At 40.5% G+C, this 57,671-nt stretch carries 52 protein-coding genes, 1 tRNA gene and 3 riboswitches; of the genes, 45 read left to right on the forward strand and 8 right to left on the reverse strand.

Features of this window, described 5'->3' with window-relative positions:
* On the forward strand, nucleotides 1-3,302 hold a 3,302-nt coding region (locus tag ACWI_RS00070), incomplete at its 5' end, for a molybdopterin-dependent oxidoreductase (RefSeq protein ID WP_070369408.1).
* Between the two features lie 154 nt (nucleotides 3,303-3,456).
* On the opposite strand, the gene ACWI_RS00075 is transcribed toward ACWI_RS00070, so the two are convergent.
* The 3 genes from ACWI_RS00075 to ACWI_RS00085 are packed head-to-tail and all read right to left on the reverse strand — an operon-like array spanning nucleotide 3,457 to nucleotide 4,750.
* The gene (locus ACWI_RS00075) at nucleotides 3,457-3,759 is read right to left on the reverse strand and encodes a hypothetical protein (protein WP_070369409.1); all 303 of its coding nucleotides are present in this window, start codon (nucleotides 3,757-3,759) and stop codon (nucleotides 3,457-3,459) included.
* Nucleotides 3,760-3,799: 40 nt separating this feature from the next.
* Nucleotides 3,800-4,543, reverse strand: a complete 744-nt coding sequence (locus ACWI_RS00080; protein WP_070369410.1) for a DUF3169 family protein — start codon at nucleotides 4,541-4,543, stop codon at nucleotides 3,800-3,802.
* Nucleotides 4,544-4,546: 3 nt separating this feature from the next.
* Nucleotides 4,547-4,750: a helix-turn-helix transcriptional regulator gene (locus ACWI_RS00085; RefSeq protein ID WP_070369411.1), complete on the reverse strand. Its 204-nt coding sequence runs from the start codon at nucleotides 4,748-4,750 to the stop codon at nucleotides 4,547-4,549.
* A 201-nt stretch (nucleotides 4,751-4,951) separates the two neighbouring features.
* Between ACWI_RS00085 and polA the strand changes: the two genes are divergently transcribed.
* The 6 genes from polA (at nucleotide 4,952) to ACWI_RS00115 (ending at nucleotide 11,403) form a co-directional block, all read left to right on the forward strand.
* Nucleotides 4,952-7,594, forward strand: a complete 2,643-nt coding sequence (gene polA, locus ACWI_RS00090; protein ID WP_070369412.1) for a DNA polymerase I — start codon at nucleotides 4,952-4,954, stop codon at nucleotides 7,592-7,594.
* A gap of 11 nt (nucleotides 7,595-7,605) precedes the next feature.
* The gene (gene coaE, locus ACWI_RS00095; protein ID WP_070369413.1) at nucleotides 7,606-8,211 is read left to right on the forward strand and encodes a dephospho-CoA kinase; all 606 of its coding nucleotides are present in this window, start codon (nucleotides 7,606-7,608) and stop codon (nucleotides 8,209-8,211) included.
* Nucleotides 8,212-8,321: 110 nt separating this feature from the next.
* A tRNA-Leu gene (locus ACWI_RS00100) sits at nucleotides 8,322-8,408 on the forward strand.
* Nucleotides 8,409-8,576: 168 nt separating this feature from the next.
* On the forward strand, nucleotides 8,577-9,404 hold the full coding sequence (locus tag ACWI_RS00105; RefSeq protein WP_070369414.1) for a DUF1002 domain-containing protein: 828 nt from the start codon (nucleotides 8,577-8,579) through the stop codon (nucleotides 9,402-9,404).
* 287 nt (nucleotides 9,405-9,691) lie between these two features.
* Entirely contained in the window at nucleotides 9,692-10,726 is a 1,035-nt protein-coding gene (locus ACWI_RS00110) for an HD-GYP domain-containing protein (RefSeq protein WP_228883423.1), read from the forward strand.
* A 26-nt stretch (nucleotides 10,727-10,752) separates the two neighbouring features.
* Nucleotides 10,753-11,403 (forward strand): adenylate kinase, encoded by a 651-nt coding sequence (locus ACWI_RS00115; protein WP_070369416.1) that lies wholly within the window; start codon nucleotides 10,753-10,755, stop codon nucleotides 11,401-11,403.
* Nucleotides 11,404-11,462: 59 nt separating this feature from the next.
* Here ACWI_RS00115 and ACWI_RS00120 read toward each other — a convergent pair whose 3' ends face one another.
* Nucleotides 11,463-11,735: a DUF5661 family protein gene (locus ACWI_RS00120; protein ID WP_026394762.1), complete on the reverse strand. Its 273-nt coding sequence runs from the start codon at nucleotides 11,733-11,735 to the stop codon at nucleotides 11,463-11,465.
* A gap of 172 nt (nucleotides 11,736-11,907) precedes the next feature.
* Between ACWI_RS00120 and ACWI_RS00125 the strand changes: the two genes are divergently transcribed.
* Nucleotides 11,908-12,243 carry a Rieske (2Fe-2S) protein gene (locus ACWI_RS00125; protein ID WP_070369417.1) on the forward strand — a complete coding sequence of 112 codons (336 nt, stop codon included), beginning with the start codon at nucleotides 11,908-11,910 and terminating at the stop codon, nucleotides 12,241-12,243.
* A 108-nt stretch (nucleotides 12,244-12,351) separates the two neighbouring features.
* Here the strand turns inward: ACWI_RS00125 and ACWI_RS00130 are convergent, their stop codons facing one another.
* From ACWI_RS00130 to ACWI_RS00140, 3 genes are all read right to left on the reverse strand, one after another.
* Nucleotides 12,352-14,922 carry a chemotaxis protein CheW gene (locus ACWI_RS00130; protein ID WP_070369418.1) on the reverse strand — a complete coding sequence of 857 codons (2,571 nt, stop codon included), beginning with the start codon at nucleotides 14,920-14,922 and terminating at the stop codon, nucleotides 12,352-12,354.
* 194 nt (nucleotides 14,923-15,116) lie between these two features.
* The gene (locus ACWI_RS00135) at nucleotides 15,117-16,673 is read right to left on the reverse strand and encodes a carboxylesterase/lipase family protein (protein ID WP_070369419.1); all 1,557 of its coding nucleotides are present in this window, start codon (nucleotides 16,671-16,673) and stop codon (nucleotides 15,117-15,119) included.
* A 68-nt stretch (nucleotides 16,674-16,741) separates the two neighbouring features.
* Nucleotides 16,742-18,013 (reverse strand): nucleotidyltransferase, encoded by a 1,272-nt coding sequence (locus ACWI_RS00140; protein ID WP_070369420.1) that lies wholly within the window; start codon nucleotides 18,011-18,013, stop codon nucleotides 16,742-16,744.
* 148 nt (nucleotides 18,014-18,161) lie between these two features.
* On the opposite strand from ACWI_RS00140, the gene ACWI_RS00145 reads away from it, so the two are divergent.
* The 19 genes from ACWI_RS00145 to ACWI_RS00230 all read left to right on the forward strand — a co-directional run bounded on the left by ACWI_RS00145 (nucleotide 18,162) and on the right by ACWI_RS00230 (nucleotide 33,796).
* Nucleotides 18,162-19,352 (forward strand): acetate/propionate family kinase, encoded by a 1,191-nt coding sequence (locus ACWI_RS00145; RefSeq protein ID WP_070369421.1) that lies wholly within the window; start codon nucleotides 18,162-18,164, stop codon nucleotides 19,350-19,352.
* A 70-nt stretch (nucleotides 19,353-19,422) separates the two neighbouring features.
* Complete coding sequence (locus ACWI_RS00150; RefSeq protein ID WP_070369422.1) at nucleotides 19,423-19,881, forward strand: YceD family protein; 459 nt, start codon at nucleotides 19,423-19,425, stop codon at nucleotides 19,879-19,881.
* 33 nt (nucleotides 19,882-19,914) lie between these two features.
* Nucleotides 19,915-20,094, forward strand: a complete 180-nt coding sequence (rpmF, locus tag ACWI_RS18345) for a 50S ribosomal protein L32 (RefSeq protein ID WP_084504954.1) — start codon at nucleotides 19,915-19,917, stop codon at nucleotides 20,092-20,094.
* Nucleotides 20,095-20,218: 124 nt separating this feature from the next.
* The gene (plsX, locus tag ACWI_RS00155) at nucleotides 20,219-21,214 is read left to right on the forward strand and encodes a phosphate acyltransferase PlsX (RefSeq protein ID WP_070369423.1); all 996 of its coding nucleotides are present in this window, start codon (nucleotides 20,219-20,221) and stop codon (nucleotides 21,212-21,214) included.
* A 3-nt stretch (nucleotides 21,215-21,217) separates the two neighbouring features.
* A complete protein-coding gene (gene acpP / locus ACWI_RS00160; protein ID WP_070369424.1) occupies nucleotides 21,218-21,442 on the forward strand; it encodes an acyl carrier protein in 225 nt (74 codons plus the stop codon).
* 149 nt (nucleotides 21,443-21,591) lie between these two features.
* Nucleotides 21,592-22,254, forward strand: a complete 663-nt coding sequence (gene rnc, locus ACWI_RS00165) for a ribonuclease III (protein ID WP_070369425.1) — start codon at nucleotides 21,592-21,594, stop codon at nucleotides 22,252-22,254.
* Nucleotides 22,255-22,268: 14 nt separating this feature from the next.
* Nucleotides 22,269-25,841, forward strand: coding sequence for a chromosome segregation protein SMC (gene smc / locus ACWI_RS00170; protein WP_070369426.1), 3,573 nt, complete (start codon nucleotides 22,269-22,271; stop codon nucleotides 25,839-25,841).
* 84 nt (nucleotides 25,842-25,925) lie between these two features.
* Nucleotides 25,926-26,828: a signal recognition particle-docking protein FtsY gene (gene ftsY / locus ACWI_RS00175; protein WP_070369427.1), complete on the forward strand. Its 903-nt coding sequence runs from the start codon at nucleotides 25,926-25,928 to the stop codon at nucleotides 26,826-26,828.
* A 188-nt stretch (nucleotides 26,829-27,016) separates the two neighbouring features.
* Entirely contained in the window at nucleotides 27,017-27,373 is a 357-nt protein-coding gene (gene ylxM / locus ACWI_RS00180; protein WP_070369428.1) for a YlxM family DNA-binding protein, read from the forward strand.
* Nucleotides 27,374-27,382: 9 nt separating this feature from the next.
* On the forward strand, nucleotides 27,383-28,720 hold the full coding sequence (ffh, locus tag ACWI_RS00185) for a signal recognition particle protein (RefSeq protein ID WP_070369429.1): 1,338 nt from the start codon (nucleotides 27,383-27,385) through the stop codon (nucleotides 28,718-28,720).
* 71 nt (nucleotides 28,721-28,791) lie between these two features.
* Nucleotides 28,792-29,037, forward strand: coding sequence for a 30S ribosomal protein S16 (rpsP, locus tag ACWI_RS00190; protein WP_026394772.1), 246 nt, complete (start codon nucleotides 28,792-28,794; stop codon nucleotides 29,035-29,037).
* A gap of 16 nt (nucleotides 29,038-29,053) precedes the next feature.
* Nucleotides 29,054-29,284, forward strand: coding sequence for a KH domain-containing protein (locus ACWI_RS00195; protein WP_026394773.1), 231 nt, complete (start codon nucleotides 29,054-29,056; stop codon nucleotides 29,282-29,284).
* Between the two features lie 66 nt (nucleotides 29,285-29,350).
* Nucleotides 29,351-29,866, forward strand: coding sequence for a ribosome maturation factor RimM (gene rimM / locus ACWI_RS00200; RefSeq protein WP_070369430.1), 516 nt, complete (start codon nucleotides 29,351-29,353; stop codon nucleotides 29,864-29,866).
* Nucleotides 29,863-30,561 (forward strand): tRNA (guanosine(37)-N1)-methyltransferase TrmD, encoded by a 699-nt coding sequence (gene trmD / locus ACWI_RS00205; RefSeq protein ID WP_070369431.1) that lies wholly within the window; start codon nucleotides 29,863-29,865, stop codon nucleotides 30,559-30,561. The genes rimM and trmD overlap by 4 nt, the downstream gene beginning before the upstream one ends.
* A gap of 90 nt (nucleotides 30,562-30,651) precedes the next feature.
* Nucleotides 30,652-30,999, forward strand: coding sequence for a 50S ribosomal protein L19 (gene rplS, locus ACWI_RS00210; RefSeq protein WP_070369476.1), 348 nt, complete (start codon nucleotides 30,652-30,654; stop codon nucleotides 30,997-30,999).
* 76 nt (nucleotides 31,000-31,075) lie between these two features.
* Nucleotides 31,076-31,603, forward strand: coding sequence for a signal peptidase I (gene lepB, locus ACWI_RS00215; protein WP_070369432.1), 528 nt, complete (start codon nucleotides 31,076-31,078; stop codon nucleotides 31,601-31,603).
* Nucleotides 31,604-31,605: 2 nt separating this feature from the next.
* Nucleotides 31,606-32,445 carry a ribosome biogenesis GTPase YlqF gene (ylqF, locus tag ACWI_RS00220; RefSeq protein WP_070369433.1) on the forward strand — a complete coding sequence of 280 codons (840 nt, stop codon included), beginning with the start codon at nucleotides 31,606-31,608 and terminating at the stop codon, nucleotides 32,443-32,445.
* A 209-nt stretch (nucleotides 32,446-32,654) separates the two neighbouring features.
* Nucleotides 32,655-33,434, forward strand: coding sequence for a ribonuclease HII (locus ACWI_RS00225; RefSeq protein WP_084633405.1), 780 nt, complete (start codon nucleotides 32,655-32,657; stop codon nucleotides 33,432-33,434).
* The gene (locus tag ACWI_RS00230) at nucleotides 33,431-33,796 is read left to right on the forward strand and encodes a YraN family protein (RefSeq protein WP_070369434.1); all 366 of its coding nucleotides are present in this window, start codon (nucleotides 33,431-33,433) and stop codon (nucleotides 33,794-33,796) included. The genes ACWI_RS00225 and ACWI_RS00230 overlap by 4 nt, the downstream gene beginning before the upstream one ends.
* Before the next feature lie 61 nt (nucleotides 33,797-33,857).
* On the opposite strand, the gene ACWI_RS00235 is transcribed toward ACWI_RS00230, so the two are convergent.
* Complete coding sequence (locus tag ACWI_RS00235) at nucleotides 33,858-34,178, reverse strand: nucleoside triphosphate pyrophosphohydrolase (RefSeq protein ID WP_070369435.1); 321 nt, start codon at nucleotides 34,176-34,178, stop codon at nucleotides 33,858-33,860.
* 423 nt (nucleotides 34,179-34,601) lie between these two features.
* Between ACWI_RS00235 and ACWI_RS00240 the strand changes: the two genes are divergently transcribed.
* The 18 genes from ACWI_RS00240 to ACWI_RS00325 all read left to right on the forward strand — a co-directional run bounded on the left by ACWI_RS00240 (nucleotide 34,602) and on the right by ACWI_RS00325 (nucleotide 57,632).
* Nucleotides 34,602-35,849 (forward strand): glycosyl hydrolase family 28-related protein, encoded by a 1,248-nt coding sequence (locus ACWI_RS00240; protein WP_070369436.1) that lies wholly within the window; start codon nucleotides 34,602-34,604, stop codon nucleotides 35,847-35,849.
* Between the two features lie 117 nt (nucleotides 35,850-35,966).
* Nucleotides 35,967-37,073, forward strand: coding sequence for a DegT/DnrJ/EryC1/StrS family aminotransferase (locus ACWI_RS00245; protein WP_070369437.1), 1,107 nt, complete (start codon nucleotides 35,967-35,969; stop codon nucleotides 37,071-37,073).
* Nucleotides 37,074-37,081: 8 nt separating this feature from the next.
* A complete protein-coding gene (locus ACWI_RS00250) occupies nucleotides 37,082-37,696 on the forward strand; it encodes a sugar transferase (RefSeq protein WP_139142299.1) in 615 nt (204 codons plus the stop codon).
* Between the two features lie 61 nt (nucleotides 37,697-37,757).
* Nucleotides 37,758-38,381, forward strand: a complete 624-nt coding sequence (locus ACWI_RS00255) for an acetyltransferase (RefSeq protein ID WP_070369439.1) — start codon at nucleotides 37,758-37,760, stop codon at nucleotides 38,379-38,381.
* A 45-nt stretch (nucleotides 38,382-38,426) separates the two neighbouring features.
* Entirely contained in the window at nucleotides 38,427-39,593 is a 1,167-nt protein-coding gene (locus ACWI_RS00260) for a glycosyltransferase family 2 protein (RefSeq protein ID WP_070369440.1), read from the forward strand.
* 68 nt (nucleotides 39,594-39,661) lie between these two features.
* Nucleotides 39,662-40,765: a glycosyltransferase family 4 protein gene (locus ACWI_RS00265; RefSeq protein ID WP_070369441.1), complete on the forward strand. Its 1,104-nt coding sequence runs from the start codon at nucleotides 39,662-39,664 to the stop codon at nucleotides 40,763-40,765.
* 22 nt (nucleotides 40,766-40,787) lie between these two features.
* Nucleotides 40,788-41,951, forward strand: coding sequence for a glycosyltransferase family 4 protein (locus ACWI_RS00270; protein ID WP_070369442.1), 1,164 nt, complete (start codon nucleotides 40,788-40,790; stop codon nucleotides 41,949-41,951).
* A 1-nt stretch (nucleotide 41,952) separates the two neighbouring features.
* The gene (locus tag ACWI_RS00275; protein WP_070369443.1) at nucleotides 41,953-43,284 is read left to right on the forward strand and encodes a hypothetical protein; all 1,332 of its coding nucleotides are present in this window, start codon (nucleotides 41,953-41,955) and stop codon (nucleotides 43,282-43,284) included.
* On the forward strand, nucleotides 43,274-43,987 hold the full coding sequence (locus tag ACWI_RS00280) for a P-loop domain-containing protein (protein ID WP_139142296.1): 714 nt from the start codon (nucleotides 43,274-43,276) through the stop codon (nucleotides 43,985-43,987). The genes ACWI_RS00275 and ACWI_RS00280 overlap by 11 nt, the downstream gene beginning before the upstream one ends.
* Before the next feature lie 55 nt (nucleotides 43,988-44,042).
* Complete coding sequence (locus tag ACWI_RS00285; protein ID WP_070369445.1) at nucleotides 44,043-45,161, forward strand: nucleoside/nucleotide kinase family protein; 1,119 nt, start codon at nucleotides 44,043-44,045, stop codon at nucleotides 45,159-45,161.
* 55 nt (nucleotides 45,162-45,216) lie between these two features.
* Nucleotides 45,217-46,710: a lipopolysaccharide biosynthesis protein gene (locus tag ACWI_RS00290; protein ID WP_070369446.1), complete on the forward strand. Its 1,494-nt coding sequence runs from the start codon at nucleotides 45,217-45,219 to the stop codon at nucleotides 46,708-46,710.
* Nucleotides 46,711-47,363: 653 nt separating this feature from the next.
* Nucleotides 47,364-47,439, forward strand: a riboswitch (cyclic di-GMP riboswitch).
* A 32-nt stretch (nucleotides 47,440-47,471) separates the two neighbouring features.
* Nucleotides 47,472-47,546: riboswitch (cyclic di-GMP riboswitch) on the forward strand.
* A 12-nt stretch (nucleotides 47,547-47,558) separates the two neighbouring features.
* On the forward strand, nucleotides 47,559-49,232 hold the full coding sequence (locus ACWI_RS18885; RefSeq protein WP_070369447.1) for a glycosyl hydrolase family 28-related protein: 1,674 nt from the start codon (nucleotides 47,559-47,561) through the stop codon (nucleotides 49,230-49,232).
* Between the two features lie 127 nt (nucleotides 49,233-49,359).
* Nucleotides 49,360-49,440, forward strand: a riboswitch (cyclic di-GMP riboswitch).
* 14 nt (nucleotides 49,441-49,454) lie between these two features.
* On the forward strand, nucleotides 49,455-51,428 hold the full coding sequence (locus ACWI_RS00300) for a glycosyl hydrolase family 28-related protein (protein ID WP_070369448.1): 1,974 nt from the start codon (nucleotides 49,455-49,457) through the stop codon (nucleotides 51,426-51,428).
* 219 nt (nucleotides 51,429-51,647) lie between these two features.
* The gene (locus tag ACWI_RS00305; protein ID WP_070369449.1) at nucleotides 51,648-52,661 is read left to right on the forward strand and encodes an NAD-dependent epimerase; all 1,014 of its coding nucleotides are present in this window, start codon (nucleotides 51,648-51,650) and stop codon (nucleotides 52,659-52,661) included.
* 25 nt (nucleotides 52,662-52,686) lie between these two features.
* Nucleotides 52,687-53,853: a nucleotide sugar dehydrogenase gene (locus tag ACWI_RS00310; RefSeq protein WP_070369450.1), complete on the forward strand. Its 1,167-nt coding sequence runs from the start codon at nucleotides 52,687-52,689 to the stop codon at nucleotides 53,851-53,853.
* A 54-nt stretch (nucleotides 53,854-53,907) separates the two neighbouring features.
* Nucleotides 53,908-54,654 carry a tyrosine-protein phosphatase gene (locus ACWI_RS00315; RefSeq protein ID WP_070369451.1) on the forward strand — a complete coding sequence of 249 codons (747 nt, stop codon included), beginning with the start codon at nucleotides 53,908-53,910 and terminating at the stop codon, nucleotides 54,652-54,654.
* Nucleotides 54,655-54,728: 74 nt separating this feature from the next.
* Nucleotides 54,729-56,597, forward strand: a complete 1,869-nt coding sequence (locus ACWI_RS00320) for a polysaccharide biosynthesis protein (RefSeq protein WP_070369452.1) — start codon at nucleotides 54,729-54,731, stop codon at nucleotides 56,595-56,597.
* A gap of 75 nt (nucleotides 56,598-56,672) precedes the next feature.
* Nucleotides 56,673-57,632 (forward strand): LCP family protein, encoded by a 960-nt coding sequence (locus tag ACWI_RS00325; RefSeq protein ID WP_070369453.1) that lies wholly within the window; start codon nucleotides 56,673-56,675, stop codon nucleotides 57,630-57,632.
* The last annotated feature ends 39 nt before the right edge of the window (nucleotides 57,633-57,671 follow it).

Genomic DNA, 57,671 nt, shown 5'->3' on the forward strand with positions numbered 1-57,671 from the left:
TGGTGGTGAGCACCCGGACCCCCCGGGTCATTGAATCCCGCAAAACCAACCTGGAGCTGCTGCTTTCAAAACATATCGGCGACTGCGTCGCCCCCTGTAAGCGGGCCTGTCCCGGCACCACCGACTGTCAGGGTTACGTCGGCCTAATTGCCAACGGCGAATTTTCCGAAGCTTTAAAACTGATCAAAGAACAATTACCCTTGCCCGGAGCCATTGGCCGGGTCTGCCCCCACCCCTGTGAAACCGCCTGTCGCCGGGGGGAAGTCGATGAGCCCATCTCGATTGCCTGGCTCAAACGTTTTGCCTCTGACTTTGATATGACCCATGCGATGTTTGTACCGGAAATTGCCAAAGACACTGGAAAATCCATCGGGATTATCGGCGGCGGCCCCGGCGGACTCACCGCTGCCTATTACCTGATCCAGTCCGGTCATGCCGTGACCATTTATGACGCCATGCCCAAAATGGGTGGGATGCTGCGTTACGGGATTCCTGAATACCGACTGCCCAAAGGCGTGGTTGACGAAGAAGTGGGACTGATTGAAGACATGGGGGTGGTCTTTAAAAACAACACCCGGGTCGGTACCGATATCCCCTTTGACACCATCCGTAACAGCCATGACGCCGTCTACGTCGCATTAGGCGCCTGGACCAGTTCCGGACTAAGATGCGAAGGTATCGACGCTACCGGTGTCATCGGCGGAATTGAACTGCTGCGGCAGGTGGCCAATAACGAACCCATCGTTCTCGGTAAAAAAGTCGCCATTGTCGGCGGCGGCAACACCGCCATGGATGCCTGCCGGACTGCCATCCGTTTAGGCGCCAAGGAAGTCTATAATATCTACCGCCGCACCAAAGCCGAAATGCCGGCCGAAGCAATCGAGATCATCGAAGCCGAAGAAGAAGGGGTGATCTTTAAAAATCTGACCAACCCCATTGAAGTCATCAAAGGCGATGACGGCCAGATTGTTAAAATCCGGCTTCAGAAAATGGCCCTTGGCGAGCCCGATGCCAGCGGCCGCCGCAGCCCGATCCCGATTCCCGGCGAAGAAGAGATTCTTGACATTGATACCCTGATTCTGGCCATTGGCCAGGGCATCAACCCGGATGGGATTGGCGGCGAAAATGGCCTGACGCTGACCAAATGGAATACCGTGCTGGCCGATGAACAGACCTTCCGCACCAATCTGGAGGGCGTTTTTGCCGGTGGTGACTGCATCAACAGCGGCGCTTCCATTGTCATCAAAGCCGTTGGCGATGCCAAAAAAGCCGTGCCCTTTATTGAAGGCTACTTAAACGGTGAAACCATTGCCTACCATGAACCCTATTATGTTACCCGGGAAGTCGTCGATCAGGATTACCTCGAAAGCATCAAGAAAAATAAACGGCCGGCAATGACTCATCTGGCACCGGAAGAACGCAACGACAACTTCCTCGAAGTCGTCGAAGGCTATACCCCACTCCAGGCCGTGGAAGAAGCCAAACGGTGCCTCGAGTGCGGCTGCCAGGATTATTTTGAGTGTAAGCTGGTGGCCTATGCCAACGAATATGCGGTCAAACCCGACCGCTTCAAAGGAAAGAATCCGGAAGCAAAAATTCAGGACGACCACCCCTTTGTCATCCGGGATAACAGCAAGTGCATCACCTGTGGTCTCTGCGTCCGGGTCTGCGATGAAATCGTCGGCGTCCAGGCTCTGGGTCTGGTTGATCGGGGCTTTGAAACCATTGTCGAACCAGCCCTGCGCCAACCACTAAAAGACACCGGCTGTGTCAGCTGCGGCCTGTGTATCTCGGTCTGTCCCACCGGCGCCTTAAGAGAAGGTCTCACCGGCATTAAACAGATCCCGCTGGATACTGATAAAACCGAATCCACATGCGGTTACTGCTCTGCCGGTTGCCAGATTATTATTGAATCCAAGGGTGATACCATTATTAAAGCGATTCCCCGGAAAAACCATCAGGAGATCAACCAGGGGGTCATGTGCGGTCGGGGCCGCTTCGGCACCAACCTGGTGCAGTGGGGCGATCGCATCACCACTCCGCTGATTCGCAACAAACAAGGCGAGCTTATCGAAGCCACCTGGTATGATGCCCTGGTTGCCATTGCCAAAAAATCCCAGAGTATTGCCGCCCGCTATGGTGCTAATGCTGTGAAGATGGGGATTTCACCCAAATATACCAACGAAGAAATCCATACCTTCACCCGGCTGGCGGCAGTGCTCCGGGCGGAAACCTTCAGTTTCAGCAACCGTCATGATGGTGCGAAAGACGTTCTCAAGAGTGATTATCAGATCCGGGATATGAACGCCATTGTGACCGCCGATACCATTCTGGTCCTGGGTATGCTGCCGGTCAACAACCCGATTGTCAAGTATAAGCTCACCCAGGCATCAAAAAACGGCGCCAGTATTTTTGTCATCAACCATCTGGAAAGCGGTTATGATCACATCGCCGATGAGTTTATCACCGAATGCGAGGATCTGGAGTTTTTGGGAGAAATTACCAAGTATGTGCTGGAAAACGGAACCATCAACACTGATCTCAACAATCTGGAGCAGTTAAAAGCATCCCTGGAAGACTTTGACATCGGTGACGAAGCCCAGATTATCGGCGAAGGTCTGGTCAATGCCAAAAACCTGGTGGTGGTACTGGGTGATAAGTATATCACGGAAGAAGCATCTGCTTTGGTCGGCGATATACTGGCGCTATTGGGCAAAACAGACGGCAGACGCAGCGGTATCTTCAGAGTGGCTGTTAAGAACAACAGCCGGGGACTCACTGCCCTTGGGGTGACCAATACCCCGGAAGTTCTGGCCGATGCCAAAGCGCTGCTGCTTTTTGGTGAAGATCCCAATGCTGACTTAAGTGGCTATGACTTTTTAATGGTGCAGGATACTCATCTGACAGATGCCGCTCAGAAAGCTGACGTGGTGCTGCCAGCCCTGGCCTTCCCGGAAGTGAGTGGCACCTTTGTCAATACCGAAGGACGGTTACTAAAAGTAAAAGAAGCTGTGGACAATCCCCTGGAACTGAGTAATCTGAAAATGGCTCAGGCCATCGCGGATATTCTCTCAACCGATCTGGGATCCGCCTGTCCGGGCAAGATTTTAAAAGCCATTGGGGAAACTCATGATGCCTTCAGAAATGTGGGCGTCGGTGAACTGCTCAACGGCCAGCAAACCGAAAGCGGTGAAACCGCCCTTAAACCCTATCAGGAAGGACGTCTCTTTACGGAAATCCCCTATACTGATTATTTGATGAATGAGATTCAGGGCGAACTGAATAAGGTGATTAATCATTAAAATCCCTTTTATTATGAGCTTTTAAAGAATAGATCGTAGAACTCAATAAAATAACTAAAAATTGTCGATAAACTAAAAGTACCGTTTTGATGATCGTTTCAAAACGGTACTTTTTAGATAAAAGATGCAAAATAGAAATGCGGTTTTTGGTGTGTTATTCTTCTTCACAAATCAGTAAAAATATTTCTCGGGCGACCCCAGTTAGATTGGTTTGATCTTCAAAGGATAGGTTTCGGATTTTGGCTACAATGGGATTATTTCCTGAATATAAGGCATCAGCCTTCATTACAACTTGCATTTGCGACGGTGACATATTTGTCAATTGATAAGTAGCCGGATTAAGGGTGATACCAATTCGTTTTTCGTTTTTGATAAACTCCATTCGATTTCCGCAAACAAGACCTTGTTCAAGATAGGTCCATCCTTCACACTGGGCTTTGGCTAAAATTTTCTTCATTGTTGGCAACTCCTATAAAAATTATGTTACTTTAGTGAAATTATTGGACATTGTCCAGCTGTCCATGCTGAAATCGGTTGGCAGATCTAGCATAAACCAGAGTTTGAGTAATCCATAAAAACCCAATCAGTAAATAAGGAAAGATGCCAATATTAACTGCAATGGAAATGAGCAGACACAATGTCATAACACCGCAGTAAACAAAATTCATGAGTTGGTAGCAACGATAGGACGCCTTGTAAATCACAAATTTTTCAGCTTCATCACAACTTTTGATCCATTCTTTGTCAAAGTTAAAATCGAGTGGGTTGCCTTTTTTCTCGGGATACAAAACTTTTGTCAATTTTATCGTAAGAACCATCATGATTAAAGCAAACGATGTATTGAGTAAAAATAGAACCAGACCAATAAGTACAGGTTCATTCAGGGCATTAGTAACGGTGATTCCGAAGAGACAAAATCCACTGATCATGGTTGCCGAAATTAGCGGAAGTAAAACACCAAGCTGATGATCAATCTGATCAAAAAGGGCATCATCATTAGGATCTAGACGATTTAATTTATGTTTTACTGAGAAGAAGATAATTAGTATCAGCAATGCGCATAATCCAAAGATAAAGAATTGAATGTATAAATTGTTATGCAAGATCAAATTTTGAAAGTTTAATAAACCGTGGAAGATTGCGGTTTCAAAATGAATAATGAACCAACCCAATAATCCGCCAATCAGTGATGAGACGATGATGGCGATTAAAAATTTTAGTGTCTGTTTTTGTATTTTCATTGTTTACTCCTCTTCATATAAAAATAGTTCTTCAACGGTTGTTCCAAATACTTTAGCGATTCTTAGAGCCAAAATAACAGATGGGGAATAGTCACCCCGTTCAATCAGACTGATTGTTTGTCGGGATGTGCCGACCATTTTTCCCAAATCTGACTGGTTCAGATTATCGCGCGCACGATATTCCTTCAAGCGATTCTTCAATCCCACAATGGCACCTCCAGAGCCCATAATTGTTTTGACAATAATAAATGTCATGATGACAACTATTATTGTCAAAAACAGTATAACTCTGTCAATAATAATTGTCAAGTGAAGCTTTTCAATTTATTCAATGTTCAATCGTCAATACTTTTGGTATAATAACTATATTTGTATTATTGAGAGTAAAGAAAGAGAAAGCGAGATCAAATGAAAAGTATCTTAATCGATGGGAACAGTCTTTTTTACCGAACCTTTTACGCTATCCGGGAAATGTCAAATTCCAAGGGCGTGCCGACAAATGCCATTTATGGTTTTGTTAATATATTAGTTAAAATTCAAGATGAATATAAACCGGATTATTTAGGGATTGCCTTCGACCTTAAGGGGCCAACCTTCAGACATCTGGCTTATGACGACTATAAGGGCGGACGTCTCAATATGCCAGAGCTTCTGGCGGAACAGTTTTCAATTTTAAAAGAGCTACTAAGAAAAATGAACATTGCCATTGTTGAGCTGGAGGGTTATGAAGCTGACGATATTATTGGCACATTGGCTACCATCGGAGCTGAAAAAGGGATCAAAACAGAAATCATCACCGGCGATCGGGATGCTTTTCAGTTAGTGGGGCCGCAAATTAAGGTCTTGTATACTAAAAAAGGAATATCTCAATTGGAAGAAGTTGATGAAGCCTGGGTACAAAATCAGTATGGTTTGACACCCCCGGATCTGATTGATTTAAAAGCGCTGATGGGTGATAAATCGGACAATATTCCCGGAATTGCGGGAATTGGCGAAAAAACAGCGATCAAATTGATTCAGCAATATGGAAATCTGGAAGCGATCTATGATCACATTGACGATCAAAAAGGTAAGCAAAAGGAAAAAATCATCGCTGGAAAAGATGATGCTTTTATGAGTCGGATGTTGGGAACCATAAAACGGGACGTTCCCTGGCAGGGTGACTTTGAAGAACTGAGCTTTCACGATATTTTTAATCCTGAAAGCATTGCATTGCTCAAGGAATTGGAATTTAATACATTATTATCAAAAATAGATGCAACCGATACAGTGGAAACCATCGAAAAATGCCTTGACTTTCGTTGGATAAAAACGGCTGCTGAAATGGATGAATTGTTTAATAAAATGGCAAACGCCGCAGAAGTGATCATATATTATCATCAAGAGGATACCCAGATTTATTTTGCCCTTGGAATTGAAACGAGCTATTACTACCTTAATTCCGCGGCGGTTGTAAACTTGAAATTTTTTGATAAGCTCAAAAATTTGCCCAATATGAAAACAATCGCACTGGTTAGCCAGGATTTAAAGAACCTGATTCATATTTTTAATAAAAACGGCATTTGTGAAGTTAACGAAGCCTTTGATACCTATATTGCCACCTATCTATTGAGTCCTGGTGATCAGCGCTATGACTTAAAATCTGCCGCCTATCAGTATCTCAATCGAATGATTCTGGATGATGAGGAAATGTTTGGGAAAGGCAAAAAAATGATCAAGGCAGAAGACTTGGACGAACAGCTACTAGCTGACTATATGATCAAAAACTGTGAAACCATCAAAGATTTAAAAGCTGTTCTGGAAAGAGAACTTGAAACAACGGAAATGATGACCTTATTTAAGACCATCGAAATGCCTTTATTGGAAGTGATGGTATCGATGGAGGAACTGGGATTTAAAATTGACTTAAGCCAACTTGAAGTGCTTTCAGGTGAGTTTGAGAGCAAGCTTACCAGTCTCACCAGTGATATCTACGAACTGGCCGAAACGGAAAGTTTTAACATTAACTCTCCCAAACAATTGGGAGAGGTGCTTTTTGAACAGCTAAAACTGCCGATAGTGAAAAAGACCAAAACTGGTTATTCAACCAATATCGAAGTATTGGAGCAACTGATTCATTTTCATCCCATCATTGAAAAAATTATTGAGTATCGGATGCTGTCAAAATTGGATTCGACCTATGGCCGGGGGTTGATGGCTTTTGTAGAACCCAAAACCCAGAAGATTTATTCAACCTTTAACCAGACCGTGGCGGCAACTGGAAGGCTTAGCAGTTCGAACCCTAATCTGCAGAATATTCCGGTAAAAACAGAAATGGGACGAGCGATCAGGCGGGTTTTTGTACCTTCGACGAGTGATCGTATTTTGGTGGATGCCGACTATTCGCAGATTGAGCTCCGGGTTTTAGCCCACCTTTCAGGGGATGAAAACTTGATCGATGCGTTTAGAAAAGAACAGGATATACACACTCGCACCGCCTCTGAAATTTTTGGGATTTCACTGGATGCTGTTACCCGAACCCAGCGTGGCCAGGCCAAGGCCATTAATTTTGGACTGATCTATGGCAAACAGGCTTTTAGTTTGGGGAAAGATCTGGGAATCTCCCGAAATGAGGCGCAAGATTATATCAACCGTTATTTTTCCCGTTATCCCAAAGTTCAGGCTTATATGGATAATGTCAAACAACAGGTTAAAGAAGAAGGTTATGTGACCACCATTTGGGGAAGAAGACGTTACATTCCGGAAATAAACTCCAGAAATGCCATGCTGGTTCAAGCGGGTGAAAGGATGGCCCTAAATACCCCAATTCAGGGGAGTGCAGCGGATATTATCAAGCTTGCCATGATTAAAGTCTATAAACGCCTAAATGCGGAGAATCTAAAAGCACAGCTGATCCTGCAAGTGCATGATGAGTTGATCATTGATACCCCTAAAAATGAATGCGCCCAGGTGGAGGTACTGATTAAAGAAGAAATGGAAGGGGCGGCTCAATTAAGTGTGCCGTTAACGGTGGATGTAAACACCGGGTTGTCCTGGTATGATGTGAAATAGCAGGTGTAGTAATGAGAATCATTGGAATAACAGGTGGAATTGCTTCAGGCAAGTCCACGGTCACAGATATTTTAAAAAAACGCTTTAACTACATTGTCATTGATGCGGATCAATTAGCTCGCCAGGCAGTTGAGCCGGAAAGTCCTGGCCTAAAGAAAATTATAATGGCTTTTGGAGAGACGGTCATTGATGAAAATGGGGAATTAAATCGTAGTATGCTGGGAGAGATTATTGCTAATAATGACCATGCCAGGACAAAACTCAATGCGATGATTCATCCGGAAGTAAAAAAACTCTATGATCAGCAAATCAGCTTTTATCGAAAATCAGGAATTCCGACAGTTTTCTATGATTGTCCCCTGCTTTTCGAAACAAATCTGCAAAATACGGTCGACGAGACGATTTTGGTGGTTGCAGACAAAGAGATTCGCATTGAGCGGATCATGGAGAGAGATAATCTGACCAGGGAGCAGGCAATCAGACGAATTGAGATGCAGATGTCAGATGAAGAAAAAATCGCTCTGGCTGATACAATTATCGAAAATAATGGCAGCATGAATGATCTTTTAATCACAATCAATGTTTATTTTAGTCGAAGAAAGTTATTAGTGAGATAATCTTGCCATAATGAAAAATTCAAAAAAATGTCGATAAGTAAAAAAAATAGTTGAAATTATTAAGCCATTCCGTTATAATAAAAAAACAGGGTCAAAACACCTGTTATTATGCGAGGATGGTGGAACTGGCAGACACGCAGGTTTGAGGGATCTGTTGCAGCAATGCAGTGAGGGTTCAAATCCCTTTTCTCGCACCAATTTAAAAACAAAAAGTCGATTGCTTATGCAGTCGACTTTTTTCTTTGGATGACGATTTTGGTCTGATCCGTTGTTGGTTATAATTAAGTAAAAAAATAGGAATTTTTGTTATGATAACTTGGCTGTAAAATATTAATTTAAGCGACAGTGATTATGCGAGGTGAAGAATGAAAAAGAAAATATTATCAGGCGTTTTAGCGATTGTGCTATCGCTGGCAATGGTTAGTCCGGTGTTGGCGGACTCGAAAAGTGCCTGTGTGGCGATTGGTGCAGACAATACTGAAGCCCAACTCAAAACGGTTTATGGTTATTTTGATATTAAACGGGGCGATGTCGAGGAAACGGTGGTAACCAATGCGGATGAACGGGAATATCTGGAAGGTGTTGTATCGCTTGATAAAATTGGGTCTTTGGCCTTATCCAGTGTTTATGTCCAGGAAAAAAGTTCTGGCGGAATCGACCTGGAAACCCACAATATTGATTGGGTCACTGACGAGATGTATAAATCGGCCTTGGGAACGGCGGGAATCAAGAATGCCAAGGTGATTGTTGCAGCCTATACGCCGGTATCCGGAACGGGTGCGTTGACTGGCATCTATAAAGCCTATGAAGCAGCAACCGGTGATAGCCTTGATGAAGCGGCCAAAACAACGGCTGTTGAAGAAGTTGTGGTAGTTGGAGAACTTCAGGATGCCATCGGAGATGATGCGGTTAATATTATCAATAGTTTAAAAGGAGAAATTGCCCAGACCAAAACGATGAATGATGATCAGATTCGAGAACTGATCGTTGAGACGGCAGAAAAATATGATACTGTTTTGGATGACCAGCAAGTTGAAGAAATCTTAGTTTTGGTAAATAAGTTCAATGAACTGAATATGGATCCGGATACATTTATTAAGTTGATGGAGGCAGGCCAGCAAACCCAGGGCTTCTTCCAGCAGGTGCAGAACTTTTTCCAGGAAATTGGCAACTTCTTCACGAACTTAAAATAAGAAACAGAAAAACGAATGCGACCGTAAAACGCCATTGTAATCAAACCGATTAGAATGGCGTTTTTCTTTTTAGTAGAACTAAAAGTCAATAATCGTTTTCAAAATACTATTGACAAAAATAAGGTAAACAGATATCATCGTATCTAAAGAAACAAACTTTATTTCAGATAAAGCTTACTTTATAATAATAAATTATTAACAGCCCATTCAAAGAAGCATGGGTTGCAAGAGGTTACTGTGGAAGGACAATTATGAGATTCGTGCCAATATTTTGTTTACGAGAAGGAATGGTTGTTGCGTCGGATCTGTTTGGGGATCGGGGTGAACTGGTACTTCCGAGAAAAACAGTTTTAAATATAGAATTAATTCATAAAATTCATAAGTTTAAGTGTAATGGTCTCTTTATTGAAGAGGAACAGATCCAGAGCATTCCAATTGTGAAGACGATTGACAGCAGTTTGAGAACGAAGACCGTTAACGGGATCAAAGAGATTTTTATTTGTAAAGAGAATAACCAGCCGGTTCAAAAAGAACAGTTCACTGAGATGGAAGATCAAGTTGAAACAATAGTGGATGTGATCCTTAGGAACAAGGAAATGATGTTAAATATGGTTGATCTGAAAGTTTTCGATGACTATACTTATTTTCATTCAGTGAATGTTGCGGTATTATCCATAGGTCTTGGAACAGCCATGGGCCTTGATAAAACAGATTTATGCAACCTTGGATTTGGAGCATTACTTCATGATATAGGAAAGGTCTTTGTACCAAAAGACATTCTTCATAAGCAAGGTCCCTTGACGGATATTGAGTTTTCTGAAATGAAAAAGCATTCATTTTTAGGGTTTGAATATCTGGCCAGTGAATATGTTGGCAGTGTGGGAGCACAGGCTGGAATTCTGGATCATCACGAGAAGTTCTCGGGCGGAGGATACCCGAACAATGCAAAAGGTGACAAGATCTCGTTATATGGGCGGATTATCTCCATTGCCGATGTTTACGATGCCCTGACTTCAGATCGGCCATACCGAAAAGGGTTATTGCCCTCAGAAGCAATTGAATATATTATGGGTGGGACCGGAAATCTCTTTGACCCGGAGCTGGTGCGGGTGTTTGTTAGAAAAATCGCCCCTTATCCGGTTGGAACAACCGTTAAATTAAGCAATGGATTGTCGGGTATCGTCACAGATAATTTTGAGAGCTTTTGTATGCGCCCGAATATACGAATTTTTAAGAATGGCGATTATGAAATAAAACCCTTTGACATCTGTTTGGCAGATCGTCAAGCCCTGAATATTACTGTTGTAGACTATGCCAAGTAACACATTTTAATTTTGGAGGATTTTTTGTGAGAATAATTTTATTAGGAACCCCCGGAGGGGGGAAGGGAACTCAGGCAAAATTGATTTGTGAACACTATGGCATTCCCCATATTTCGACCGGGGATATCTTTCGTAGAAAAATTAAAGAAGGCACAACAGAAGGCAAAGAAATAAGCACTTATACGGAAAAAGGTCAGTTGGTTCCAGATCGACTCACGATTGGCCTTGTCGATGAACGCTTAAAAAATGATGACTGCCAGAAGGGTTTTTTGCTCGATGGCTTTCCCCGTGACAAAAAGCAAGCTGAGGCTCTGGATCAGATCATGAAGGCAAAGAACGAACAGATTAATTTCGTTTTTTTGATTGATGTGCCAAAAGAGATCATTGTTGAACGAATTATGGGACGACGGGTTTGCCCAAAATGTGGTGAAAGTTATCATATCAAATATAACCCGCCAAAGGTAACGGGAGAATGTGATGTTTGTGGAACCCCTTTAATACACCGAGCGGATGATCAGGAAGAAATCATTCTAGACCGATTGGCTATTTATAATCAAACAACTGAGCCAATTTTGGAATTTTATAGAAACAAAGGAATTCTTCATAAAATCAAGGGCGATGGCGGAATCCAAGATATTTTTTCACAAATCGTCACGATTTTAGATGGCGTAAAGTAACGTATAGAAAAAAAGAGAATCCTTTTGTCAAAGAATTCTCTTAGGGTCATCATTAATAGTTATTTGCCTTCCCAAAAAGCCTCGGCCTCTTTTTCCATTTTTTCCAGACGGGTATAATAATCGGGAAATTCATTCAGGTGAGCCAGGGCAATTTTTCCGGTGACGAAAGGATCATCGCCAGTTACGTTTGTGCGGGAGTTATCGGTGCCATGCTCGAGCTCAACATCCATGCCCATTCGAAACTGCTCAATGTCAAATTTACTCCAACTGATTCCTAGCATTCTGCCAATTTCTTTTGCCTGCTCGGTTGTAAATACTTTTTTTGCTGACATAATATCACCTCTTCTTAAAATTTTAAAACGTGACAATACTGGTTGGATTTATTAATACTCAGTTTCATTATAGGGAAAATCAATATATTTGTCAATCAATGAGTGAACGTGTCTTTTTTGGGATTATATATTTGGGGTAAAACAACTAAAATTATGCACACAGGAGGGAAAAATGGGGTTTAAGAAAGTTGCTGAAATACAGGAGTTTGCGCAAATTGAAAAGAAACTGATTGAATTGGATAACGAAAAAATTTTGCTGACAAAGGTGGATGGGGATTATTATGCCATATCAAATAAATGCCCCCACATGGGAGGATCTTTGTACAAAGGCACCTTGAGGGATGGTATTATTACCTGTCCAAGACATGGTGCAAAATATGACGCAAAAACTGGCAAGGGTTTGGGAAAACCGAAGATTTTATTTTTGGAATTTAAAATGGAGAATGATCGCAGTTATCCGGTGAAGGTCGAAGACGGTGCGATACTGATTGATATTGATGCTAAGTAAACACGACTAAAATTAATTACCCGAGTGCAGAATGCCGATATTAAAGGCTATTGCGGCACCCGGGCTTTTTTATAGTAGATATATTTTGATTTGTATGATTGTAAAGTTTTAATTTGTTTCCATCGATTCCAGTAGGGGAAGCGCTGCTTCCAGATCTTCATCAACCTGGTTTTCAACCAGTTTTTCAAGGATAATCTGCGGATCCATTTCCAGAATGGTTCGGTCGGAACCATCGCTTAGGCAGATTATGCCTGTTATCGCTGATGAAATTTCTACGGGTTGGATATCATTTAAATTAATTTCCAGGACGCTCACCAGTTTCTCAACTTGAATGGCGATCATTTCATCATCGGATAATTTTAATAATAGCAGATGGGAGGTGTTCAGGCTGGGGTCATCTTTGTCAAATAAGGCCAGGGCATCGACTACTGCATAATAGTGATCATTAAATTCTACAGCCCCCCGAATTATAGCATTGGTACCCGGAACTGAAATGGTTTTGCTGGCTTCGAGTGCTTCAACAACATATGACTGCTCTAAACCATAAACCTGGCCATTAATAACAAAGGTGGCCAGTTTCTTATGTTCATTGTTCATTGAGAAAGCAAAGTCAGATTGCTCGATTTCTTTATCATTTGATCTATTAATGGTGATCTCAGCATAGTCTGCCATTTTTTCAAAAACAAAAGCAATGACATCATTATGGTATCCGTCTGAATTTTTGTATTCACGATAACAGGAAGAACAGGCACAGCCTATGGAATAATAACTGTTTTCGTAAACAAGAATTTCGGATCGGGTTTTGCCATTGGCGACAGTGAACAGTTCATCGGGCAAATCCAGTATATCACCAACGTGATAAGCTTCGTTAGTTGTTGATAGAATCATTTTTTTGCGATCAGCAAAGACAGCAAATGAATTATTATCAGAATGGAGGGACTCTTCTAAAATGGTCCGAAACTGATCTTCACTGTCAAAGACGATGCCGATACCACCAACAGTGCGGTTAGGATTATTAAAATCGGTGATGGATGCCCCGTAAATATAGGTGTGACGATGATCATACAATGCTGTTTGCTCAAAAGGCGAAACAAAATACTTTTCCTGTTTGGAGTTAGCCAGAACTTCACTGATATAGGGGTCTGTGAGCGTTTTGCCAATATCTTCACTACGATTGGGATTTGAAACGGCAATGATGGTTCCAGTTTTATCAAAAATAAATAAATTGCTGTAAACGGTGTAAAGATCATTGATATAGACAAGAATCTCAGTTAACTGTTTTTCTTCGGAAGTTGTTCGCACGTCTTTCGCAAGAATACGCCGAATCGTCGAATCCAATGCCCACCAGCGGCAATCATTAGCGCGTTCATAAAGGTTCCGATCCATGATATCCACCGATAATGAGGCTAAAAAGCTGGTATCGACGAGGCTGGTCGAGACAACCGTTGAAAACAGATTGGAAACGGAGCTTTGAAAAAGACTGCTGGTGTTAGTGCCGATCCGTCCAATGGCTCTTAAAATTGGTTTTAGGCGTGAATACTCGGCATCGATACTATCATCTCTGGCAATGATCTGACCGTTATAGACGATGCGTTTGAGTGACCCGTTAATGGTTTGGGTTTTATTGATAATTTCATTAAGTTCTGACGAAAATGAGTCGGCCTGATGCATCAAACCGGTGGTCACCGATGTATCAATGCTTTTCAGATTTCGATTATCTCGGAAAGCCAGATGGAGAGGTAGCATCACATGACCTTTCCAGCCCAGACCATAGTATTTCTGGTAACCTTGAGTGGCAATGGTTTTGGCAATGTAATCAGAGCCCCGATAGTAGACAACACCATTAACACCAGATTCGACGGGTTCAACAATGGTACCGGTGGGGACATGGTTTTCATCACTGCTGGCGATGACCATGTTGGTGTCGTCGATGATGGTCATCACCGAGCCGTCGTAATCGTTGGTTAATTTTTCAAAGATTTGAGCCATCTCATTTTCGAAGCGGAAACACAAACAGATCAGACCGATCGCCTGGGAAGTCCCTTCCCGGCAGATTCGACTGGAAAAAATATGAGAATTTTTATCACCATATTGGAGTTTCGAATTCTTAAAATACTCGACGAAATTTTGTTCCCCATCCATTGTCTTGATCAGATTGGGTCCTTTGATCTGTTTTCCCAGGATTTCATTTTGCTCATCAAGGTTTGCCAATACCCGGTAGTTATTATCGAGGACGATAATATCTTCATAAACGGAGTATTTCGCAACATAGTCCCGCATCCGTCTCAAAATCAAGTTGCGGTCACTGTCAGTGCGATCCTGGTTTTCGACAAAGCGGCGAATATCGTCATCAGTGGCCAGAAAACCAATATCTGCGGTTCTTTCGAACAGGTTGCGGATGAGAATATCGATGGCCACCTGGGTTTTCGAAATAATCTTCTGCTCCATTTTTTTTAGTTTTTCAGAAACGAGGGTGTCAATCAGCTCTTCCTGCAAATCAATAAAGCCATTTTGAATTTTTGTCATATTGGGAAGAACACTTTTTGATTGGATCGGACAGTTGATTTCAGATAGCAGTTTAATATTATCCCACTGGTCATTTAAATCAGAGATACTTTTATTGCACTCCTGCACATCGGGCATATAGGTTAAAAAATCCTTTTGTTTATATATTATCATTTCAATCTCCTTTTATTAAAAAAGATGCTTAGTGGTTAAACGACTCCAAGTTAAGCATCTTCATTATAATTATAGCCTCAGTTAAATGTAGCATTTTTTTATGGATTTTGCAAGATAATATGGAAAGATTAACAAATTGAAGGGAGTGCTGGGATCGCAATGTTACCGATAAAAACAAAGAAATAATTAACGATTCATCCAAACATCAGCGTCTCCAGAAATTCCAGATCCTCCCGATTCGGTAAAATTTTGCTGGAAAGCTGCGTGTCAAAAACCATGATGTACTGATTTTTGGGATCAAATTTTGGCCAGACGATCTGCCCCTTATACTCAACTCTGAAATTAGGATTACCATATTTAATAAAATTGACCCAGGATTGCTGCATAATCCAGGATAAATTACTGATCTTGGTAGCACGGCGTTGCCCGATGCCGTTGCCAAAAACAAAGGGCAGTTCCATTCCATGGGCAGTATTCAGTCCGACAATTTTCAGGATTGTGGGATCAAAATCAAAATTGTAAAAATAAACATCTTCGCCTAACTGGGCATATCGTTTGGACATCATGACCATCCCGATCAAAAAAGCGGTATAGGTATATATTTCCTGCGCTCGCACCAAAGGCGAGTGGCCGGAATCAACAAAAAAGTGATCCATGGCTTTTTGAGCATTTTCTGGACCAAAAATATGATAGCAGAGCATCTGATAAATACCCAGATTCGTGTGACTTTTAATAAATAGGGACGACTCATCGGTATTATAGCCTGCCAGAATTTTTACTGGATTGAGCTCGCCATTTTTGAGTGCCTGAATAGGGTCTTTTGGCAACACAACGCCATCGTATACTGGCCAGAAACCAAAAGCGTTTGGAACCGTGGCTTGGTTTGACTTAACCATGGAAAGTGCTGCGAAAACATCGCCAGGAAGAGCTCGCAGTTTTTCAAGACCAGCTACTGAATCTTCAATACCATACAAGTCGCATAGCAGTTTTCCATTAGCCATGGTTTTTTCAAAATGACCGCGATTGAGCACTGAAAAGGCTGAAATTGAAAAAATAGATCCACTTTCAACCACGGCCTGATGAAAAAGCCCTTTTGCCAGCGGCGACAGCATCAGTGCTGTGACACTGTAGGCGCCGGCAGACTGACCGCCGATTGTGATTCGAGCAGGATCTCCGCCAAAGGTCTCGATGTTGGCTTGAAGCCAACGAAGGGCCTGGATCTGATCGAGTAAACCATAATTACCGGTAGTGCCAGCTTCTTCAAGCAACCCCCGGGTTGCCAGAAATCCCAGGGCGCCCAACCGGTAATTAATTGTGACAACCACGACGCCTTCCTGAGCCATCCGACCACCATCATAAATCATTTCGGAGCCGGAGCCTGAAGAGAAAGCACCACCATGTATGAAGACATACACTGGCAGGCGTTCATCTGCCTGAACTGCCGGAGTCCAAATATTTAAAAACAGACAATCTTCGCTTTTTCCGTCCATATGGTAAGTACTTGGAGAATCAACGGTAATACCACCCATTTGAAGCGAGGCGTTGCCATGTTTTGAGCAATCACGAACATCCTCCCAGGTTGGCATCGGTTCAGGGGCTTTAAAGCGACGACTGCCAATCGGAGGGAGAGCATAGGGAATCCCTTTATAACTGGACACGCCCCGTCGAAATTGCCCTTGAACTGGACCGGCTGGGGGATAAAGGATGGGTCTTTTAGACAAATCGTTTTTTTCTTTATTAAAAAAAAGCATAGCATTCTCCTTTGAATTGTGAAAGTAGCCCAGAATAAGGGACTTTATTAACGATGGCCAGCAGCGTATTATTGATTGGCAGGCCAAGTTTTGGGTGATCCTTGAACCGGACTCTGTGTGTAATCCTGATGATAGCGATACACGGTTTCGTAAAATTGATTATGAAGGTCAGTGGCCCGGCAATCGTAATTGAGCATTTTTTTTTGGAGGGGAGTCAAGTTAAAACGGCTTTTTTTCAAGCTGGAAAGAATTGGTAACCGTCCCTGATTTTTTATTGCTTTCAGGATAGCGGCGCCAGTTTGATTAAAACCCAGTACCCGGAGGTAGGGGACAAACGAGTCGGCCTGAAAGAGGTTTAAGCTTTCTTTATCCAGTTCCAGCAGCCGATTGCACAAAATTCGACGAACCCGGGTTTGAGGAATGCGTTTTGAGATGATTTTATTGACGCACTCATCCAGGCTTGTGGCAATTTTTAAAGCATCTCTGATTTTATGCTCGAGTCCTTCATTTACATAGGGGGTATTTCTTAGGTGATGAACATCATGGGAAAGAATCTGCAGTCTCAGGGCGTTGAGAAAATAATCATCGCCCTGGAGATTGTAGTTTTTATTAAATGAGTTAATCAGAAGTTCAGGCAAATAAGGAAGCCTGTTATCCAAGCTTCTTAAAATTGCTGTTGCTGATTCCGGGTGGACAAGGGCATCCTTTAAAATCGAACGGATACCACTGGCACTGAGATACTTAGAGGGCAATACGCTGTGATAGTCGGCTCCTTGCCGCTTAACAGTCATTGAATCGATGGTACTTTGGGTTTTGTGAAGGGCTTTAAGATATTCAAGAGCCAGGATGTTGTTCGGGGTTTTTAAAAGATTACTAGCCTCATGGCCCAGGTAGGAACGAATCGCCAGCTCTCGGGCACGGGGAAAAGAAACCCCGGTCGCCAACTCCAGTTTAAGGAAATTTTTAAATTCAGCTGGTTCTTGAACCAGTATCTCAGCCAGATTATTTAAAGGACGGATATGTCCGAATTCGGAACCAAAAGAGAGGACATCGATCACGCCGGTGGCATTAAAAATTTTTATTCCGCCATGTGCAAAGGTTTCGGCACTTTGGCAGGCGTAACCAAAAGGCAGTTCGCAGACCAAATCTACGCCAGCGGTCAGCGCTAGGCGGGCACGTTCCCACTTATTTAAAATAGCAAATTCGCCTCGCTGAGTCAGACTGCCACTCATAAGAACCATCACGGCATCGCACTGGCTTTCTTTTTTTGAAGTTTGGATTTGCCAGGCGTGACCCAGGTGAAACGGATTATATTCGGCAATGATACCAAGAATTTTCATATTGGCCTCTCTTTTGTTAAAAAAATAGCAATTTTTAAATTTATTATCGAAATATGACAAAAAAATAATGGTATTATTTGCTTATTACTGTTATTATATAGAACGTATGAAACGTAATCAATAAAAAACTAAAGGAGAGTAATTATTAATGAATGTACTTGTTATTAACTGCGGCAGTTCTTCACTTAAATATCAATTGCTTGATATGACTACTGAAGAAGTTTTGGCAAAGGGTTTAGTTGAAAGAATTGGTATCGAAGGATCTGTTTTGGTTCACGAAGCGCCAGGTCAAGACAAGGTTAAATTAGAACAACCGATGAAGACACATAAAGAAGCGTTGAATCTTGTCATGGCTGCTTTAGTCGATCCTGCACACGGGGTCGTGAAGTCTTTAGAAGAAATCTCTGCTGTTGGCCATCGGGCTGTTCACGGTGCTGAAACATTTTCTGATTCAGTCGTTATTGATGATGCGGTTATTAAGAGCCTGGAAGAGTGTTCAGAACTGGCACCTCTTCATAATCCAGCCAACCTGATTGGGATTAATGCGTGTCGGGAATTACTGCCAAACGTACCAATGGTAGCAGTATTTGATACCGCTTTCCATCAGACCTTGCCTGGTGAAGCTTTCATGTATCCACTCCCTTATGAATTATATGAAAAATTCAAAATCAGAAAGTATGGTTTCCACGGAACTTCTCACAAATTTGTAAGTCAGGCTGCTGCTGAATTAATGGGTAAAAAACTGGAAGACTTAAAACTGATTTCCTGTCATTTAGGCAATGGTGCCAGTCTCTGCGCCATTAAAAACGGTAAATCGGTTGATACGTCAATGGGATTAACACCGCTGGCAGGACTGGAAATGGGAACCCGGTGTGGCGATATTGACCCGGCTATTATTCCTTTCCTGGTCAACAAAGGCTACACTGTTGAAGAAGTTGATGTACTGATGAATAAAAAATCAGGTGTACTTGGTGTATCTGGAATCAGCTCCGATTTCCGTGATGTTGAAGGCGCTGCTAATAACGGTGATAAACGAGCGCAATTAGCACTGGATATTTTCCATTATCGGGTTCGAACAACAATCGGTGCTTATGTAGCTGCAATGGACGGCGTTGATGGTATTATTTTTACAGCTGGTTTAGGCGAAAACTCGACAACCTCCCGGGCGGCCATTTGCGGTGGTTTGAAATACTTGGGAATTACTATCGATCCAGTTGCCAACAGCAAACGCGGCGAAGCAACGATTATCTCTGATAAGGATTCTAAAACAACGGTAATGGTTATTCCAACCAATGAAGAATTAATGATAGCGAGAGACACACTGGCATTAGCTAAATAATGTAAAGTATTTCACTTGACAAAACGGGCAATCGTCTATATAATGATGATTGCCCGTTTGGAGTGATAAAATGAATTTTGAAATCAATAAGCTATTGCAGGAAAAAATAATCCCTTTTGAATTTGTTGTTAAAAATACCGATTTAAATGATATAGAGGGAGAACTGGATGAACATGGAGCCTTAGTGTGTGGAACCATTGAGAAGTTATCGAAAGGTAATTTTTTAGTAACTTTCACCATCGAGATGACTATGATCTTTCCCTGTGCGCGTTGCCTAGAACCAACCCCAATCGATTGTCTTTATGACTATACGGATACGGTAACGGTTGAAGATGACGAAGCAATACTTGATTTATTGCCCGTCGTTGAAGAATGCATTTATATTAATGAACCTTTCCGTGTACTGTGCAGTGAAGATTGTGCGGGTTTGTGTCCAAAATGCGGCAATAATTTAAATCACGAGCAATGTGAATGTGACAAATTTGGTGATTATGATCCTCGATTTGAAGCGTTGAAAAATTTATTGTAAGTGAAATGACTTTACTATTAGGAGGTGTGAGTGATGGCTGTACCAAAGAGAAAAACTTCAAAATCAAGAAGAGACAAAAGAAGAACACATTACAAATTAAATATTCCAGGAATGAGTACTTGTCCAAAATGTGGTGAAATTAAATTGCCTCATCGAGTTTGCAAGTCTTGTGGCACATACAAAGACGTTAGCGTTATCAGCTTCAACGAATAAACAGAGTCTAGACTCTGTTTTTTCTCTATCTGGGATTATTTCAGACCCGGATAATTTTTAGCGATAGTATTTACTGAATAGCTTTTTTCTGGGATAATAGACAGATATATGGGAGGGTATAATTTTGAATATATTTTTAGATGCCATGGGTGGTGATCATGCACCCTATGAAATCGTCAAGGGTGCCATTGATGCTGTAAAAGAATATGATGTCAAGCTGACCCTGGTGGGTCACAGGCAGGCCGTTCTAGAAGAACTTTCAAAATACGATTACCCTAAAGACAAGATAGAAATTCTGCACGCCGAAACAGTCATCGAGAATACCGAAGAACCAGCCATGGCGATTCGGCGAAAACCGGATTCCTCGCTGGTGGTGGCCTTGGATGAAATGAAAAAAAGAGAAAATGCGGTGCTGATTTCAGCCGGTAGCACTGGTGCACTTTTATCTGGTGGTTTATTAAAGCTTGGTCGGATCAAGGGGATAAAGCGGCCTGCTTTAGCGGCGACTTTACCCAAAAGCGATGGCGTGTTTGTGCTCATTGACACCGGTGCCAATGCCGATTGCAAACCAGAGTATCTGGAACAGTTTGCTCAATTGGGAAAAATTTATTCAGAAAATGTTTTAGGTAAAAATAATCCGGGGATCGGTTTGATCAATATCGGTGCTGAAGCAAAAAAAGGCAACAGTCTGGTAAAAGCTGCTTACGAGCTTTTGGAAACTGGTGATTTTAATTTTTTGGGCAATGTGGAAGCACGGGATCTACCCGAAACCAAGGCTGATGTGTTAGTCTGTGACGGATTCACCGGGAATATCGTTTTGAAATTAACTGAAGGCATAGCGGCGTATTTGCTCAAGGGAATGAAGACATCAATCATGAGCAACACCAAAGGAAAAATTGGAGGAATGCTGATTAAAGACAATTTACGAAGTTTTAAGAAGCAATTTGACTATGCTGAATATGGTGGGGCACCTTTTCTGGGAGTCAAGGGCGGAATCATTAAAGCCCATGGCAGCAGCGATGCCTTTGCCATCAAAAATGCAATAAGGCAGAGCATGAAGTTTATTGAAAATGATGTGTTGCAAAAAATAACTGATAATGTAAAAAATATGGAGGCTTAAATCATGGATGAACGATTCTTAAAAGTCACGGCGATTATTTCAGAACAACTTGATGTTGATATTGATAAAATTACCCTTGAGACCTCACTCATTGATGATCTGGAGGCAGATTCACTGGATGTGGTTGAACTGATTATGGCATTCGAAGATGAGTTTGGTACAAAAATTGACGAAGGTGCATTAGAGAATATCCAAACAGTGGAAGATATTATCAACGCAATTTCCTGAGTAAACAAAATGAGTGCCGAAACAAAAATTGGCACTCATTTTCAAACAATTACGAAGTTTACACCAGGCGTTTGCATGTTTGGTCTTTTGATTGGGAATAGCGAGAAACGCCCAGGCGGGATCTCGCAATCGATAAGGGGGGATATTACGTGACAATCGAAGAAAAAATCGATTACCGTTTCAAAAAGAAAGATTTATTAAAAGTAGCATTAACACATAGTTCACATTCAGGAAATTCAACCAATAATGAACGACTTGAATTCTTGGGGGATGCAGTATTGGAACTGATTATCAGTGAGTATTTATTTTTAGCTCACAAGTTATCTGAGGGTAAAATGACGAAAATCCGTTCCAATATTGTATGTGCCGAGTCTCTTTCCAAGGCGGCTTATGAGCTTCATTTGGGAGATCATATCTTTTTGGGTAAGGGAGAAATTGTAACCGGTGGCCGACAGCGAAAATCGAATCTTGCGAATGCATTTGAGGCCCTGATTGGGGCTGTTTTTTTAGACAGTAATTTCGAAACGACACGAAAAGTTGTCCTCAAAGTACTGGAAAACAATATTCAACTGGCGTTATCAGGTGCCTTGGTTAAAGACTATAAAACTGAACTTCAGGAGTATATTCAAAAGAATAATGACAATGTGATTGAGTATATTCTGGAGCGGTCTGAAGGACCAGAACACAACAAGACCTTTTATATCAATTTGATTTTTAATGGCGATTGTGTGAGTCATGGGATCGGAAAAAGTAAAAAAGAAGGGGAACAGGACGCTGCAAAGAATTATTTGCATAAGACCAGGAAATTGTAAATTGAGGTGAAGGCTTGTATTTAAAAAAATTGCGATTGTCGGGGTTTAAATCATTTGCAGACCCTGTAAGCCTTGAGTTTTCAGAAGGTATTTCTGCAATTGTTGGTCCTAACGGCAGCGGAAAAAGTAATATCACCGACGCCATCAAATGGGTTTTGGGTGAACAAAGCATAAAATCCCTGCGGGGAAAGAAAATGGAAGATGTAATCTTCTCAGGAACAGAAAAAAAACCAGCCTCAGGTTATGCCGAGGTTGTTTTGGTTTTAGACAACAAAGACGGCACATTGGAAAACTATCCTCAGGAAATAGCGATCTCACGAAAACTATTCAGGTCTGGGGAAAGTGACTATGCCATCAATAAAAAGAGCTGTAAACTTAAAGAAATTCACAGCCTCTTTATGGATACAGGCTTAGGAAAAAATGGTTATTCGTTAATCAGCCAGGGCAGTATCGAAAATATATTAGCCAGTAGCCCCACGGAACTTCGGAATATTTTTGAAGAAGCGGTGGGCATTGTATCGTATAAAACAAAAAAAAACGAGGCCGAAAAAAAACTGGAACAAACCCAGGGCCATTTGGATCGGCTTCGGGATATTATGACCGAAATCGAAAAACAACTAGGACCATTAAAAAACCAGTCCCGGAAGGCTCAAAACTGGTTAGTTTTGCATGAGGAATTAAAGACTGTTGATCTGGTCATCTTTTATCGGAAAATGAGCAGTGCCGTCACGGAACTTGAAGAACTAAAAATAAACCTTAAAAATCAAATAAAAAGCTGCAATCAAATTGAAGCGGCCATTCAAAAAAAGGATGAGCTCTATCAAAAATTGACCATCGAAAACCGCGAATTGGATCTTTTAACTGATGCTGAAAAGAAGAATCTTAGTGTTCTCAGCACGGATTTTGATCAGGTACAGCGGGAAGCGATCCGCTGTAAAAGCCAGTTGGAGGCCAATGAAATAAGCCAGCAACGGCTTGCCAAAGAGCAGGAAAATTTGTCTTTTCAGATTGATGAAGCCCGAGCCAGAATCAATGGTCTTGAACGTGAAAAAAAAGTCTTGCTCGAAAATCTTAAAAACCATGAAACGGCCTGGCGTGAAATGGATAACACGCTTCACAGTCTGCTGATTGAAGAACAGCAGGAAAAAGAGCGAATCAAAGCGACTCAAGATGCAATTCAAAATCATCAATCCCTTTGTGAAAGCTTGGAGATAAAGCGTTTTGAAGTAAAAACGGCAATCCAGGAGGCAACAACAGAATCATCTTTTATTAAAAAGCACTTGGATGAAGCCTTGGTCAACCAAAATCAAATCACTTCAGATTTGGAACAACATAAAATAGAACTGGACAAACTACGAGAAAAAAAGCAGCAACAGAACGAGCTCTATAGCCAGTTGCAGTCTCAGTATAGTCAAGTTTTGGAAGAACAGCAAAAAATTCAGCATCAGGTCCATCACATTTCCAATAATTTAAAAGTTAATGCCTCTAAAGCAGAGTATTTAAAGAATATTCAAAAAAATTATCAGGATTATTTTCCGACCATTCGAAAACTGATGACATCTGAAAAACTGCTGGGCCCGGTGATCCATGAGGTGTATGGGCCGGTTGGCGAACTGATCACCACAAAACCCAGGTATCTCCAGGCCATTGATATTGCGTTGGGGGCAAAAAGCCAGAACATTGTGGTAGCCACAGTTAAGGTTGCCAGTGATTGCATAAATCTCCTGAAAAAAGAACGTTTAGGACGGGCAACCTTTTTACCACTGGATAATTTAAAATACAATTCAATTGATGACCGAACCCGGGCGGCGCTTAAGAATATGTCCGGGGTGGAAGGAATTGCCAGTGAGTTGGTTAAAACTGAAGCTGCTTATGCGGCGGCAATCGAAAGTCTTTTAGGACGGATCATCGTTGCCAGTGATTTTGCTTCGGGACGAGCTATCCAGAATAAATTGGCATCGCGTTTTACGGTGGTGACGCTGGAAGGTGAAATCTTCTATCCCGGCGGTGCTATTGTCGGCGGTCAAAGCAAAGATAACCGGCAGTCCCCGCTGTCTAAAAAAATTGAAATCCAGAATCTGGAAAAGGAAATGGAAGCTTATAAAAAAGCCCTCGTTCTTGCAAAAGACCAGGAGTTACAGTCGCACGCATCAATATCTCAGCTGAGTAAACAATTAAAAGAATTGGAATATGAACACAATCGTTGCAAACAGGGTTTGTGGGAAAAAAATAAACGGATTGAAGATTTAACTGAAAAACAACATGTAAACACCCGTTCAATCGCAGTTCACAAGAAAAAGCTTCAGGAGCTAAGTCAGACACTCGAACAATCCAGTCAGGAACTGACAAAGATAGAAACGGCCTACAATCAGGCGAAAGAAGCGACTAAAGAGCAGGATTCCGATGATCGCACTCAGGAGATTCGGGAGCGGTTGGATGATTTTCGGTTAAAAATTTCTGACAGGCAAATGATCATCACTCAGATTAAAGGTGAAATTGCCGGGCTTGATCAACAAATTATCTTGATGCAGGAACAATTGACTCACCAAACAACCAAAAAAACGGCGTTAGAAAAAGAAATTGGATGCTACCACAGCGATTCGAACGACTTGATTCAACTTCAGCAGAATCTGGAGGCGGATTATCAACGATTGTCGAAGCTGATTGAAGCCCATCGCAACAAAAATAAACAAGCGACGGAACTGCAAAAAGCAAACGCCCAGCGCCTGGAAACACTGCAGGAAGAAATAAAAAACGACAATCACCAGTTGATTGTGGAGAATGACAGAAAGAACACTGTTTCCAGCCAGGTAAACAGTCTGCAACTACAGATGAACCATTGGGAAGATACTATCTATAAGAGTTATGAAATCAATTATTTGATGGCCGAAGATGCCTACCGGCAGCTGGAACAAGACAAGAAACTGGATGCGCTGGATTTATCTGAAGAACGTCAGCGTGATTTACGAGAAAAAATTAATGCTCTCGGTAATGTCAATCTTAATGCGATTGAAGAATATCAAGAAATTCTCATCAGGCATGATTTTATGAAAGCACAGATGGATGATCTTAAAGCCGGAAAAAGCGAACTGTTGGATATTATCAATACCCTTTATGACGCCATGACTGAGCAGTTTAAGGCTAACTTTATCAAGCTTCAGGAAAACTTCACCCGGATCTTCAGTATTCTATTTGAAGGCGGTCGGGCTTATCTGGAGTTTACCGATCCCACCGGGGTACTGGAAGGGGGAATTGAGCTGGTGGCTCAGCCCCCGGGGAAACGGCTGCGCCATATTTCGTTGCTTTCTGGTGGTGAAAAATCGATGGTTGCCATTGCTCTGCTATTTTCCTTTCTGGAAATAAACCCTTCGCCATTTTGTGTAATTGATGAAGTGGACGCCGCCCTGGATGATCACAATATTTACCGGTACATTTCGTATCTGAAAAAAGTGGCGGAACATAATCAATTCATCACGATTACCCATCGCCGCACCACCCTGGAAGTCTGTGATAATCTCTATGGGGTATCGATGTCCAAGGATGGGGTTTCGCAATTGGTGTCAGTCCGACTGACGGATTATGCATAAAATAATATCATGGATAATGTTAAAGTGATTGGGTAGTACACTCATTTTAGCTCCAATTGATGAAGTAAAACTAAGGAGGCAATTATGGAATTAAGTTTATATGAACGGATGCGCAATAAACTGATCAAAACAGCTGACAATTTTAAGGAGAAAATTGAAAATGTCATGTATATGGGCAGTTTTGACGATGATTTCTTCGACGAACTGGAGGAAACGCTGATTCTTTCGGATTTAGGGGCGCAAACTTCGGTGAAAATCACTGAAGCGCTCCGAGCGAAGATTAAAGAAACCCGATCCAAAAGCAAGGAAGAAGTCGTGGGTTTTCTAAAAGAAATCCTGGTGGAGATGGTTCAGGTAGAAACCGAAAAACCCCAACTTCCTACTATTATGCTGATTGTCGGGGTCAATGGGGTTGGTAAAACCACCACTATTGCCAAGCTTTCCGAGCGTTATAAAAAAGAAGGAAAAAAAGTTGTTATTGCGGCTGCTGATACCTTTCGAGCTGCGGCGGTGGAACAACTCGACGAATGGGCTAAACGGGTTGGTGTTGATATTATCAAAAGTACAACCGGCGCTGATCCCAGCTCGGTAATTTTTGATGCCATTGGGGCAGCTAAGGCCCGGAAGGCCGATATTCTGATTTGCGACACCGCCGGACGACTCCATAACAAGGTCAACCTGATGAAAGAACTTGAAAAGATCAGCCGGGTGATTAACCGGGAAGGTGAAGGCTTTTCGATCCACAATTTAATGGTGCTGGACGCCACAACCGGTCAAAATGCCATTAATCAAGCCCAGGTCTTTCATGAATGTGTGGAAATCAAGGGTATCGTTTTGACCAAGCTGGATGGTACGGCTAAAGGTGGTATTGCCATTTCGATTATTGATGAAATGCAGATCCCTATCGAATATGTTGGCATCGGTGAAAAATCGGAGGACCTTATAGATTTTGATCCAAAGAAATTTGTTGATCTGTTGTTTGAATAAGGCTTTGTGTGATTGTGAAATCGGACACCACAGGTTGTAACAAGCTTAAACTTTTAAGAGAAAAAATCTTGAAATTATTGAAGAAATGTCCTGAAAATCGGGAATAAAAGCTTGACTTTTTCTCTGCCAGGACTTACAATAGGTAAGTCGTCAAGTAAATATCCTTTACGACGATGCTGAAGGTGCTTATGGAAAAAAAAGTAGGGGAACAGTATTTATTTGATTTTTATGGTGAGCTGCTGACTGCTAAGCAGAAGCAGATTTTAGAGTATTACTACGATGACGACTATAGCCTGGCGGAAATTGCCGAGGTAATGGCAGTTACCCGACAGGGTATTTTTGATGTGATTAAACGCTCGAAAGCCATGATGGAAGCCTATGAAGAAAAACTGGGACTCATCGCCAAGTTTTTAAAATCTCAAGTTCTTTTGGAAGAAATTGAGAAAGAACTATTGGATTGTGTTGATCGGGAAAAAGACGAACAGCTTAAATCCGAATTGATGCTGGTGGTTGAAAAACTGAAAAATGTCAGTGAAGAAAACTAGAGGTGACAGATGATCTTTGAAGGATTAAATGAAAAATTTCAAAATATATTTTCCCAACTAAAGCGCAAAGGAAAACTCAACGAAAAAGACATCCAGGAAGTTAATCGGGAAATTAAAATGGCCCTATTAGAAGCTGATGTCAATTTCAAAGTCGTTAAACAATTTACCAAAAATATCGGTGAACGGGCAATCGGCCAAGAGGTACTAAGTAGCCTGACGCCCGGGCAACAGTTTATTAAAATTGTCAAAGACGAAATGACAGCCCTTTTAGGTGGCGAAATTGAGCGGATGGACTTTGTTCAGGGCCGCCAGAACGTGTATATGATGGTCGGTCTTCAGGGGGCTGGTAAAACAACGACCGCAGCCAAGCTGGCCAACTTGTTGCGCAAAGAAAAAAAATTCAAGCCACTACTGGTCGCCTGTGACGTCTATCGTCCGGCAGCAATTAAACAGTTGGAAATCCTCGGGGATGAATTAAAGATTGACGTCTATTCCGAACATGATGTAAAAGATCCGGTGGGGATAGCCAAACGGGGACTGCAAAAATCAATTGAAGGTCATTATGATCTGGTGATCATGGATACCGCCGGTCGCTTGCAAATTGATGAAGCCTTGATGGCTGAATTGGTCAACATCAAAGAAGCGATTAATCCTACCGAGATTTTATTAACGGTCGATGGGATGACTGGTCAGGAGTCGGTCAATGTTGCCAATGAATTTAATCGTCTACTGGATATTTCAGGAGTAATCTTAACCAAACTCGACGGCGATACCCGGGGTGGTGCCGCCTTATCGATTACTTATACAATTGGTAAAGCCATCAAATATATCGGAACCGGTGAAAAATTGACCGATATTGAACTCTTTTATCCAGATCGGATGGCATCACGAATTTTGGGAATGGGGGATGTATTATCCTTTATTGATAAGGCCCAGAGTATGATGGATGAGGAAAAGGCCAAAGAACTTGAAGAAAAGTTCAGAAACCAGGATTTTGATCTTAATGACTTTCTCGATCAGATCAAGCAGATTGAAAGCATGGGCTCGATCAGTAGCTTGCTGGAAATGATGCCGGGGGCCAATAAAAAAGCATTGAAGAATGTGGATTTATCTGGTGCTGATACCAAGAAAACCGAGGCTATCATCTTGTCGATGACTAAGGAAGAACGTCATAAACCAGGGATTATCAATGCCAGCCGACGAAGACGAATTGCGTTGGGGAGCGGTACCATGGTTGCGGACGTCAACCGGTTGTTAAAGGGATTTGAACAATCCAAAAAGATGATGAAACAAATGTCAAACCCAAACATTGCAAAAAAAGGACGGATGAAGCTACCGTTCATGTAGACTGAAATATGATTAGTGTTATCAAGGACTTTATGTCATTAGATAAAGAAGTTAAGAAAGGGGGAACGAACATGGCAGTTAAAATCAGATTAAAAAGAATGGGTAAAAAGAAAAAACCTTTTTATAGAATCGTTGTTGCCGATGCACGAGCACCACGTGATGGTAAGTTCATCGAAGAAATTGGATACTACAACCCTTGTGTTGACCCTGCACTCGTAAAAGTCGATGCAGATAAAGCCAAAACATGGTTGGCCAATGGCGCAAAACCAACAGATACCGTCAAGTATTTGTTAAAAAGAGAAAACGTAATCGAGTAGTACCAGGAGGTAAATGATGAAAGAACTTGTGGAAATTATTGCAAAGGCTCTTGTTGAACACCCCGATGCGGTATCTGTCCAGGAAGTTGAAGGCGAACAGTCCATTATTTTGGAACTCAAGGTCGCAGACGACGATATGGGCAAGGTCATTGGAAAACAGGGGCGTATCGCAAAAGCAATTCGTACCGTCATAAAAGCCGCTGCCACGAAAGAAGATAAACGTGTCATGTTGGAGATCATCCAATAAAGGCATTGGGCTGTGTATACAGCTCTTTTTTTTCGGGTGTTTTTAGGGTTTAAACAGGAGAAAATAATGGAAAATAATAATCGTTTAATCATCATTGGCCGGATTCTTGGCGTACATGGAATTAAGGGTGAATTAAAAGTTCAACCGCTGACTGATGATCCGGGTCGTTTTTATGATCTGGATGAGGTCATTTTAATCCATGATAAAGCTGCAACAGATTATAAGATTACGAATTGCCGTCTTCATAAAAACAATGTATTGCTGTTTCTGGAAAATGTAAAAAACCGTAACGAGGCTGAAGCATTAATTGGCCGGGAAGTCGGGATTCCCCGGGAACTGGCAGTGGCATTGTCTGAAGATGAATTTTTTATTGAAGACTTGTTGGGATTGCCAGTTTACAATGACGGAGTGTTGCTTGGAAAAATAACCGATGTGATGCAAGCAGGCGGGGTGGATGTTTATACCATCACTGCCGACAAGAAGGTCTATTGCGTTCCGGCCCGCAAGCTTTATTTTACAAAAATCAATGTTACTGAAGGCCGGATCGATGCCAGTATCCCTCAGGAAATATTAGAGCTATGAGATTTTATTTCTTAACTTTATTTCCGGAAATCTTTGAAATATATTTTCAAACCGGGATGATTGGCCGAGGTGTCAAAGCGGGTCTGATTGACTATACGGTGATTAATATTCGGGATTTTTCCGGAAATAAACATCATAAGGTTGATGATACCCCTTACGGTGGCGGTGCCGGGATGGTGATGGCGGCACCTCCGATTGTCGCCGCCCTGAAAAGCATTGCTGATTTAGGCACATATCCAGTTATTTACTTGACCCCTGGCGGCAAACCATTTGAACAAAAAGATGGGATAAAGCTATCGGAGTATCCGGGCATCATTTTTATCTGTGGTCATTACGAAGGAATTGACCAGCGGGTGATAGATGCTTATGTGGATCTGGAATTTTCAGTGGGGGATTATGTCTTGACTGGTGGTGAATTACCGGCCTTAACTCTGGCTGATGCCATTGCTCGACATATTCCCGGCTTTCTGGGAAATAGCGACAGTTTGGCAGAAGAATCCTTTGAAAGCCATCTGCTGGAATATCCCCAGTATACCAAACCCCGGGAATTTGAGGGCCAGGAAGTGCCTGAAGTATTGCTCTCCGGCAACCATGCCGCAATCAACAAATGGCGCTTATTACAGGCAGAAACACGGACCCGGTTGAAGCGGCCTGACTTATTTGAAAAATATCAAAAAAGCTTGCATAATGAATAGACAAAGTGTATAATATATCAGTATGTTATTAAGTGAGACGGTCCTCTGTACCCGATGCATGAACGTCGCAAATCGAATATTAAGGAGAAAATAATGGACATTATCAAAAAGATTCAATTAGAAAACATGAAGGCTGAGCCACCAAAATTTAGTGTTGGTGACACCGTTAAAGTTCATGTTAAAGTAATCGAAGGTAAAAAAGAACGTATTCAGATTTTTGAAGGCATCGTCCTTAAAAAGCAAAACGGCGGTGTTGGCGAAACGTTTACGGTACGAAAAATCTCGTCTGGCTTTGGGGTAGAAAGAACCTTCCTGGTGCATTCGCCAAAAATCGAAAAGGTTGATGTGGTTCGTCGTGGTAAGGTGCGTCGAGCTAAGCTTAACTATCTTCGTGACCGTGTTGGTAAAGCAGCAAAAGTCAAAGAAAAAAGAGCGTAATTCAGAGGCTATCAAGCCTCTTTTTTGGTTAATTCAAGCGTTTTAATAACTAGAAATTTAGCAAGGAAGTGAAAAAATGAAAGAAGATCAGGAATCTAAAGGTAATTTGGAACTAAAAGAATGGATTCAATCCGCTGTGATTGCCATTGTGCTTGCTTTTATCATAAAGATGTTTTTGTTCGACTTTGTCATGGTTCAGGGCAGTTCGATGTTTCCCACGCTGGTGGAGGGAGATCGTCTGATTGTCAATAAAATAGGCTATACCATCGGTGAACCGGATTATGGCGATATTGTGATCCTCAGTTATAGTGATAGCATTGAGTATGTCAAGCGGGTCATTGGCAAGGGCGGCGATACCATTGCAATCAAGGATATGGTAGTTTATCGTAACGGCGAACCGCTAGAGGAGGATTATATTAACCCTGATCCTTATGAAGACTTTGCTGAGGTTACCGTCCCAATGGGAACCTATTTTGTCATGGGTGATAATCGGGCCAATAGCTCAGATAGCCGTTATCCCAGCCTGGGTTTTGTCGAAAGGGATGCCATTGATGGGAAAGTTATCTTTAGAATCTGGCCGCTTTCAGAAATTGGTACGGTATAAGGATGTCTGAAGAAAAAATAGAATATATACAATGGTATCCCGGGCACATGGCCAAAGCCAATCGGGAAATTAAAGAAAAACTCAAACTGATCAATGTGGTAATCGAAGTAGTTGATGCCAGATTACCGCTTTCCAGCAAAAATCCCGAAATTAATCAGTATACCTGGAATAAGCAGCATATCCTGCTATTGAACAAGTCAGATTTAGCCGATCCGGAAGTCAGTCTGGAATGGATTGAGTGGTTTAAAAAAAATACCGATATTCAAAAAGTGGTGCTGTTTGATGCCTTTGACCGTCGGATGAAGACTGAGTTGGTCAGAACCATTCAGGATTTGAATGTAAAAGAAAAAGCTCAGGTAAAATGTCTGGTTTGTGGAATCCCCAACGTTGGTAAATCCACAGTAATCAACAGTCTGATCGGTAAGAAAAAAACTCAGATTGGCAATAAGCCAGGAGTCACCAAGGGGCAGCAATGGCTGAGTACCCCGGATCACCTGATGCTTTTGGACACCCCGGGAATCTTATGGCCAAAATTTGAAGATCCCCTGGTCGGTCTCCACTTAGCCTGGTTGGGTTCCATTAAGGATACCATTTATGAAAAAGAGAACATCGCTGCAGATCTGTTAAAATATCTACTAATCTATTATCCGGGAGATTTGGAAACCCTATACAAAATTGAAGTAGAAGGCAAAAATATCCCCGAGGTATTCGATGCCATTGCTAAAAGTCGGGGATTGCTGATTAAAGGTGGCGAATATGATTATGCCCGCACCAGTGTGCTGATTCTCAACGATTTCAAGAATGGCCGAATTGGCCGGATTACGTTGGAACGACCGGAATAGCGACGTATTTGTGGCAATGTGTTATGATGATGACAAAACAACCAATTATCTTATATAAAGTTGGTTGTTTTTTTATTTGAGCAAAGAAACTATCCATTGATGGAAGTGCGGTTTATTCGGTTTAAAATGGATTATTGGGTGGTGTCGTCTATATTTGTTCGCTGACTTGTAGTATAATGGCGATAGTATTGTAGGAAAAAGAGGTAAACATGAATCTATTTGATAATATGACCGTTACACAGATAAAAGAGTACATCGTGACCAGGCAGATGGAAGAATATCCCGATCTGATACCGATGTTGAAAGAAGATCATCGAGTAGCTGTGAAAAAAATTGGACAAAATTTAGAGAATAAAATTGCAGCCAGAGATCTTGAAGTTCAACGAATTAAAAAAATGAAATCAATTGAATCCGGTTACTATGATCAGGGTATCTTGAATATCGGTGGCATTGATGAGGTTGGTCGGGGCCCATTAGCCGGACCGGTGGTGACCTGTGTCATTATTCTGAAACCAGATTCCAGCCGCTTATATGTTAATGACTCGAAGAAAGTCGCAAAAAAAAGTCGTGAAATCTTATGTGAACAACTCCTTGAAGATGCTGTGGACTATGCCATTGGACAGGTTGATTGTGATGTGATTGATAATCTGAATATTCTTAATGCGACCAAAAAGGCCATGACTGATTCGCTGGCGAAGTTGTCTGTTAAACCGGATCTGCTACTGATTGATGCTCTTCATATCGATACAGATATCCCTCAGAAAGCGATTGTCCATGGTGATGCCACCAGCTATGCCATTGCTGCGGCAAGCATTGTTGCCAAGGTTTACCGGGACAATCTGATGCAGATTTATCACGAAGAGTACCCGGAGTATGGTTTCGATCACAATATGGGTTATGGTACTGCTGAACACATCTTAGCCCTAAAAAAATATGGGCCGACGCCCATCCACCGCAAAAGTTTTATTCAGAATCTTGGTTTAAAATGAAAACACATAATGTAAAAAAAGGAAAGGCTGGAGAGGATTTAGCCCTAAAATATTTAAAAAATTATGGTTTTCAGATTTGTGAAACAAATTATAAAAAGCCATCTGGTGAAATCGATCTCATTGCAAAAGATCGTGACACATTGGTGTTTATTGAAGTTAAATATCGAAAAAACCTGGATTATGGATATCCCCGGGAAGCAGTGAACCGGTCAAAACAAAAACGAATTATTAAAACAGCGCTTTGGTACGTAAAAGAAATGCAGCTCGATGATGTCAATATCCGCTTTGATGTTATCGAAATCTATTATGAATCAAACGGGGAGCAGGTGATCAATCATTTTGAAAGTGCTTTTTTGTTTTGATCAAGAAACAGGACTGACGTCAAAAATATCGACATCAGTCCTAGCGTATTTTTTGAAAATACTATTGGCCGTCGTCTACTGAAATAAGAAAAACTTTTTCAGAATAGGTACCTTTATTCTCTTTATTCTGAATTTTTAAATAATCGATATGAAGCGGCTCAAAATCAAAGCTTTCCACAATTGCATCCAGCAATTCGTAGATATCTGAAAGTTCATCTTCAGAGGGTCTTTTCAAAAAAATCTGAGCTTTTTCAAGAAGCTTTTCCTTTAGTGCTTCTCGAACTTCTGATTCACCTAAGATTTTGTACTCACAGGTACGTCCACTGTCTCGAATGATTTCCGGAATCTTATTCCGAACAATTTTGTTGTACTCAACTTTCATAATCTATCACCTCAAGCATATTATACCCAATGGCTCGACTTAAAAACAAGAGGTAAAGTATTTATTTTTGGAAAAAAATCTGAATCATTCCGGTTTGATGTTATGATACAATTGATAGAAATAAAGAGTGGAAATAGTATCACAAATTATCTGGATCGCAAACCAGCCTAATGTTGTGCCCTGCATTTTTGCGAGAAATTTGGGTATCTATCTCTTAATTGACTTCGTTAGTTAGCAAGATTCAAATTAAGAACAAGATGCTCGTTAGTAATAATTAAAAGCGCTTGTGTTTTTGTATTAAAAATACTATTATAATTAGAATAGTTCTATTTAAAAATGCGAAACCACTGATGTTTTCACACCGACTATTATTTCAATTTACGGCGGTAAAGATCTTGTAAAATACCGAGGGGAGGGGGTATTATGGGTAAATTAGCGATATCAGTGTTAATACTAGCTACGATCAGCTTTAGCGTTTTTGCATTCAACTTAATAAGTCCAGCAAAATTGGACTCATCGGAAAAGCTCACTTTGAGTACAAATCAAATAAAAGAAGTAGTAGTACCAACTGATAAAATAATAAACGCAAAAGATTACGGAGCAAAAGGCGATGGGCTAACAGATGATACAGTAGCACTACAAGAGGCAATAGATGCATCAAGTAAAGAAAATGCACTGTTAGTTATACCAGAATCTGAGGAGCCATATTTTATCACAAAACAATTGGTCATTAGTAAAGACACCCACATTAGCGGCTATGGAGCGATACTTTATATGGAGCCTGAAAAAGAAACTATCAGAAATATGCTTTGGTCAAGTCCTGATAAAATGATAGCCAATGTATCAATTGAAGGCATCACATTAAAATCTGAAAATTCATACAAGGGTACGAATTACCATGCCAATAGTATGATCAGCAATGTTCAGGGAATTTATTTCCAGAATATTCAAAATCTGGAAATAAAAAATGTCTCAATGACAAACATGTATGTAGGCCTCAAAATTTCACAATCTGGTCGTCATCGAAATACGGATATTCAGATTAGTAATTTGAAGATTGATGCTTCTAGTATGCCCATACAGATTTCAGGTACGAATCGATTTAGAATGATTGATAGTGTTCTCAATTCGAATGATGGTGGGACGAAATGGTTGCATTCTGCATATTTAAGAGGGGATAACAGTGATTTTTATTTTGAAAATGTTGAATTCAACAATGCGTCAGGAGGAGGAATAGCAATAGCCGGGAATGCTCAGTATGATAAACCGCCCCAAAACATGGTGTTTAAAAATTGTCGTATTAAGGATAGTGTTGTTGGCGTTCATATTAATAGTGGCGCAAAAAATATATCGATGTCAGATGTGGTTATCGAAGGAAGCAGTCTTGGCTTTAAAATAAATGACGCATCTGAATTGAATATTGATGAAGTGAGAATAAGTAAATCGAAACTAAATGAGTATGATCATGGTGCTTTTAGTATTAGAGATGTCAATCAAGCAACAATCTCCAATGTAACAATTGATGCCAGCAATATAACGGAATCTCTATGCTTGTTGATTGGCAAGATTGAAGATCTGCGATTGTCTTCATTTGAGGATGATAATGTTAAGAATATTCCTCTATACAGCGTTAATAGCACTGCAAAAATAAAGAATCTGATTATCGAATAGTTTTATTTAAGAATAGAGAGCTTATATAAAAAGTTTGGTGAATGGCATCGTAGAAATAGCATTGAAGTAATGGATTGAGGTGGCATCAATTAACAATATTTTAGGAGGATGACAAAAATGGCAGAGAAAATCTATCTGGCATCACCGCACATGAGTGATGAAGGATTTGAAATGGAATATATCAAGGAAGCATTTGCCACCAATTGGATCGCACCACTGGGTCCAAACGTTAATGAATTCGAAAAAGAGTTTGCAGCAAAAGTTGGTACTAAATATGCAGCGGCAGTCAATACCGGGACTGCCGCAATTCATCTGGCCTTGAGAGCGGCTGGGGTTGAGGAAGGCGACATTGTTTTTTGTCCATCTTTCACTTTTTCAGCAACCGTAAATCCGATTATCTATGAAAAGGCAATTCCGGTATTTATCGATAGTGATGAAGAAACCTGGAATATCTGTCCAATTGTATTAGAAGAGGCTTTTGAAAAATATCCTCAAGTAAAAGCGGTGATTGTCGTGCATCTTTACGGTTTATCGGCAGACATGGATAAAATCATGGCAATCTGTAATCATCATGGCGTCACTGTCATCGAAGATGCTGCGGAGTCCCTGGGTACCTTGTACAAAGGTAGACAAACCGGCACCTTCGGAGAATACGGGGTATTTAGTTTTAATGGAAATAAGATTATTACTACGTCTGGTGGGGGGATGCTGGTTTCAGATAATCAGGAAAAAATTGAAAAGGTACGATTCTGGTCAACCCAATCCCGGGATGCGGCAAGGCATTATCAGCACAGTGAATTGGGCTTTAATTATCGCATGAGCAATATTTCTGCCGGGATCGGCCGTGGTCAATTAAAAGTGCTGGATCAAAGGGTTGCCAAGAAAAAATGCATCTTTGAATTTTACAAAAGAGAACTGGAGCAACTGCCGGGGATTCAGTTTATGCCGATAAATCATTGGAATCAACCTAATTACTGGTTGAGCTGTATTACCTTAGATGGATCGATAAAACCGCTGGAAATAATGGAGGCTCTGGGAGACGAAAATATTGAATCACGACCGCTTTGGAAGCCCATGCATCAACAACCTTTTTTTAAGTGGTGTGACTATATCGGGGAAACAGTTTCGGAAAAGCTGTTCAAGTCAGGTGTTTGTTTACCCTCTGATACGAAAATGACAGAAGCGGATCAGGAGCGAATCTGTCATATTATCAAAGGGTTGTGACTGCGATGATCTATAAAAGATTTATAAAAAGACCGATGGATTTTTGTTTATCTTTGGCAGCAATCATTGTTCTCTCACCGGTATTTTTTGTTTTAGTCCTGTTAATCAGAAAAAAACTGGGCCATCCGGTGTTATTTAAACAAAAAAGACCAGGTTTAAATGAAAAGGTATTTACCCTGTATAAGTTTAGAACCATGACTGATCAGCGTGATGAACAAGGCGCACTGTTGCCAGATGACAAGCGACTGACTAAATTTGGTAGTTTTCTACGATCCACCAGTCTGGATGAGCTACCGGAACTGGTGAATGTACTAAAAGGCGATATGGCTGTTATTGGTCCGCGGCCCTTATTGGTGCAATACTTACCGCTTTATAATGAAAAACAAAAAAGACGGCACGAGGTCAGGCCAGGTTTGTCTGGTTTAGCTCAGGTAAACGGTCGCAATGCCATTAGCTGGGAAGCGAAATTTGATCTGGATGTTGAATATGTAGACTCGATCAGTTTTTTGGAGGATTGGAAGATAATCTTATTAACGTTAAAAAAAGTCTTCAAACGAGAAGGGATCAATGCTAATGATTCGACCACAATGGAGTTATTTCAAGGAACAAGCAAAGACGACTAAAAATACAATCTATTAATATTGCTATAAAGTTTGCAATACTAATCGAAGGGAGCGCTGAATTGTGAAAAGAAAGTTATTGATCATCGGAGCAAGTGGACATGGAAAAGTTGTCGTTGATATTGCTATAAAAATGAATATATGGGAAGATATTTTTTTTCTCGATGATGATGAATCAATCACTGAGTGTATGGGCTTTGGCGTTGTCGGCAAAACTGAGGATGCCTTTAAATTGGCAAATGAAGCCGATATTTTTGTCGCCGTTGGAAACAATGAAATTAGAGAGAAGGTTCAAAACAAGCTTGAGTCAGCAGGGATAAAGCCACCATGCTTAATCCATCCTTCAGCGATTATTGGGTCAGCGGTGGAAGTAGGGCTCGGAACAGTGATTATGGCTGGTGTTGTCATTAACAGTGCCACGCAAATCGGCAAAGGTTGTATTATCAACACTGCGGCGACAGTAGACCACGATAATCGTATTGCCGATTTTGTTCATGTATCGCCCGGGGCGCATCTGGCCGGGATGGTGGCGGTTGGTCAAAAAACCTGGATTGGAATTGGCAGTACCATCAGTAATAATTTGACCATTACCGGCAACTGCAAAATTGGCGCAGGTGCGGTTGTGGTGAAAGACATAATCGCACCAGGAACCTATGTGGGAGTTCCAGCCAGAAGTATCCACAGATAGAAAAGGCGATCTGGATTTGGAACTACAATGAGAGGAGCAGAAAACATGGAATTGATAATAATTGTTCTGTTTTACATAAGTTTGTTTATCATTGGTTGGGCCATGATCGGGTATCCCCTATCTATTAAGTTATTAGGAAAAATTTTTCAAATTCGTAAACTAGAAAAGGATTATAATCATCAGCCGACTGTTACGATAATGATTGTTGCCCATAATGAAGAAAAAGTTATACTAGAAAAAATAAAGAATGTACTTGACATTGAATATCCAAGACAAAAGATCGAATATTTAATTACATCAGATCACAGTACTGACAAGACAAATGATATTGTAAGAGAGTTTATTGTCAATAATCCTGAATCCAAGATCAGACTATACGAAGTTCAAGAACGTAAAGGCAAAACAAATGCTCAAAACGAGGCGCAAAAAACGATCACATCAGAATTTATTGTTATGACAGATGCAAATTCGATGATGGATAAGAATGCGATAAAAGAGTTAATGGCAGCTTTTACTTCAAATGAAATTGCGTATGTTGCAGGAAAACTTTTAATAACGAATCAAGCTGTGAGTAGTGTTAGTAATGCAGAAGCAAGTTACTGGGATGGAGATTTAATTATACGTGAGATAGAAGGGAGAATTCAAACGATAACAGCTGGAAATGGGGCAATTTATGCTTGCAGAAAAAAAGACTATCATGAGTTCAGTCCGATTCAAAGCCATGACAGTGCAATGCCGCTACGATATGCTTTAGAAGGAAAAAGAGCAATAGCCAATCATGATGCTATAGCGTATGAAAAGGCGAGCGAAGTGATAAAAGATGAGTTTAGTCGCAAAGTGCGAATGAATCGGGCCATTCTAAAATATATTTTGCCAGATATCAGGGTGTTAAATGTATTTAAGTATAAGTGGTTTTCTTATTTTTATTTTGGACACCGAACGTGCAGATACTTACTTTGGATTGCACATTTAACCCTATTGATTTCTAATGGGTTGCTTATCCAGGAGTCATGGCTCTATTTATTGCCTTTCCTGGCGCAATTGCTCTTTTATTTTTTAGCCTTAGTTCAAAGTATTGTAAAGTCTAAAAACAAGTATCTGATGATCATATACTACTATTTTATCACAATTATGGCTCAATGGGTTGCTGTTTTTAGAGCTTTATCAGGTAAAGCTAAACCGTTTTGGGAGAAGGCTGAAAGTACAAGATAAGTAAAGGCTGAGCTTCAGAATGTTGAACAAATTTGCAACGTCAATTATGGTTTTGGAGAAGTGACAAGATGAGAATATTACATATCAATTCATATTATGCCAAGAGTGTTTTTTATAAATATTTTTATGATGAACAGGTCAGAACCAGAATGGCTATCGATGTCTATGTCCCAACCTCAGTTCCAGTCGGTCGTGATCTGGGAAAGTATACCCTGATCAGGATCAACCACAAAAAAGCTGATCGATATATTTTTTACTTAAAACATATGAAGATTTATCATGATATAAAAAAAGTCTATGAATTGGATAAATATTCAATCGTTCATTCCCACTCATTGTTCACCAATGGCTATCTCGCCATGCGAATCAAGCAAGACTTTGGAATTCCCTATTTGGTGGCAGTAAGAGATACCGATGCAAATGTTTTTTTTAAACGAATGGTATGGTTAAGAAAACTGGGGATTGAAATCCTCAATGAGGCTGATAAAATCATCTTTTTATCAGTTTCATATCGGGATGCCGTGATTGAAAAATATGTGCCCGCACAGTTTAAAAAAGCGATATTGGAGAAATCAGAAGTTATCCCCAACGGGATCGAAGACTTCTGGCTGAAAAACAGGAACGTTCCCCAAAAAATTGCGGACAGTAAGCATCTTAATCTTTTGTATGTGGGACTGATTAATAAAAGAAAAAATATCTCCACAACGATTCGGGCAATTAGAATTTTACAGAATCAGGGATACGAGATTCATTTTACCATCGTTGGAAAAGTCTCTGATGAGGCAATTTTTAAGCAATTCAGAAGTGAACCGTGGGTACAGTACATTTCTCATTCTTCAAGAGAAGAGCTGATTGAGATTTATCGAAATAACGATATCTTTGTGATGCCATCGGTGACTGAAACCTTTGGTCTGGTCTATCCAGAAGCCATGAGTCAGGGATTACCAGTGATTTACACTAGGGGACAAGGCTTTGATGGTCAGTTTCAGGATGGACAGGTCGGGTTTTCCGTCGAGTGTTATGATGCAAAAGAAATTGCCGAAAAGATTATCAGAATAGTCGCCAACTATCAGGTGTTATCAAAAAACGCAGTTATAAATGCGAACAAGTTCCGATGGTCGGATATCAATCAAAAGTATCGGAATATCTACAAGGAAATCCAGCGCTATTGATGCAGAAAGAGAAGGGGCACGGATGACAAAAAAAAAACACATTTGTTTTATTGTACCAGACTATCCCACGCACAGCGATCCGGTCTACACTTTTGTTAAGCAAGTCGTTGATGCCATTGCTAAAATGGGATACTCCTGCTCAGTCGTTGCACCGCAAAGTCTGACGAAGAACGTCTTTAAAAAAAAACCAGTGCGACCACTGTTCTGGCAGGATTGTATCGAAGCAGGGATCCGGGTTGACGTCTATCAGCCTAGGGTCCTGAGCTTTTCAAATATCAGCCTGTTCGGGAGAAATATTTCAGCCAGCCTCGTCCAGAAAGCGGTCATCCGTTGTTTTAAACAGATCAAACCTCGTCCGGATCTGTTATATGCTCATTTCTGGCATTCGGGAGTTACGGCGGGCTTGATCAGTCAAAAATATCAGTTACCTTTTTTTGTTGCGACAGGTGAAAGTAAAATCTGGGTAGAAAGCCTTTTTCCCCGCCAGACTATCGACAAGGCGTTGGCTGAGATCAGTGGGGTGATTTGTGCTTCGACTAAAAATCGAAATGAGAGTCTTGAATTGAAGCTTTCAAACCCAGATAAGATGGTCGTGATTCCAAATGCCATCGATCCCAAAAAGTTTTATAAAATGGAGCGGATGCTTATCAGACGAAAACTGGGATTTAAAGCGGATGACTTTATCGTCGTATTTATGGGTTCATTTGATCAACGTAAAGGCATTATGCGGTTGTCAGAGGCGATGAAACAGGTTAATCCGGCGAAGGTCATTTACATCGGTTCGGGAGAACTGATTCCAACCGGTGACGAAATTCTCTTTATTGGCAGACTCCCGCATGATCAGATTGTGAATTATTTGAATGCCGCAGATGTTTTTGTCCTGCCAACCCTTGCCGAAGGCTGTAGCAATGCGATTTTGGAAGCGATGGCCTGTGGTTTGCCGATTATTTCGTCGGATCAGGGCTTTAATGATGATATTCTGACACCTGAGGATTCTATCCGGATTGATTGTATGGATGTCAATGCCATTGCCAAAGCTATAAACAAATTGAAAAATGATGCGCAATTAAGAAGTAAGATGTCTGAATCGGCGCTCACTCATTCACAGCTATTTCATATCAATAACCGAGCCTCCAGAATTATGAACTTTATCGAAAATGTGATTGATGAGAAAAAAGAGGTATAAAATGATGATCAGAAAATCAGTAGATCCCTTCTGGGTATTGGCATTGGCACTGATATTAATTATAATTGGTCTTTCGTACAAGCCCTTTTTAATAATAGGCATTATTATTGCTAGTTGTTATGTTTTTTTTAGGGGCGCAGAAGGCATATATGGTCTGTTCTTGATGTTACCATTTTCGCCGATCCTAAAATTGTCCCCAGGTGGAATGACCTTTTTTAATCTTTTGATTGCAGTTTATATTCTCCGAATGATTTTTTTTAATGAAAAGTCGAAGGTGTCAATTTATCAGGTTTTATCAGTTTTGGCACTGATTATTTTTTCGTTGTTCAAAATCGACAATTCAAGTCTGATAAAGCTAGTTGACCTTTTAATCTACTTTGTATTGGCGATTTTAGTGATGAACTCCAAGGAAACCATTGATATCCGAAAACTGTTGCTTTTCTTTATCGTAGGTATTATTACTGCATCGGTTCTCGGTCTTTTTAGTGATTATGTACCCGGTTTAGATGGGTTTATCCGAGAAACTCAAATTGAACTCGATGATGGTGATATTTTCGGTAGATTCTCAGGTATTCAAACCAATCCCAATTTTTATACAATGGACATCACCATTGCGATTGCCACATTGCTTTATATGATCGGCATGAAGAAACATCACTGGTATGATTATCTGATGGTTGCTGTTTTATTGGGGTTTGGCATTTTATCTTTAAGCATATCTTTTTTCCTCACAATCGGAGGCATATTTTTATTATATTTTATTTATAAACTATTTCAATTATCCAGAATATCATTTGATATCAAGGTTTTTATACGGGGAATGGTTGTTATTCTATTCGTACTTATCATAGTTTCGCAGCTTGCCAACATTCCCTATTTTGACATTTATTTGAGAAGAATAGGGGTAGGAAGTTTTGTTGATCAGAGTCTATCAGATCTTACCACAGGCCGATCTGATATTTGGTCTGAGTATCTTAATCTCTATTTAAGTGACTGGAAAATATTTCTTTTTGGTCTGGGATACTCTCTCGAGAAGTACAATTTACGTCAATCTCATAGCTATTATCTGGAGCTTTTGCTGCATTTGGGGATCATTGGGTCAGTTGTTTATTTCAATGTATTAATTGCAGTATTTAAACCTTTTTCCATAAAGATTAGAGGTCGTTTGCTTTGTCTGCTGCCGTTAGCGGCATTGGTTATGAGAGGATTTGCGATTAATTTGCTGTTTCGAGAGAATTTTATCTTTTACCTGATAATTTGCGCATTAGTCATGGCTGATGATAAGGATGCAGGTTTAAATACTTACCTGTCAGATGGAGTCGATGATGAATAATAATAAAATTGTATTTCTTGAGTTTAATGGGATTCCGGGATCTGGCAAAACAACGCTTTCAAATAACGTAATCGAGAATCTAAAGGCAATTGATTATCCCGTCGAATCATATCAACGGTTCATTCAGAAGCCGACCAGAAAAGATTTAAAACAGTTGGTAAAATATTTAATTCACCTCAAACCTTCAAGTTTCAGAATGGGTTATCTGGGAATGATGTATTTATTAACAAACAGAAAAATAAACTGCGAAAACTGGTTGAGAGTTGTATCAATCATCATCCTTGATGATTTGTATCTGAAAAAAAGTATCGAGAATCGTGCCGAAGTAATTTTAGTTGATCAGGGTATTATTCAACAGCTCGTCTCAATAATGTATGAAACTGAGCTAGTAACGGACAGATTTGCGAAGAAAATTATTGCTCATTTAAAAAAGCGAGTTCCGAATCTTTATATCATTAATGTTGCTCTTGATGTTACGGATTCTTTTGACCGGCTCAATCAGAGAGTGGGAAACATCTCTAGAATACAACAGCTGAATCGCAAAAATGGGATCAGAACTTTGAAGATACAGCAAAAGAATTTTGACATTATCAGAAGCGTTATTCGGGAAACTGGTATGGCTAGTATGGATATTAATACACATGCGGGTGTTGAAGAAAATGTGTTGTTACTGAAAAACTTTGTCTTGGGTAAAATCCTTTAATTCGCTCAGTTTTTTGGCATAACCAGGGTTTTTAAGCGTTTGGAGGCGACAAATTATGATTGATGTAAAAAAGGAACTATCAAAAGAATTAAATCACAAAAAATTAGATGCTTTCGTCATTGTGTCCGATCCAGATAAAAATAATCCAATAAATCAGGCAGATATGTTTATCCGAGGTCTCGAAAAAGATCGGAATATTTATCATGATTTATTTTCAAAACATCAATTTTTTCAATTGAAGATCAAAAAGCAATCATTATCTGAAAATCTGGAGACATGGATTGGATTTGACGAAAGTAATGGTAATTTAATCCAAGTTTGGTTATGCTTGCGATGCAAGATAGATGATCAAACCAATGCAATGACTCATAACGATGGTTGTGATCGAGTTCTAAAAAAAGTTGCAAAGAGTAGATTGCCTTTCAAAGGTCCGGGAATCGCACTGATTGGTTCGGATGGATCGGGTAAAAGTACTGTTACTTTAGATCTGGAGAAGTGGCTGTCAGAAAAAATTGACTGCCGCCGCTATTATCTGGGAAGTGGTGAGCATTATAACTCAATTTATAAACGCTGTATAAAAATGATGATAAGAGGGTTTAGACTTTCCCGAGACTTAAACAAAAAACAAACAGTGAAAGCAGGTGAAAACGAATTAGACCAAACTCAAGTAAATAGTGTAAAAAAGGGACTGAAGAATTGGTATTGTCACATAAATGCCTTTTATTTATATCGCATTTCAGTTCGCACATTAAAACAGTTAAAAATGTCAAATGGCTTTTCCAAGGGCGGTGGAATCCGCCTGTTCGACAGATATCCGCAGAATCAGTTTATGGGAATCAATGATGGCCCAAAAATCAGAAAATTATATGGAAATATAAATAGCTCTGTGATCAACCGTTTAATTCAAATGGAAGAAGAAAATATCAATCGATGCGTTAAAATGAGCCCTGATCTTGTCATTAAGCTGGTTATATCACCAGAAGTCGCAATCCTGCGAAAACCGGATCATAATATCCCGGAACTAGAAAAGAAAACAGACATTATTCGCAATCTTAATTTTGAAAATACGGTTGTTCAAAACATTGATGCCAACCAGAAGTACGAGGAAGAATTAAGGACAATTAAGAAACTGATCTGGGACTATCTTTTTCAACTTTCGAAAATGAATGGTTAAAACCAGGTCCGACATTCTGACTTGAGATGAATCTGAAATAAGGCGGTTAGAGCTGATGAAAGTTACAAATAAAGATAAGGCATTTTTGGGCGTTTACTGGATGACAATTATGGGAGTGGCCAGTGTTGTGATCAAGCTGCTAATCACAATGATTCTATCTCGATTGTTGTTGCCGGAACAGTTTGGTCAGGTTGCAACGATTCAGATTATCATCAGTTTTGCAGAAATATTCTGGCTGATGGGTGTAGGCAGTGCCATTGTTCAAAAAAAACAGTTATCAGAAAACTATATCGCAACAGGGAATACCTTAAACTTAATCCTGGGACTCATTATTTATGTGACGATCTTCGTTTTTGCATCCTTTATTGTCGGAATTGTCGGATCAGATGATATTACGATGCTGCGGGTGCTTTCGATCGTATTTGTAATTCACAGCTTTTCCGGAGTGTCAGAAGCCTTGCTTCAAAAAGAAATGCAATTTAAAGTTATCAGCATCATAAATACGTTGGCGGCTTTAATAAATGGAGCCGTTGCTATCATACTTGCCTTTAAAGGATTTGGCGCGTGGTCGCTGGTGGTTGCCCAGATTATCAGCGTTATGTTACAAACCGTGTTGTCTATAATCTATAAACCCATCAAATTTAGATTAAAAATTGAAAAAGAGTCGGCAAAAGAACTGCTTAATTTTGGAACCGGATATGCGCTCTCAAAGGTATTTAACAATATAGCCAGTCAGGGGGATTATTTTGTCGTGAGTCAAACGCTTGGAAGTGAAGCTTTAGGATTTTACAGTCGAGCGTATCAACTGTTACAGGTTCCCACAAATCTGATCGCCACGGTGATGGAACGTGTTTTATTCCCCCTTTTGGCAATGTATCAGGATGAACATGAAAAAATCCGATATGTAGTAATGAATTTAACTGCTCTGATTGCAATTCTGGCTTTTCCAATTACGATTGTGTCACTGACAATGGGAGCCGACTTAGTTCAAGTGGTTTTGGGCCCAAAATGGGAAGAAACCATCCTTCCCTTTAAAATTCTGATTATCAGCTTGTTTTTTAGAATGGCATATAAAATTGGTGATGCTCTGGTACGATCTTTGGGAGCAGTCTATAAAAGGTTATTGGTACAAATTGCTTATGCAACACTGGTTATAGGGGGGGCATATATTGGTAAAGAATGGGGAATAGCAGGGGTGGCATTGACAACAACAATTGCGATCATAATCAATTATTTAATAATGACGGTGTTGATTGGACATTTAGTTGAACTAAAACTGAGGGAGTTATTAGGGTATTTAACTCCGATTATTATGGTCAGTATAGTCATTGGGGGCATCAGTTATCTGATCAGTAGTTTCGTGACACTTTTACCATATGCGCTGGTCAGACTTAGCGTAATGACATTAGCAGTGGGATTTATGTATATTTTTGCATTTAAATTCGTGATTATCAAGTATATGCCTGAAGATTTTAGAGGTTTTATTAAAATTATTAAACATCAGACGATAACAAAGTTTGTGCCTAAGAATAAAAATAGAAATAATTGAACGATTTGATGCTGTTTAATTTCGTGCAGGAGATTTAATCGTTGCTAATAGAATATGATCTGATTGATGACAGGGATGTTTTATCTTGTAACGCATAAAGGAATTTATTGCGATTGACTATGAGATTACCGCTTTTGTGACCATTATCCAGAACTGAAAATATTCTTATACAATAGCCTTACAGTGTTCTGAATTAGAGAAAGAGATTTCCGTGTTAAGAGTAAGACACACTAAATTAGATAAACAATATATTGATGAGCGCACTAACGAACGTCAATATATTGTATAGATGAAGACAGAGTGTGTAACTAAAAAAAAGATTAAATAAGGTATTGACTAATGCCCGAATGTGTGATACATTAGCCGTAACAAAAGTAAATAACATAATATTCGAATTTTTATTTGTTCAAAAACACTTATGACAATTAGAATTTGTCAGAGTGTAGATTGTTAAGGAATTTATTTGTCAATCAATATTGACGTTATGAGTGGTTGAGGTATTGATTTTTTTCTGTGATAAAAGTGAAACTGGTGTGACTTAGAGATGCATAGCTAGAAGGTCTCTAAAACGGCAGCCAGCTAACGAAAGGAAGGTATCATACAAAAACTTGTTTGCAAAAAACCAATTTAATATCTATCGTGGAATAACTTTCCAACGATAAAGGCAAACCAATTGAAAAGTTGGGACGCAAAGCTAGAGGGCCTGTAAAATGGCAGCCAGTTACCGAAGGGGAAGTTTTTTATTTGCAATTTATCGTTATTCAACGAAACGGCAAACCAATTGAAAAGTTGGGACGCAAAGCTAAGGGCCTGTAAAATGGCAGCCGGCTACCGAAAGGAATACCATCATGAAAAAGATATCTGTTTATTTAGTCGCTTTATTTGTGCTATTTAGTGTAATGCCTGTTAATTCAGCATTTGCTGCCAGAGTTAAACCCCCAAAAAATCCTGTAACGGTCACAGAACCAGTAGCGACAGAACCAGTAGCGACAGAACCAGTTGTGACGGAACCAGTTGTGACAGAACCAGTTGTGACAGAACCAGTTGTGACAGAACCAGTTGTGACAGAACCAGTTGTGACAGAACCAGTTGTGACAGAACCAGTTGTGACAGAACCAGTTGTGACAGAACCAGTAGTCACACCACCACCCGCAACACCCGCAACACCAGTGGATCAGGGACTCAGCGTTAAAGACTTTGGGGCAAAAGGGGATGGCGTTACTGATGATACAGTTGCTATTCAAAATGCCATTAACGAAGCAAGCAATAAAAAGGTTACATTAACAATCCCTGCTTCAGCAAGCTCATATGTTGTCACTGGTCGATTGGAGATCAAAGAAAATACCAGAATCAGTGGTTATGGAGCCACCTTGTATATGGCGCCGAAGCTAGAATCAGTTACTAATATTTTGTGGTCAGATCCTTCCGTATACATCTCAAACGTTACCATTGAAGGGTTGACATTGCAATCTCAAAACACCATTGCCGGAACCGATTATTACGCCAACAGCATGATCAGTAATGTTCAAGGTATGTATTTCCAGGGGGTCAGTAACCTGACCATAAAAGATGTATCGATGGACAGTATGTATGTGGGGCTGAAAATGGGTCAATCCGGAAGTCTCCGGAATCAGGGAATTTCTGTCAGCAATCTGAGAATTGATAATTCCGGGATGCCGATTCAAATTTCAGGAACCAATGATTTTACGATGGTGGACAGTATCTTGAATTCCAGCGATGGCGGAACCAAATGGCTGCACTCAGCATATATCCGTGGCGACAACAGCAATTTCTACTTTAGAAATGTCGAGTTTAACAATGCATCTGGCGGGGGAATTGCCGTAGCTGGTAATGAAAAATACCCGACTGCACCTGATCATATCGTATTTGAAAATTGTCGTGTCAAGAACAGCGTCGTCGGGATGCACATCAATACCGGGGCAAATAACGTTACGATCAGAGGATTAACCATCGAAGGCAGCAGCTTGGGATTCAAAATTGCGGATGCCAATAATCTCAGCATAAATGATGTGAATATAAGTGGCTCAATCCCATCAACCACCGATATTGGAGCATTCAGCATCGGTAACAGCTATCAGTCAAATATTGCTAATGTCACCGTTGATTCAACCGGGATGACCGGTGCACTGCTCTGGTTTATCGGCGAAGTGAAGGATACCAATATCTCTGGCATGAACGTTACAAACGTCAATATGATTCCGTTAATCAGTGCCAACAGTGCCTCCAAGACAACCAATGTAGTTGTTGAAAATTCAAGCTTTAAATACAACAACATTGACAAATACGGCATTAGTTTCCGAGGTGTGGGTTCACAGGCGATCATTAGAAATAATACCTTTACAAATAGTGGGACTACTTATTCATATTTGATTTATAACCCAGAAGGAACAAATGTGCAAGTATCTGATAATTCTTACAGTGGATTTAAGAGATTGAATTCCAGCTCAGATTTCTCAATCGCCACCAATAATTTTAACCTGCTGACAGCAAAAGTTGATTAATAGATTATAAAACGAGATAGTGTTTATAGACTGATAATAATTCAATAAAGCAATCTACTCAAAGCCTTGCTCTTTTGAACAAGGCTTTATTTTATAAATTGTAGTAGCAGTGCTTGAACGAGCAAATCCACGATAAAGGCAAACCAACTGAAAAGCTGGGACGCAAAGCCAAGGGCCTTAACGAAAAGAAAGGCAGCCGGTTACCGAAAGGAGCAGTAAGCAATGAATTTGAAAAGGGAAAGCAAGACAACGAAAATTATCGCAAGCTTAGTGATGTTGTTATTGTTATTTGGGACGTTTTTTTCGGCAAATGTTTTTGCTGTAGAATTAGAAAATGCAGCTACTGATACGATTGGAGTCGCTTATCGGACCCATATCCAGAATGAGGGCTGGGCCCAGGGGTGGATGAGCAATGGTCAGCTTTCGGGTTCTGAAGGAAAAAGCTATCGATTAGAAGGCATTGAGATCAAACTGACAGGAGCTGTTCCAGCAGGATTAGGGATCGAATATCGAACCCATGTTCAAAATAAGGGTTGGGAACAGAAATGGGTTAGCAACGGAGGATTTTCAGGATCAGAAGGTGAGAGTCTGCGGTTGGAAGGAATTCAGATTAGGTTAACTGGCGAACATGCAGCAGAGTATTCAGTTAAATACCGAACCCATATCCAGAATGAAGGTTGGATCCAAGGTTGGGTATCGGATGGAGCGATGTCTGGTTCGGAAGGAAAAAGTCTTCGTTTGGAAGCGATCGAAATCAAGATTGAAAAGCAGTCAGCTCGAGCAACTAGCGAGCCTGCAAGTGTAGTTACCGCACCAGTAGTGACACCACAAACAACAGCGCCAGTTAATGGGGCCATCAGTGTCAAGGATTTTGGGGCAAAAGGAGATGGTGTTACCAATGATACCGCAGCGATTCAAAATGCGATTAACGAGGCAAGCAGTAAAAAGGTCACCTTAACAATCCCTGCTTCAGCAAGCTCATATGTCGTCACTGGTCGATTGGAGATCAAAGAAAATACCAGAATCAGTGGTTATGGTGCCACCTTATACATGGCGCCACAGCCGTCAGCCGTAGCAAATATTTTATGGTCAAATCCGGCTTCATACATTTCAAACGTAACCATCGAAGGGTTGAGTCTGAAATCCCAGAACACCATCACCGGAACCGATTATTACGCCAACAGCATGATCAGTAATGTTCAAGGTATGTATTTCCAGGGGGTCAGTAACCTGACCATTAAAGATGTATCGATGGACAGTATGTATGTGGGCCTGAAAATGGGTCAATCCGGAAGCAGCCGTAATCAGGGAATTTCTGTCAGCAATCTGAGAATTGATAATTCCGGGATGCCGATTCAAATTTCAGGAACCAATGATTTTACGATGGTGGACAGTATCTTGAATTCCAGCGATGGCGGAACCAAATGGCTGCACTCAGCATATATCCGTGGCGACAACAGCAATTTCTACTTTAGAAATGTCGAGTTTAACAATGCATCTGGCGGGGGAATTGCCGTAGCTGGTAATGAAAAATACCTGACTGCACCTGATCATATCGTATTTGAAAACTGCCGTGTCAAGAACAGTGTCGTCGGGATGCACATCAATACCGGGGCCAATAATGTCACAGTCAAAGGTTTAACCATCACTGGCAGTGGCCTGGGCTTTAAAATTGCTGATGCCAACAACCTGAGCATCAGCGATGTTAACATCAGTGGTGCCAAGCCATCAACCACCGATATTGGGGCATTCAGCATCGGCAACAGCTATCAGTCAAATATTGCTAATGTCACCGTTGATTCAACCGGGATGACCGGTGCACTGCTCTGGTTTATCGGCGAAGTGAAGGATACCAATATCTCTGGCATGAACGTTGCAAACGTCAATAAGATTCCGTTAATCAGTGCCAACAGCGTCTCCAAGACAACCAATGTAGTGGTAGAAAACTCCAGCTTCCAGTATATCAGTATTGACAAATATGGCATCGGATTTAGAGGTGTGGGATCACAGGCCGTGCTTCGCAACAATACCTTTACCAACAGCGGCGCATCCTATGCTTACCTGATTTATAATCCGGAAGGAACCCAGATTCAAGTTTCCAATAATTCTTACAGAGGATTCCAGCGACTGAATTCCAGTTCGGATTTTTCAGTGGCTACCAATAATTTTAATCTGCTGACAGCAAAGGTTGATTAAGAAAAAAGAATAATTGGAATTATTTCTGAAACAAAATAAAAGATCAAGAAAAAATAAGCCGTGCTTTTGCAGGGCTTATTTTTTTGCTGCAAAAGGATAAAAAAGAAAAACTGGTTTTTCGGAATGAATATTCATTAAAATAGTGGTAAGTTACGGCTGAAAGGGGTAAAATACATACAATGGAATATGAATAAGTTTTGAGAAAAAGGCGGAGTAAAAATGAAAATACTAATTACTGGTGTTGCAGGCTTCATTGGTTTTCATTTAGCTAGTTCATTGCTTGGCGAGAATCATCAAATAGTTGGAATTGACAATCTTAATGATTATTACGAACAATCCTTAAAAGAAGATCGTTTGGTTATCTTGAAAAATCATTGCAAGTTTAGTTTCTATCAAGTGGATTTAAAAAATAAAGCTGCAGTTGATCAAGTTTTCGAAACCCATCGACCCGACTATGTGGTTAATCTGGCTGCGCAAGCTGGCGTCCGTTATTCAATCACTAACCCTTATGCCTATCTGGATTCCAACCTTGTGGGATTTATGAATATCCTTGAAGCATGTCGCAATTATCCAGTGGAGCATCTTCTTTATGCCTCATCAAGCTCAGTGTATGGTGGAAATAAACAGGTGCCATTTTCGACTAATCACAATGTCGATCATCCGGTTTCCCTGTATGCTGCAACTAAAAAAGCTAATGAACTGATGGCCCATACCTATAGCCATCTGTTCAATATCCCAACAACCGGTTTAAGGTTTTTCACGGTTTATGGACCATATGGAAGGCCGGATATGGCATACTTTTCTTTCGTGCAGGATATTTTAGCCGGAAAACCGATTAAGGTATTTAATCACGGCAAAATGAAACGTGATTTTACTTATATCGATGATATAGTCGCATGTATCAGCAAGTTGATTGATAAAATTCCCACTGCCAATAAGAATTGGGATGAAAGGGAAAATGATTTAAGCTCAAGTTTTGCCCCATACAAGATTTATAATATCGGGAATAATCGCCCCGTTGAGCTAATGCGTTTCATTACAATTCTGGAAGATCAGTTGGGGATCAAAGCGGAAAAAATATACATGGATATGCAGCCAGGTGATGTATTAATTACCTATGCCGATATCAGTGATCTTGAAAAAGATATCGGTTTTCGACCTGTTACGAGTATTGAAGAGGGTTTAGCTAAGTTTGTCAAATGGTTTAAAGAATATTATAAGATTGATCAATAAATCGATAACGACGGGGGAAAAGAAAATGAAGATAACAATCGCCGGTACCGGATATGTGGGTTTGTCGAACGCCATTTTATTGGCACAGAATAATGAGGTTATTGCACTTGATATTTTAAAAGAAAAAGTCGAGAAGATCAATAATAAAAAATCGCCAATTATTGATGATGAAATTGAAGAATATTTAAAAACCAAACAACTGAACTTGCGGGCAACAACAGATAATTATGAAGCGTTCATAGATGCGGAGTATGTAATCATTTCGACACCGACAAACTATGATCCGGAAAAAAATCATTTTAATACCAGAACTGTGGAAGCGGTAATTGCCAATGTTTTGGCGATCAACCCTGACGCAGTAATGATCATAAAATCAACCATACCGGTCGGATATACAGAGGCTATAAAGGAAAAGTTTGAAGCGGAAAACATTATCTTTTCACCGGAATTTTTAAGAGAAGGACATGCGCTGTATGACAATCTTTACCCCTCAAGAATTGTTGTCGGTGAGCAGTCAGAACGGGCCCGCGTTTTTGCTGAATTGCTGGCCCAGGGGGCTTTAAAAAAGGATATTCAAATTCTTTATACAAATTCAACTGAGGCTGAAGCGATAAAACTTTTTGCAAATACCTATTTAGCATTACGGGTTGCATATTTTAATGAATTGGATTCGTATGCCGAGGTAAGAGGTCTTAATACGTATGATATTATTCAGGGGGTATGTTTGGATCCGCGAATTGGCAATTATTACAACAATCCATCTTTTGGTTATGGTGGTTACTGTCTGCCAAAAGACACCAAGCAATTACTCGCAAATTATGCTGATATTCCCCAGAACATTATGTCGGCAATTGTGGACGCCAATCGCACCAGAAAAGACCATATCGCAGATATGATCATAAAAAGAAAACCGAAAATAGTGGGGATTTATCGGTTGACAATGAAGACAAACTCTGACAATTTTCGGGAATCGGCGATTCAAGGCGTGATGAAGCGTATTAAGGCAAAGGGGATTGAGGTGGTTGTCTATGAACCTTCCCTTGAAGAAAGTGACTTCTTCAATTCCAGAGTGATAAAAGATCTTAATGAGTTTAAAGAAATAGCTGATGTAATTGTGACGAATCGTCTGTCAGAAGAAATAAAAGATGTTGTTGATAAGGTATATACCAGGGATTTGTTCAGTCGGGATTAACAAAAAGGATCGCTTAACAGACTATCCAGCGAAAGGATTATAAAGAGTGTGATTATGATTGATACACATATACATATGGTACCTGGTGTTGACGATGGGGCTAAAGATCTGGAAATGGCGATTCAGATGATGCAGTTGGCAATGAATGAAGGTGTTAATGAAATGATCGTGACACCGCATTTTAATTTGCCAACTTACCATAATCAAAATGTGGATGAGCAGTACCAATTGCTGATAGATTATATCGAGCGAGAGAACATTGATTTTAAACTACATTTGGGTAATGAAATATATCTAAGCGAAGAAACCATGGCAGGGATCAAGCGGGGACTCGCCCATACGATGGGAAACAGCCGGTTTTTGCTTGTGGAATTACCCTTATACCATTACTACCCGTTTCATGAATCCATGCTTTTCGAATTACAGGAAAGTGGCTATAAGGTTGTCCTGGCCCATGTTGAGCGATATGAGGTTTTCGCAAGACGACCAGAAAAGCTGGCAGCTTTAAACGAACGGGGAATTTATTCCCAAATCACATCACAATATATTATGGATGGAAAAACAAGAAGAAAGGCCCTAAAATGGATTGAAAGTGGTTTGGTTTATATTATAGCATCCGATGGACATGATTTAGTCAAGCGTCCACCGGTCATGAAACGGGCATATGAAATTGTCGTAAAAGTGTTTGGTGAAGAATGCGGACAAATGCTTTTTTATGAAAATCCCGGGATGATGATCAGAGATCGAGAACTGATGGTGCCTGTGCTGAAAAAGAAACGGTTTGGATTTCACCGTCAGTAGTATAATATTTCTGAATTCAGTAAAAAGCTTAGCAAAAATTGTCAAAATTATTCTGTCAAAAAGTGAGGTAGTCGATGGAAACGAAACTAAGCAGGCAGTTGTTTTTAATTGCAGCAGACATATTGGCAGTGAACGCTGCATTCTTGTTTACATTATTTTTGCATTTTGAAGGAGACATTCCTTCAGAAGTAATTAGTATTTATTTAAGCAGTGTTTTTATCTTAACGGTCGGAAAGCTGCTAATTTATCGATTCTTCGATTTATATAACAGTTTATGGTCTTATGCTTCGGTGGAAGAGTTGATTAAGATTTTGCTGGCGGTGATCGTCGCCAACGTGTTTGGAACGGCTTATCTTTTCTATATGGGCGAAAGACTATATTTTGGTATTTATCTAACCAGTATGCTTTTTGAAATTGCATTTGTCAGCAGTGGCCGTTTTAGCTATCGCTTGGTGCGAAGTTTAAAAAACCGAAAAATCTTTATGAAGCAGGATGTCCAGAAGAAAATATTGATCATTGGAAGTGGTGCGACGGCGACATTGATTGCCACAGAAATTAAGAATCATGCATTAAGCTACGGACAAGTTGTGGGATTTATTGATGAAGATGCCAAAAAATTAAATAAAACAATTGCTGGCGTTAAGGTTCTGGGTAATAACTATGATATTGGCAGTATTGTTCATAAGTTCAATATCAATGAAATTATTATTGCAACACCAACAGCAGATCCAACGACACTCCGAATGATCATCAGTGAATGTAAACGTACGCCTGCCAAGGTACGAATTGTTCCGGGAATTCGTGAAATGATTGATGGTCAGGTCTCGTTAAGTAAAATTCGAGATGTCGAGATTGAGGATTTGCTTGGCAGAGAAACGGTAAATCTTAATATCAGAGAAGTTGTCAGTTATCTTGAAGGCAAAATTATTATGGTAACGGGTGGTGGCGGTTCGATCGGTTCTGAATTATGCAGACAGATTGCCAGATTCAATCCGGGGAAATTGATTATTCTGGATAATTATGAGAATAATGCCTATGAAATACAAAATGAACTGATTAATGATTACGAAAATAAAATCAATCTGGATGTGATTATTGCTTCGGTAAGAGATCGGGATGATGTTTTTGCGATTATTGAAGCCTACCATCCCGATGTTATCTTTCATGCGGCAGCACACAAACATGTACCCTTAATGGAGCGTTCGCCCTGGGAAGCGATTAAAAATAATGTCTTTGGAACAAAAAATGTTGCGGAAGCGGCCCATGAGTTTGGGGTAGATCGCTTTGTTATGGTTTCGACAGACAAAGCCGTTAACCCGACCAATATAATGGGTGCCAGTAAACGGATCTGTGAAATGATTATTCAAGGTTTAGCCAGGCAAAGTAAAACAAAGTTTACGGCTGTTCGCTTTGGTAACGTCCTCGGTAGCAATGGTTCAGTAGTTCCCCTATTTAAGAAACAGATTAAAGAAGGCGGTCCGGTTACTGTAACGCATAAAGAAATTATCCGATACTTTATGACCATCCCGGAAGCGGCGCAACTCGTAATTCAATCGGGTGCGATTGCAAAAGGCGGAGAGATATTTGTGCTTGATATGGGGCAACCTGTAAAAATATTTGATCTGGCAGTCGACCTGATTAAACTCTCGGGATTAAAGCTGAATGAAGACATCGAAATAGAAATCATTGGATTGCGACCAGGAGAAAAACTCTATGAAGAACTATTAATGGATGAAGAGGGGCTGAAAGAGACCTGCTTCGAAAAAATTAGAGTGGGTAAGCCGGGAGATATTGACTACACATTACTTAAGAAGTCACTTGAAGAGTTAAGACCCTATCTAAAAGCATCGAATAAAAAAGCGCTGATCAGTATGGTGAAAAATATTGTTCCTACCTACAAAGACAGTGACGAGGTTAATAACAATGGTAATTATCTGAAATAGATAAAGCGTTGTTCGATCAGCGATTGCAAGCTATTTGGGTTCAGGCAAGTTTAACTGAGAAAGGAATCAAACGCCATGAAAAATAAAAAATTGGTTATAATTCTATTGAGTGTTCTATTTCTGGTAATTATGGCCAGCCTGCTCATATTTGCTCGTGCAAACAATGGATCCTTGTTTTCGGCCAATACTCAAAATGCAGACACAGATACTGAAGCGGATGCAGGATCGATTGAGGATGTTTTGAATCAGAACAACGAAGATTTGCTTGAACTGACAGATACGAGAAAAACGGTTATCTTTGCAATTTATGGAACTGATGAGCGATCTGATGAAACCGGACGAAGTGATATTATCATGGTTGTGATGTACGATCCAACACAACAAAAAATGGTCATGGCTTCGTTACCAAGAGATTTGCGGGTTAATATTCCCGGTTATGGTTTGGATAAAATTAATCATGCCTTTGCTTATGGTGGCAGAGAATTGAGCAATCAGACCATTGAGGAGTTGCTGGGCATAAAACTGGACTTTTCAGTGAAATTGGATTTTGATACATTTGCCAAAATCATCAACGATGCTGGGGGCGTCGAAGTCACCGCACAAAAGGATTTCTATAAAAATGAAAATCAATTAGTTATCAGTCAGGGTGAGCAAGTTTTAAACGGTAAAAATGCATTATTTTATGTCAGATTTCGCAGTGATAGCGACGGCGACTATGGCCGGATCGCCAGACAGCAGGAAGTGGTTAAGTCATTAATGAAGAAACTGTCAACGATGAGTCTGAAAAAAAAGCTGCAATTGATTGAAACCTACTATAATAATGGTGTTGAGACTGATGTTAATGTTTCGAAGCTTAAAGAGTATCTCAATATGAGCGGCGGGGACACAAATCTGAGTTTTGAAAATTATCGATTAAAAACATATTCCGAAATTATTGATGGGTTATGGTATGAATTGTACAGTCAGGAAGATCTGGATACAATCAAAAACCTGTTTAAAGTTAATGAAGATATTAATCAGGAAAACTGGAAATAGAAACTGTAAAACATACCTGGTCTTTAAGAAAGGAGAACA

Origin of the sequence: Acetobacterium wieringae, assembly GCF_001766835.1 — a bacterium.
Classification (GTDB): Bacteria; Bacillota; Clostridia; order Eubacteriales; family Eubacteriaceae; genus Acetobacterium; species Acetobacterium wieringae.

What these genes read in the sequence shown, in the direction of transcription:
- ACWI_RS00135 (WP_070369419.1), bottom strand. Translation starts at nt 16,673, where the DNA reads ATGCTTTTTTTTAATAAAGAAAAAAACGATTTGTCTAAAAGACCCATC.
- ACWI_RS00290 (WP_070369446.1), top strand. Translation starts at nt 45,217, where the DNA reads ATGAAAGTTACAAATAAAGATAAGGCATTTTTGGGCGTTTACTGGATG.
- polA (WP_070369412.1), top strand. Translation starts at nt 4,952, where the DNA reads ATGAAAAGTATCTTAATCGATGGGAACAGTCTTTTTTACCGAACCTTT.
- ACWI_RS00105 (WP_070369414.1), top strand. Translation starts at nt 8,577, where the DNA reads ATGAAAAAGAAAATATTATCAGGCGTTTTAGCGATTGTGCTATCGCTG.
- ACWI_RS00240 (WP_070369436.1), top strand. Translation starts at nt 34,602, where the DNA reads ATGGGTAAATTAGCGATATCAGTGTTAATACTAGCTACGATCAGCTTT.
- ACWI_RS00125 (WP_070369417.1), top strand. Translation starts at nt 11,908, where the DNA reads ATGGGGTTTAAGAAAGTTGCTGAAATACAGGAGTTTGCGCAAATTGAA.
- ACWI_RS00195 (WP_026394773.1), top strand. Translation starts at nt 29,054, where the DNA reads ATGAAAGAACTTGTGGAAATTATTGCAAAGGCTCTTGTTGAACACCCC.
- ffh (WP_070369429.1), top strand. Translation starts at nt 27,383, where the DNA reads ATGATCTTTGAAGGATTAAATGAAAAATTTCAAAATATATTTTCCCAA.
- ACWI_RS00300 (WP_070369448.1), top strand. Translation starts at nt 49,455, where the DNA reads ATGAATTTGAAAAGGGAAAGCAAGACAACGAAAATTATCGCAAGCTTA.
- ACWI_RS00325 (WP_070369453.1), top strand. Translation starts at nt 56,673, where the DNA reads ATGAAAAATAAAAAATTGGTTATAATTCTATTGAGTGTTCTATTTCTG.
- ACWI_RS00275 (WP_070369443.1), top strand. Translation starts at nt 41,953, where the DNA reads ATGATGATCAGAAAATCAGTAGATCCCTTCTGGGTATTGGCATTGGCA.
- ACWI_RS00110 (WP_228883423.1), top strand. Translation starts at nt 9,692, where the DNA reads ATGGTTGTTGCGTCGGATCTGTTTGGGGATCGGGGTGAACTGGTACTT.
- ACWI_RS00140 (WP_070369420.1), bottom strand. Translation starts at nt 18,013, where the DNA reads ATGAAAATTCTTGGTATCATTGCCGAATATAATCCGTTTCACCTGGGT.
- rimM (WP_070369430.1), top strand. Translation starts at nt 29,351, where the DNA reads ATGGAAAATAATAATCGTTTAATCATCATTGGCCGGATTCTTGGCGTA.
- ylqF (WP_070369433.1), top strand. Translation starts at nt 31,606, where the DNA reads ATGTCTGAAGAAAAAATAGAATATATACAATGGTATCCCGGGCACATG.
- ACWI_RS00270 (WP_070369442.1), top strand. Translation starts at nt 40,788, where the DNA reads ATGACAAAAAAAAAACACATTTGTTTTATTGTACCAGACTATCCCACG.
- ACWI_RS00315 (WP_070369451.1), top strand. Translation starts at nt 53,908, where the DNA reads ATGATTGATACACATATACATATGGTACCTGGTGTTGACGATGGGGCT.
- acpP (WP_070369424.1), top strand. Translation starts at nt 21,218, where the DNA reads ATGGATGAACGATTCTTAAAAGTCACGGCGATTATTTCAGAACAACTT.
- ACWI_RS00265 (WP_070369441.1), top strand. Translation starts at nt 39,662, where the DNA reads ATGAGAATATTACATATCAATTCATATTATGCCAAGAGTGTTTTTTAT.
- ACWI_RS00320 (WP_070369452.1), top strand. Translation starts at nt 54,729, where the DNA reads ATGGAAACGAAACTAAGCAGGCAGTTGTTTTTAATTGCAGCAGACATA.
- ylxM (WP_070369428.1), top strand. Translation starts at nt 27,017, where the DNA reads ATGGAAAAAAAAGTAGGGGAACAGTATTTATTTGATTTTTATGGTGAG.
- rpmF (WP_084504954.1), top strand. Translation starts at nt 19,915, where the DNA reads ATGGCTGTACCAAAGAGAAAAACTTCAAAATCAAGAAGAGACAAAAGA.
- lepB (WP_070369432.1), top strand. Translation starts at nt 31,076, where the DNA reads ATGAAAGAAGATCAGGAATCTAAAGGTAATTTGGAACTAAAAGAATGG.
- ACWI_RS00145 (WP_070369421.1), top strand. Translation starts at nt 18,162, where the DNA reads ATGAATGTACTTGTTATTAACTGCGGCAGTTCTTCACTTAAATATCAA.
- rpsP (WP_026394772.1), top strand. Translation starts at nt 28,792, where the DNA reads ATGGCAGTTAAAATCAGATTAAAAAGAATGGGTAAAAAGAAAAAACCT.
- ACWI_RS00075 (WP_070369409.1), bottom strand. Translation starts at nt 3,759, where the DNA reads ATGAAGAAAATTTTAGCCAAAGCCCAGTGTGAAGGATGGACCTATCTT.
- ACWI_RS00245 (WP_070369437.1), top strand. Translation starts at nt 35,967, where the DNA reads ATGGCAGAGAAAATCTATCTGGCATCACCGCACATGAGTGATGAAGGA.
- ACWI_RS00310 (WP_070369450.1), top strand. Translation starts at nt 52,687, where the DNA reads ATGAAGATAACAATCGCCGGTACCGGATATGTGGGTTTGTCGAACGCC.
- coaE (WP_070369413.1), top strand. Translation starts at nt 7,606, where the DNA reads ATGAGAATCATTGGAATAACAGGTGGAATTGCTTCAGGCAAGTCCACG.
- ftsY (WP_070369427.1), top strand. Translation starts at nt 25,926, where the DNA reads ATGGAATTAAGTTTATATGAACGGATGCGCAATAAACTGATCAAAACA.
- ACWI_RS00120 (WP_026394762.1), bottom strand. Translation starts at nt 11,735, where the DNA reads ATGTCAGCAAAAAAAGTATTTACAACCGAGCAGGCAAAAGAAATTGGC.
- ACWI_RS00230 (WP_070369434.1), top strand. Translation starts at nt 33,431, where the DNA reads ATGAAAACACATAATGTAAAAAAAGGAAAGGCTGGAGAGGATTTAGCC.
- ACWI_RS00305 (WP_070369449.1), top strand. Translation starts at nt 51,648, where the DNA reads ATGAAAATACTAATTACTGGTGTTGCAGGCTTCATTGGTTTTCATTTA.
- ACWI_RS00260 (WP_070369440.1), top strand. Translation starts at nt 38,427, where the DNA reads ATGGAATTGATAATAATTGTTCTGTTTTACATAAGTTTGTTTATCATT.
- ACWI_RS00235 (WP_070369435.1), bottom strand. Translation starts at nt 34,178, where the DNA reads ATGAAAGTTGAGTACAACAAAATTGTTCGGAATAAGATTCCGGAAATC.
- ACWI_RS00080 (WP_070369410.1), bottom strand. Translation starts at nt 4,543, where the DNA reads ATGAAAATACAAAAACAGACACTAAAATTTTTAATCGCCATCATCGTC.
- ACWI_RS00130 (WP_070369418.1), bottom strand. Translation starts at nt 14,922, where the DNA reads ATGATAATATATAAACAAAAGGATTTTTTAACCTATATGCCCGATGTG.
- ACWI_RS00280 (WP_139142296.1), top strand. Translation starts at nt 43,274, where the DNA reads ATGATGAATAATAATAAAATTGTATTTCTTGAGTTTAATGGGATTCCG.
- trmD (WP_070369431.1), top strand. Translation starts at nt 29,863, where the DNA reads ATGAGATTTTATTTCTTAACTTTATTTCCGGAAATCTTTGAAATATAT.
- ACWI_RS00225 (WP_084633405.1), top strand. Translation starts at nt 32,655, where the DNA reads ATGAATCTATTTGATAATATGACCGTTACACAGATAAAAGAGTACATC.
- ACWI_RS00150 (WP_070369422.1), top strand. Translation starts at nt 19,423, where the DNA reads ATGAATTTTGAAATCAATAAGCTATTGCAGGAAAAAATAATCCCTTTT.
- ACWI_RS00285 (WP_070369445.1), top strand. Translation starts at nt 44,043, where the DNA reads ATGATTGATGTAAAAAAGGAACTATCAAAAGAATTAAATCACAAAAAA.
- ACWI_RS18885 (WP_070369447.1), top strand. Translation starts at nt 47,559, where the DNA reads ATGAAAAAGATATCTGTTTATTTAGTCGCTTTATTTGTGCTATTTAGT.